This is a genomic window from Microcoleus sp. PH2017_34_RAT_O_A (assembly GCF_020737885.1).
GTDB lineage: Bacteria > Cyanobacteriota > Cyanobacteriia > Cyanobacteriales > Microcoleaceae > Microcoleus.
This window is the reverse complement of the sequence record NZ_JAEQDD010000017.1, coordinates 49,330-107,000: the sequence shown is the minus strand read 5'-3', so window position 1 is coordinate 107,000 and position 57,671 is coordinate 49,330. Positions and strand designations below refer to the sequence as shown.

Sequence of the window (57,671 nt, the reverse complement as noted above, 5' to 3'; positions counted from 1 at the left end):
GGTTTTGCAAAATTTTGACCAACTCCTGCAAGAGCAAAAATACGCTGAGATCAGGCAGCAGTGGGTGCAAGCGCGCCAGTTGCTCTGGCAAAATTACCCCCAGGAAGGGCAGCGCATTGGGGCGGAAATTCGCGCCGTTTGGCTCGATCGCGGTACGATCGTCGCAGCGCGATCGGAACAGGGTTTGGCCGCTGTGTTCGATCGACTTGCCGCCGCCGGGATCAATACCGTTTTCTTTGAAACTTTAAATGCCGGATATCCGATTTATCCCAGTCAAGTTGCACCGCAACAAAACCCCCTCACAGTTGGCTGGGATCCTCTGGAATCTGCGGTTAAATTAGCCCACGAGCGAGGCATAGAACTGCACGCTTGGATTTGGACTTTTGCCACGGGCAATAAACGCCACAATACTTTAATTGGCAAACCTGGTTCTTATCCAGGCCCGGTACTTTCGGCCTATCCAAATTGGGCAAATATTGACAATAAAGGACGCACGCAAAACCCTAACGATGGTAAATTTTATCTCGATCCTGCAAACCCGGAAGCGCGGAATTATTTACTAAGAATTATCAGCGAAATTACCAGCAAATACAAAGTAGATGGTGTGCAATTAGACTACATTCGCTATCCTTTTCAAGATGACAATGCAGGTTTTGTCTACGGCTACGGTGCAGCAGCAAGGCAGCAATTTAAACAGTTAACTGGTACCGATCCGGTGAATATTTCGCCGAGTTCTGGCAATTTGTGGCGGCAGTGGGTTGAGTTTAAAACCAATCAAATTAATAGTTTTGTAGCTGAAGTATCTCAGCTTTTGCGGTCGAATTATCCTCGCACTATTCTGTCAGTTGCGGTGTTTCCCCACCCCGAAAGTCAGCGGATTTACAAAATTCAGCAAAATTGGGAAGTTTGGGCCCGTCAGGGGATTGTAGACTTGATTGTGCCGATGACTTATGCTTTGGATACGAACCGACTTCAACGCATTACCGAACCGCTAGCAAAGGAACAAATGCTCGGTTCAGCTTTAATTTCTCCCTCGGTTAAGTTGTTGACACTCCCGGAAGTTGTGGCGATCGACCAAATTCAAGCTTTGCGCGATTTGCCGACTGGGGGCTATGCTATTTTTGCGGTGGAAAGTATCAGCAGCGGGATGCAGAGCTTTTTTAACCGGACTCAAGGTGTCAGAGTGCGATCGTCTACGAGGGCTTCGCTAACGACTTCTGCTTCCGAACCAATTCCTTACCGCCAGCCCTTTGCAGCAGCAGCTTCGCGCTATACTGCTCTCAAGCAGGAATGGAGTTTTTTGTTGGCTAACAATCAGTTGCGGGTGTCGGAATCTGAATTGAAAGTTCTCAAAAGTCGATCGGAGGAATTGGGTGTTGCTTTGAGCAGATTGGCTGCAAGTCCTTCTGCCGAAAGCTTAACAACTGCTAAAAGATTGTTGGCGAGTTTTGAAGCTCAATTTCAGTCTTCCATGCGCTTGCATTCTGGGCAAAATAGCTATCAGGTGCAAACTTGGCAAAATCGTTTGGAAAGCTTGGATATGCTGTTGCGTTACGGCGAAAGGGTGGAGTTGAATCGCAGGTAAATACAGGTGTTTCGGGTGCCGGTGGCTGCGGATAGTGCGATCGTACTCAATCACCTGAATCAGTAGTTGCCCAAAAACTGTCTGCTGAAATACGCTATGGTAATTAAAATTAATACCTTAGACAGTTGTCAGTAAGGACAATCTCTGCACTGCACTTATAGCAATCTGCATTGCCTGCAATCAGTAAGTAAGTCATCGAAAAAAAAACCAGATTATCTTGTAAGGGCGGGTGCCGGTTAAAATTTTATGATAGAAGCGAGTAGAGTCGCCCTCTCACTCGCCCAACTCTTGTAATGTTTATTAGTAACCACCTACTGAGGCGGTGGAAATCCCTATTGCCTGTCCGAAGACAGGAAGGCCAGCAATCGCGATCGCCAACAGCCGGCATTGCTTCGCGCTCTCAAATCCGGTTAAAAAACTCTAATTAATACCAATCATGAAAAACATTGCTACTACGGAAATTAGAGGCTATCATCTGTTGTAGGGAAACGGCATTGCCGTATCCGGCATAGAGTTATGCAAATGAAAGATAATTTTTATATAATTAATCATTGTAGCAAGACTTTTTCAAATTGGTATAAGTTTGTAGTCACGAGGGAAGTCCTCAAAACTCTCAAAAGGCGATCGCCAACACTTTTATGATGAGTCAGGAACCGGATTTGAGACAACTCCCTCCTGTATCGCTCCAAGACTTTAAGATCTACTAATTTCCACGACCAATTTCAATTATTTTTAGGATGAATATGTTTCCTAAACCGCTGAATCGCTTTGCTACCAAAATTATCGGCAAAGCTCCATTACAAACTGTGCTCGTGCTTCCTTTTTTAGTGCAAATTGTTGGCACAGTAGGAGTTGTAGGTTGGCTGTCGTTCCAAAACGGTCAGCGGGCGGTTAACGATGTGGCCGCTCAGTTGCGGGGAGAAATTAGCGCTCGCATCAAAGACCGCATTGAAAATTATATGTCAATTCCCCACATTGTCAATCACCTGAACGTTCAAGGCGTAAAATTGGGGCAGTTGAACCTAGAAGACAAACAAAAACTCGAACTTCATTTCCTCGAACAAATTCAATATTTTGATTCAATCAGCATCATTTATACAGGCAAAGAAAATGGAGACCACTCAGGAGCAATCCGCACTAAAGATCGGATTCTGATATCTGCTGCTGACAGATCGACTGGCAATAAATTAGCTCGATATACTGCTGACCCTCAAGGAAAACGCGTTAAATTAATCGAAATTTCTCCCGAAAAATACGACCCGCGAGTTCGTCCTTGGTACATAGCAGCGGCGCTAGCCAAAAAGCCTGTTTGGACTCCAATTTATACAGACTTCTTGACCAGAGAACTGGCAATTACTGCTTCTTTGCCTATCTACGACAATGATGGTAAGCTGTTAGGAGTAGCTGGCAGCGATTTGCTGTTTTCCAAAATCAAAGAATTTCTCGTCAGCCTCAAAATTGGCAAGTCGGGACAAACTTTTGTGATGGAGCGATCGGGGATGTTAATTGCCACTTCAAAGCCGGGTAAAGAATTTGCAGTACAAGGTAAAGAAGCAAAACGCATCAAAGCTTCAGCCAGCGAAAATCCGGTAATTCGCCAAACTGCACAGCATTTAGATAAATTCTACCAAAGCTTAGCTAAAATCAATAATTCTCAACAGCTTACCTTTGATGTTGACGGTCAGCGAAATTTTATTCAGGTAACTCCTTTTCAAGACGATCGAGGGTTGGATTGGCTGATTGTGGTAGTTGTACCCGAGTCAGACTTTATGCAGCAAATTAATGCCAATACCCGCACCACTTTTTTGCTGTCCGTTGCAGCTTTGATTGGGGCGACCATTCTTGGGATTCTGACTGCTAAATGGGTGGTGCGGCCGATTTTAAAATTGAATGCGGCGGCGAAAGCTTTGGCACGCAATGAATGGGATACAAAGCTCGCTTTGAATCGCGAAGATGAACTCGGAGAACTTGCCGCTGCTTTCAACAGCATGGCAGAGCAATTGCAGCATTCATTTACTTCGCTCTCGGAAAGCGAAAACCGAGTCAAACAATTTCTCGATGCAGTACCGCTAGGCATTTTTATTGTCGAAAAAAATGGTAAACCTCACTACATTAATCCTATAGGAGAGCAACTTTTTGGTCAAGGAATCATAGCAGCAGATGCCGAAAATTTGCGCCAAGCTTACAAAGTTTATTTAGCTGGAACCCAGGAAATTTACCCGGCGGAACACGACCCTATTTTAAATGCTTTGCAGGGCAAAAGTGTCACTGTCGATGACATGGAAATCTGCTCCCGTGACAAAACTGTTCCCCTACAAGTTTGGGGAACTCCTATTTACGACGCCCAAGGACATATTATCTATGGGATGTGCGCCTTTCAAGATATTACGGAACGCAAACAAGCGGAGCAACTGTTAAAAGAATACAACCAAAACTTAGCAGTCCAAGTTGCAGAACGTACCGCCGCTCTTGCCAAGGCAAAAGAAAAGTTTTCTAAAGCTTTTCGTTCTAGTCCAAATGCAATTACGATCACGAGAATCAGTGACGGTCGCCACATAGAAGTTAATGAAAGCTTTTGCCGGATGATTGGCTACACGCACGACCAAATTATTGGTAAAACAGCCGTAGATCTAAATTTTTGGGCGAGTCTAGGAGAGCGCGATCGCATGATTCAAATGTTAAGAAACCAGACAGCCCTTCACAATTACGAGCTGAGATTTCGCAAAAAAAACGGTACAGAAAGAACGGCCCTGCTGTCTATTGAAACCATCGATATTGAGGGAGAAGCTTGTTTTCTCTCGATTTCGAGCGATATTACCGATCGCCAAAAAGCAGAAACCGCCCTCCGCGAAGCAGAAGAAAAATATCGCAACATTTATGAAAATGCTTTGAATGGCATTTTTCAAACTGCTGCTGACGGGACATACCTCAGCGCCAACCCCGCTTTAGCTGAACTCTACGGTTACGAATCGCCCGCAGAATTAATCGCAGCACAGCCGAATTTCAAGAACCAGCTTTACGTGAAACCCAACCGCCGCAGCGAATTTGTAGCGCTGATCGACGAGTACGGGATACTGTCTAACTTTGAATCGGAAATTTACCGCAAAGATGGTAGCATCATCTGGATTTCCGAAAATTGTCGGGCCGTGTGCGATCCCGCAGGAAATCTACTTTATCACGAAGGTTTTATTAAAGATATTACGGATAGCAAAGAAGCACAAATCAAAATGGAGCAGGCGAAAGAAGCCGCCGAAGCAGCCAACAAAGCTAAAAGTACGTTTCTCGCCAATATGAGCCACGAATTGCGATCGCCCCTGAACGCAGTCATCGGCTTTGCTCAAGTCATGATCCGCAGTAAAAATTTGTCTCCCGAAAATCAAGAAGATGTCGGGATTATCCTGCGGAGCGGCGAGCATTTGCTGACGTTAATTAACCAAGTTTTAGACTTGTCAAAAATTGAAGCTGGACGCACTACCATTAATGAAAAAAGCTTCGATTTATATCGAATCCTCGATGATTTAGAAGATATGTTTGCTCTCAAAGCTGAGGAAAAAGGCTTGCAATTAATCTTCGATCGAGATGCAGAAGTTCCCCATTACATTTCCACCGATGAAGTGAAATTGCGCCAAGTATTAATTAATTTGCTCAACAATGCAATTAAATTTACTTCACAAGGTGGAGTGTCGGTGCAAGTGAAAGGAGGAAAGCGGAATTTACACAAAAACAGCGCTGATGAAATGCCCGGCCGCTACTCGCTCCATTTTGAAGTTCAAGATACTGGTGCAGGCATTGCCACCGAAGAAATCCATCAGTTGTTTGAAGCATTTGTGCAGACAACAACGGGTAAAGATTCTCAAGAAGGGACGGGTTTAGGTTTAGCGATCAGCCGCCAGTTCGTGCAATTGATGGGAGGTGAAATTACTGTTAGCAGCGAGGTGGGCAAGGGTGCGCTATTTCAATTTGATATCCAAGTTCATCTGGTGGAAGCTAGTGATATTGAAAGTAAAAAAGCTCTACGTCGAGTTGTTGCCCTCGAACCGAATCAGCCACCTTACCGCTTGCTAATTGTGGACGACAAACCTTTGAACCGCCAACTGTTAGTAAAACTTCTCAGTCCGTTGGGATTTCTGTTGAGAGAAGCGAATAACGGTCAAGAAGCGGTGGATATTTTTAGGGATTGGGAACCGCATCTAATTTGGATGGACATGAGAATGCCTGTAATGGACGGGTACGAGGCAACGAAACAGATTAAAACTACAACTGGCGGGCAAGCAACGGCGATTGTTGCCCTGACTGCTAGTGTTTTGGAGGAAGAACGGGCGGTGATTCTTTCGACGGGTTGCGATGATTTTATGCGGAAACCGTTCCGAGAGGAAGATATCTTTGCGGCCATGGGGAAACATTTAGGAGTACGCTATATTTATGAAGAGCCAACAGAGGTCAGTATGGGGGGTGCGGGGGAGTCTAGTCAGGATGTGCTGACACCAGAGGCGATCGCCTCTCTTTCTCCAGACTGGAGGGTTCAATTCAAGCAAAATATTTTGAGTGTAGACATGGAGGCGATCGCCAGTTCGATCGCACAAATCGGCACTATCAACCCCTCTCTGGCAGCCGCGCTTCAAGATTGCATTAATAATTTTGAATATGACAGAATTTTGACCACAATCGATCGCAGCGAACAATAGTAAATACCGATGACTTCAACTTTGCAGAACACCAATCGAGCTAATATTTTAGTAGTGGACGACACGCCACAAAACCTGCGGCTATTGGCAGAAATTTTGAGCAATCAAGGCTATCAAGTTCGCCCAGTTCCTAACGGCAAACTAGCACTATCTGCCGCTCAAAAAATGCCCCCAGATATAGTTCTGCTGGATATTATGATGCCGGATATGGATGGCTATGAAGTTTGTCAGCGACTCAAAGATTCTGAAGTAACAAAAGACATCCCGGTGATTTTCATCAGTGCGATTAACGATGTGATGGATAAAGTTAAAGCTTTTGCAGTTGGGGGAGTGGACTTTATTACCAAACCTTTTCAGGTTGAAGAAGTTTTAGCCCGAATCGAAACTCATTTAAAAATTTGTTCGTTGCAACAAAGTTTGCAAGAAAAAAATCAAGATTTAGCAACTGCTATCTACCAATTGCAAGCGACACAAGAGCATTTGATTCAATCGGAAAAAATGGCGGCACTGGGACAACTGATTGCCGGCATTGCCCACGAAATCAATACTCCGCTAGGCATCATAGGTTCATCTATTGATAATATTTCTAATTTTTGGGACGAAAATTTAGAAAAAATGCCTCAATTTTTTCAACAACTTTCTGAAGAAAGCCAAGCTTGTTTTTTAGCTTTGCTGCACAGATCTACAAATCACGAAACGCTATTTACTAGCAGAGAAAAGCGCAAAATTAAGCAGCAGTTGCGTAACGAGTTGATGGCAGGAGGCATTGAAAATGCTGAAGAAATAGCGGATAGTTTAGTTGACATGGAGATTTACGATCGCATAGAAGAATTGTTGCCATTTTTTAAATTGCCGGATTGGGAAGTGGTTTTCAATACTGCTTACCAGTTTGCGAGCTTTAAGAAAAGTATTAGCCTGATCCAAAGAGCGACAGCCAAGTCGGGAAAAGTAGTATTTGCCTTAAAAAGCTACGCTCATTTCGATAGCAAGCAAGAAAAAGTGCAGGCGAACTTGCATGATGGCATTGAAATGGTGTTAACTCTTTATCAAAATCAACTGAAACACGGCATAGAAGTAGTCAAAAACTATGGAGATTTACCGAAAATCATGTGTTATCCGGATGACTTAAATCAAGTTTGGACAAATCTAATTCACAATGCCCTGCAAGCAATGGATTATAAAGGTATTTTGACGATTGAAACTAAGCAGCAAGAGACAAATCTTGTCCTCAAATTTACTGATGACGGCAAAGGTATTCCCCCAGAAGTTATTCCCAAAATTTTTCACCCATTTTTTACGACTAAATCTGCGGGGGAAGGTAGCGGTTTGGGATTGGACATCGTGAGAAAAATTGTTGACAAACATGAAGGTACAATTGCTGTAGAGTCGGTACCTGGACAGACAAGCTTTACAGTCTCCCTCCCAATCTATTAAACTAAACTTACACCTGTTAAAAAAAGAATGCCACTGTCAGCAAGCACCAAACCCCGATTGTCATCAGTGATACCCAATCGAACATCCCCAATCCTCCAATGCCAAAATGGTATTATCCGCAGGGGCTGATTCCCGATAGCGACAGGGGCTGTCTCGCTGACAAACATAAGATTTATTGCGATTGACCGGGTTTCTTTTGTGAAGTTCTATTAAAATAAAATAGGGGACATAGATAGTGCATCCTCGCCCGAAATCAATAACATAGAAGCAAGTCATGTCGGTAAACCCATTAAAATAATAGCAGAGAGCAAAAGATGAATAAGCCTGTAATTCTTTGCGTTGACGATGAACCCGATATCTTGAAGACTCTCAAGATGCAGCTCAAGAATGAATTTAAAGATGATTATTTTTACGAATTAGCTGAAAGTGGTGATGAAGCTTTAGATTTACTGGAGGAGTTTCCAGCAGAAGCTGAGGTGATTGTGGTTGTTTCTGATTGGCTGATGCCGGGAATCAAAGGTGATGAACTGTTAATTAGAGTTCACCAAAAATATCCTAAAATCGTTAAGGTGATGTTGACGGGGCAAGCGGATAAAGAGGCTCTTCAGCGGGCAGTAAAAGAAGCCGATTTATACTGCTGTTTGTACAAACCGTGGAAAAGTAAAGAGTTAATAGATACGATCAAATCTGGGCTGGCAAAGTTATTATGAAAAAACCTGTGATTGTTTGTATTGATGACGAACCGGATGTTTTGAACAGTTTAAAGATTGAACTGAAAAAGGCGATCGGGGATCGGTGTATTATTGAAACGGCTGAGGGCGGGGAAGATGCTTTAGAGTTACTGGAAGATTTGCAGGCGGATGAATACGAGATTGCGTTGGTGCTTTCCGATTATATTATGCCGGATATTAAAGGGGATGAACTGCTTAAAAAAATTCACGAACGATCGCCCGATACGCTGACTATTATGCTGACTGGGCAAGCTGATCTGGAAGCTCTGAGCAATGCTATAAAGTATGCTAAATTGTACCGTTACATCCCTAAACCTTGGCATAATGAAGATTTAAAATTAACGGTAGTAGAAGCAATTCACAGTTACTTGCAAGACCAAAAGTTAACAGATGAAATCCTGAAGCGGCAAGAAGTAAATGCGGCGCTGTCGGCGAGCGAAAGCCGCCTGAACCAATTTTTAGCAGCTCTGCCCGTGGGGGTATCTGTTTACAATCCCGACGGCTCGATCGCCTATTTCAACCAAGCAGCGCGGGATTTGCTGGGTGCAGACACTATCCCGGAAAGCACTGCGGAACAATTAGCTGCAACTTATCAACTTTATGTTGCCAATACTGATGAGCTTTACCCGCCGGACAATCTGCCAATTTTGCGCGCACTCAAAGGAGAATTTGTCAAGGTTGACGATGTAGAAATCCGTCAAGATGGCAAAATAATTGCGATCGAGATCAATACTACGCCAATTTTTGACGCTAGGGGAAATATTGTTTATGCGATCGCAGCTTTTCAAGATATTACCGATCGCAAACGAGCCGAAAGAATACTAGCAGATTACCAGCACACCTTAGAAACCAAAATAGACGAACGCACAGAACAACTGCAACAAGCCGCCTTAGCTGCTGAAGCTGCAAACAAAGCTAAAAGCACGTTTTTGGCCAATATGAGCCATGAATTGCGGACTCCTCTCAATTCCATACTGGGGTTTGCACAAATCATGGAAGGCAGCTCCAATTTTACTGTCGAAAACCACGAAAATCTGAGTATTATTCGTCGCAGTGGCGAACACTTGCTGGCCCTGATCAATGAAGTTTTAGACTTGTCAAAAATTGAAGCGGGGCGGATGATACTTGACCCTAAAGACTTCGACTTATACCGCTTGCTTGACGATTTACAAGATATGTTTCAAATGCGGGCAAAGAATCAAGAGGTTCAGTTGCTTTTTCAGCGAGAAAATGACGTTGCCCAGTATGTGCGAACCGATGATGTCAAACTGCGGCAAGTGCTGATAAATATTCTCAGCAATGCAATTAAGTTTACGGAACAAGGTTCAATCGTTTTAAGGGTTTCACAATTAGAAAAATCGAGAATAGTTGACTTATTGAACAGTCCAACAGCTTGCATTGATACTACAAAAAGTATTAGAGAGTTTGCCACCGATAGAAGTGATGTGGCAACTGTTGTGCCCAGAGATGAGCCTGATGATTTAACTGACGATCGGGTAATTTTCCTTCAGTTTGAAATAGAAGATACAGGCGTTGGCATTGCTTCGGAAGAATTGGGGAATATTTTCAAGGCATTTGTGCAAACATCTTCGGGTCAAAGAACTCAGAAAGGTACGGGTTTGGGATTGACGATTACCCGTCAATTTGTCCGGCTGATGGGAGGAGAAATCGTCGTAGAAAGTGAATTAGAACGCGGCACAAGTTTTAAATTTGAGATTCCAGTAGGTGTGGTTGATGTTGCTGATATTCCCGCCCCAGAAATTAACCGCGAAGTTACTGGGTTGGAACCAAATCAACCCTGGTATCGAATTTTAATTGTAGACGATCGCGAAGACAACCGCCAACTTTTAGTCAAAATTCTTTCTCCCTTGGGTTTTGGAGTGCGAGAGGCTAGCGATGGCTGCGAAGCAATAGAAATGTGGGAAAATTGGCAGCCGCATTTAATTTTGATGGATCTGCGAATGCCAGTGATGGACGGCTATGAAGCTACTAAAGAAATTAGGAACAGAATACAGCAGCAAGAGCGACAAGAAAAGGGCTCTGTGATTCCGAAGATTGTTGCTTTGACAGCTAGCACTATTGAAGAAAAACGATCGTCTGCTTTATCTATAGGCTGCGACGATTTTATTAGCAAACCTTTCCGCAAAACTGATATATTTGATACGCTCCACAAACATTTGGGAGTGAGGTACCTCTACTCTTACTCAACTGATTTTATCCCAACGGGCGATCGCCACAATCAATCTGACGCTCCCTCTAATGCTGCGCTTGCTTATTTGCCTGCACTTCCCGCAGAATGGATAGAAAACATGAGGCAGGTAATACGTAGCGCTGATTTTGACTTAATTGCGAGGACGATCGAGGAATTAAGGTACGATCATCCTGAATTTACCGAAATCCTCCAGGATCATCTCAATAATTTTGACTACCAAAAAATTCTCACTTTAATTGCCGAGGCATAAAAATAGCATAGTAGAGGTGACAGTTGACAGTTGACAGTTGACAGTTGACAGTTGACAGCTACCCATAGCTGTCGATAGAAGAGGATTGAAGCAATGAATCATTCTACCGTTACCCAAAAAAGTTGGTAAAAAAATCGGTTGAAATCTGATTTTTTACCAAAATTGTAGCAGCAAAGAGAGAAGCAAAAAAAACTCCGGGAAGCAAAATCATGAAAAAACCTGTGATTGTTTGTATTGATGACGAAGCTGATGTTTTGAACAGTTTAAAGATTGAACTAAAAAAGGCGATCGGCGATCGGTGTATTATTGAAACAGCGCAAGGAGGAGAAGATGCTTTAGAGTTATTAACAGATTTACAGGCTGACGAACACGAAATAGCTTTAGTTGTTTCTGATTATATCATGCCGGATATCAAAGGAGACGAACTGCTCCAAATAATTCATGAACGATCGCCCAATACGCTGAAAATTATGCTGACCGGTCAAGCAGATTTGGAGGCAATCAGTCACGCTATCAAGTATGCCAAGCTGTACCGCTACATCCCCAAACCTTGGCAAAAGGAAGATTTGAAGTTAACAGTAGTCGAAGCAGTTCACAGCTATTTGCAAGACCAAAAGTTGGCTGATGAAGTTATTAAGGGGCGAGAAGCAAACAAGCAGTTGCAGATAGCCAACCAGGAATTGTCGGCAAGCGAAAGCCGATTGAATCAATTTTTAGCAGCTTTGCCTGTGGGGGTATCTGTTTACAATCCCGACGGCTCGATCGCCTATATCAATCATACCACCGAGCAGTTGCTGGATGCAGATACTGGGTTGGCAGACAGTATGCTAGGCAACAGTGTTGAACAATTAGTTGCAAGTTCTCAATTTTATGACGCCGAAAACGATCGGCTGTATTTCCCTGAAAATTTTCCGATCTTGCGGGCGCTGAGAGGGGAATATGTCAAGGTGAATGAAGTTGAAATCCTTCAATACGGGCTGACAATCACTCTAGAAATAAGTGCCAAACCTATTTTTGACAGCAACGGAAATATTGTTTTTGCGATCGCAGTTATTCAAGACATCAGCCAGCGCAAAGAATTAGAAAATTTCCTATCAAATTACCAGCGTACCTTAGAAGCTGAAATTGTAGAACGCACAGAACAATTGCAAAAAGCTGCCTTCGCCGCCGAAGCAGCAAACAGAGCGAAAAGTACCTTCCTTGCCAACATGAGTCACGAGTTGCGTACACCTCTCAATGCCATACTCGGCTTTACTCAAATCGTCGAACCCAGCCCGAATTTGACAGTAGACGACAGAGAAAATCTCAGAATTATTTATCGCAGCGGCGAACACTTGCTGACTTTAATTAATCAAGCTTTAGATTTGGCAAAAATCGAAGCGGGGCGGATGACACTTTTTCCGACTAACTTTGACCTTTACTGCTTGCTTGACGAATTGCAAGAAATGTTTGACCTGCGAGCAAAAAATCAAGATTTGCAGTTGATTTTCCAGCGCGATGCTGACATTCCGCAGTACGTGCGAACCGATGAAGTGAAGCTACGCCAGGTGCTAATCAATCTTCTGAGTAATGCGATGAAATTCACTCAAATCGGCGGGGTGTCAGTAAGAGTGCGCCGGAAGTTAGAAGGTATTTCAGCAGCGAATTCGATCGCAAATATAGCCAAAATAAGCGAGGAAGGGGAAATTGTCAGTCCCTTGAAAAATTCGACAGATTCAGATTTAGAAGCAAGCAATTATCCAGAAATTTCTATAATTTCCCGTCAGTCTGAAAGTAAAGTATTGGCAAAAACGGATAATTTAAATATTTCTAATTCTCTGTTTTTGGAGTTTGAAATAGAAGATACGGGAGTTGGTATTGCCCCAGAAGAAATGGGCAATCTTTTTCAAGCATTTGTGCAGACAGCATCTGGTCAAAAAGCTCAACAAGGTACTGGTTTGGGATTGACAATTAGCAACGAATTTGTACGGTTAATGGGTGGCGATCTAACTGTAGAAAGCCAGCTAGAACGGGGTACTATTTTTAGATTTGAGATTGAAGTTAGTGCAGTTGATTCCGCTGCAATTACTGTTCCAAAAAACATCCGTGAGGTGATTGGACTGGAACCAGATCAGCAATACTATCGAATTTTAGTTGTGGACGATCGCACAGACAACCGCAAACTGTTAGTCAAAATGCTTTCTGGCTTGGGTTTCGGAGTCGAAGAGGCTAGCAACGGCCGTGAAGCGGTAGAAATGTGGGAAAATTGGCAGCCGCACTTGATTTTGATGGATTTGCGAATGCCGGTGATGGACGGCTACGAAGCGACGATCGAAATTAGATCGAGGATACAGCGGAGAAAGGAAGAGGAACAAGGCGAGGGGAAGATGGATATTCCCAATCCTCAATTCCTGAACCCGAAGATTGTTGCTTTAACAGCTAGTACCCATGAAGATAAACGCTCTTTTTCTTTGTTGATGGGTTGTGATGACTTTATCAGAAAACCTTTCCGCAAAATGGATATATTTGATATGCTGAGCAAACATTTGGGGGTGAGTTATATTTATTCTGACTTGACAGGCTCTGATTCAATGGGCGATCGCAATAACCTATCAAATTCTTCTAATACTTTGTGTGCTTCTTTGCCCAACCTTCCCGCAGAATGGATAGATAATATGAGGCAGGTAATTCGCAGTGCTGATTTTGACTTAATTGGGATCACAATCGAGGAAATAAGGGCTGCTCATCCTGAATTTGCCGACATCCTTCAAGGTCATCTAGAGAATTTTGATTACCAAAAAATTCTCAACTTAATTCTCGAAGCAGAGAAATTCAATAGTACGGTTCATCAGTTGACAGTTGACAGTTGACAGTTGACAGCTACCTCTTCCGTCGATAGAAGAGGATTGGAACAATGAATCATTTTGTTTAATTTCCCCCTAAAAGGAAAGGCTTCAAACCCAATCTTTAGGCGTGAAGTTTGAAAAAAAAATATCTGGATGACTTATGGCTAAAAATAATAGATATAAGTGCTCGACTTTAGTGGTGGCAATATCAAAATTTTAGACTAGACTTGAATTGCAGTCATTCACAAACAATCTTGAAATTATCTGTATCGCTTACCAGTTTCTCTGTAAATCAAACCATGCAAATGCTCTCAAATTTATCTGTGGTGTAAATCTCAAATCAACTTGCTGACCAAGAATTTCTTGATGGTACAAGCCCACGGATTTATCCGTGGAATCAATCCCAAATCGAAAATCTAAAATCCTCTCTTCCCCGGAATTTATCCGTGGGGTCAATCTAAAATCTAAAATCTAAAATCTAAAATCGATTGACTGGGGTGGTAAGGTAGTGAAACTGGCAAAAAAGCGAAACCAAACAACTATTTTTTGCCTTGGATAAGTAAATATTCAACAAAAAAAATGGCAAATAAATTTATGAAGAAACCTGTGATTGTTTGTATAGATGACGAGCCTGATGTTTTGGAAAGCTTAAAGATTGAGCTCAAAAAGGCGATCGGCGATCAGTGCATTATTGAAACGGCAGAAGGTGGAGAAGATGCTTTGGAATTGCTAGCAGATTTGCGGGCTGAGGAGCATGAAATAGCTTTGGTGCTTTCCGATTACATCATGCCGGATATTAAAGGGGACGAGCTGCTCAAACAAATTCACGAACAATCGCCCGATACCCTGACAATTATGCTGACGGGACAAGCCGATTTACAAGCTCTGAGCAACAGCATCAAGTATGCTAAGTTGTACAGATACATCCAGAAACCTTGGCAGGATGAAGATTTACAAATAACAGTGGTAGAAGCAGTACACAGTTATTTGCAAGACCAAAAATTAACAATTGAAACTATCAAGCGACAACAAGCCAACGAGGAGTTAAAGAGAGTCAATGCGGAGTTAGAGGTGGTAAACGCAGACTTGAAGCTAGCCAACGAGGAATTATCTGCGAGTGAAAGTCGGCTGAATCAATTTTTAGGAGCTTTGCCGGTGGGGGTATCTGTTTACAATCCCGATGGCTCGATCGCGTATTTGAATCATGCAGCGCAGGAATTGCTTGATTCACAAACTGTCCTCGCGAGGGCTGCCCAAACATGGCGTGGAATGGATCAATTTTATAACGGCGAGAGCGATCGCCTATATTTTCCTGAAAATTTTCCGATTTTACGGGCGCTGAGAGGGGAATCTGTCAAAGTTGATGATGTTGAAATCACTCAATACGGTTTGATAATTACTTTAGAGGTAACTGCTACGCCAATTTTTGACAGCAGCGGAAATGTTGTTTTTGCGATCGCAGCTATTCAAGACATCAGCGAGCGCAAAGAAGCAGAAAGAGTCCTAGCAAATTACCAGCGTACCTTAGAAGCTGAAATTGTGGAACGCACAGAACAACTGCAACAGGCTGCATTAGCTGCCCAAGCAGCAAACAGAGCGAAAAGTACGTTTCTCGCCAACATGAGCCACGAGTTGCGTACCCCCCTCAATGCCATACTCGGTTTTACTCAAATCGTCGAATCTAGCCCAAATCTAACAGCAGAAGACCGAGACAATATCAAAGTTATTCACCGCAGCGGCGAACACTTGCTGACTTTAATCAATCAAGCTTTAGACTTGGCAAAAATCGAAGCGGGCCGGATGATTGTTTTTCCGACAAACTTCAATCTCTACGACTTGCTTGACGAAATGGAAGATATGTTTCAACTACGAGCGAAAACTCAAGGTTTGCAGTTAGTTTTTCAGCGAAATACAGATGTTCCGCAGTACGTGCGAACTGATGAGGTAAAACTGCGCCAAGTGCTAATCAATCTCCTCAGTAATGCCATGAAATTTACCAGAGTTGGCGGGGTATCTGTAAGAGTGAGGTCTCTTAGGCAAGGCAGTTCGGCAGGGACAGATGTAGGGGATGTCATGGATGTAACAGATAGAAGTAATAGAGAAGAAGCAAGAGGAAATGATTCAGAAGGCGAAATTGTCATTGCCGGTGAAAATCCTACAAATTTAGATGGTTCGACAAGTTACAGTCTGCCTGAGAGTGAAAATTTGACGGAGAATAATTTAGATTTGTCTGGTTCGTTGTTTCTGCAATTTGAAGTAGAAGATACAGGAAGTGGCATTTCTCCCGAAGAATTGGGCAAGGTTTTTCAAGCCTTCGTGCAAACAGAATCCGGTCAAAAAGCTCAAAAAGGGACGGGTTTAGGCTTGACGATCAGCAGCCAATTTGTACGGCTAATGGGCGGCAATATTACTGTGGAAAGCGAGCAAAATCGAGGTACGATTTTTAGATTTGAGATTGAAGTTGATGCAGTTGATGCCGCTTCGATTCCTACCCCGGAAATCAGCAGCCTGGTGATGGGAGTGGAACCAGATGGGCCATCCTACCGGATTTTAGTTGTGGACGATCGCAAAGACAACCGCCAACTTTTAGTTAAAATGCTTTCTCCCTTGGGTTTTGCAGTGAAACAGGCTAGCAACGGCCGTGAAGCGGTAGAAATCTGGGAAAACTGGCAGCCGCACTTAATCTTGATGGATTTGCAAATGCCGGTGATGGATGGCTGCGAAGCGACGATGGAAATTAGACTCAGGATACAGCAGAGACAGTCCAAGCAAGCAATGGGGGAGGAAATCAACGTCTCTGGTGTCGAACCTCTGATTCCGAAGATTATTGCTTTGACAGCTAGTACCATTGAAGGGAGGCGATCGTTTGCTTTATTCGTCGGCTGCGACGATTTTATTAACAAACCCTTCCGCAAAAATGATATCTTTGATACCCTTCACAAACATTTAGGGGTGAAGTATCTATACTCTAACTCAACGGATTTGATGTCAGCGGGCGATCGCCACAATCTATCTGACTCCCAGTCTAATGATGCGCTTGCTTATTTACCCATACTTCCCGCACAATGGATAGATCACATGAGGCAGGTAATCCGCAGTGCTGATTTTGACTTAATTGGGATAACAATCGAGGAAATAAGGGATGCTCATCCTGAATTTGCCGAAATCCTCCAGGGTCATCTCGGTAATTTTGATTACCAGAAAATTCTCAATTTAGTTGCCGAGGCGGAGGAATCTGATCGTGGAGATGAAGGCGGAACAAACTGAAAACTATCAAGCAGATATTTTAGTAGTTGACGATACGCCAGACAATCTGCGTTTGTTGATTAGAATCTTGCAAAAAAATGGCTATAAAGTTAGACCTGTTACTAATGGTTTTTCGGCTATAGATGCAATTCAGTCTAGCGTCCCAGATTTGATTTTGCTGGATATTATGATGCCGGATATTAACGGTTATGAATTATGTCAAAAACTAAAAGTACAACCGCAATTTAGCGAAATTCCCATCATTTTTATCAGCGCGTTAGAAGAAGGAATAGATAAGGCAAAAGCTTTTGAAGTAGGCGGAGCAGATTATATCACAAAACCTTTTCAGGTTAAAGAAGTATTGGCGCGAGTGAGCAATCAACTGACCGTGCGTTCTTTGCAAATGCAACTGCAAGAAAAAAATCAAAAATTGACCGATCAAAATGTCCAGTTGCACCAGGAAATTGCCGATCGCCGTCAGGTTGAAATGGAAACAAGATTGCTGCTGGAGGCAACTCAAGCTATTAGCAAATCTGACGATTTTGAGTCGGCTATAGATGTGATTTTAGGTTTAATTTGTCAAACTATTGAATGGAATCTGGGCGAAGCTTGGATTCCTAACAGTGACGGCGTTTTAAGATGTGCTAGAGGCAGGTACGTCAGCGATTTGAGTTTTGCCCAATTCAGACAGACAAGTTGGCAGCTAACTTTTGCTCCTGGTGCGGGACTCCCAGGGAGGATTTGGCAGTCGCAGCAGTCCGAATGGATCGAGGATGTTTCTACTGCACCGGAACAAGTGTTTCTGCGATCGGAAATTGCGGTAAATGTGGGATTGAGAGCGGCTTTTGGTTTGCCAATTTTGGCGGACAACCAAGTGTTAGCTATTTTGATTTTTTATCGCGAAAAAGTTCTGGAATCTCAGCCGCGTTTGCTGGAATTGGTGAGTGCGGTTGCTACGCAGCTCGGTTCGCTGATTCAGCGGAAACAAGCTGAAGCAGCGCTGAAATTGCAGCAAAAGCAAACAGAGAAATTGCTGCTGAATATTTTGCCTAAACCTATTGCTGAGCGCTTGCAAAAAGAGCAAAAGCTGATTGCGGATCATTTTGATGAGGTGACGGTATTGTTTGCTGATTTGGTTGGTTTTACAGAGTTTTCGGCTCACAAAAGTCCGACGCAGTTGGTAGAAATTTTGAATGGAATTTTCTCGGAGTTCGATCGGTTGTCTGAGTTGCACGGGTTGGAAAAGATTAAGACGATTGGGGATGCTTACATGGTGGTTGGGGGTTTGCCGACGGCGCGCCCGGATCACTCTGAGGCGATCGCACTTTTAGCTTTGGATATGCAGGTAGCTTTGAGAAAGTTTAATCTCAAAATTGGAGAAGGTTTTCAATTGCGGATCGGAATTCACAGCGGTTCGGTGGTGGCGGGCATTATTGGGATTAGCAAATTTAGCTATGATTTGTGGGGAGATACTGTGAATGTTGCTTCGCGGATGGAGTCGAACGGATTGCCGGGTAAAATTCAAGTGACGGCGAAGACTTACGAGCGTTTGAAAGAGCAGTTTATTTTTGAAGAACGGGGGCCTATCACGGTTAAAGGTAAAGGAACAATGCTGACTTACTGGTTGCTCGAAGAACAAACTCAATCTATTTAGGTTTGAGATGTCAATTTCAATTAATATTAAAATTAGATCTAAATCGCACTTTCTGGAGGACTCATCCTTTGCAAACAGTTGAAACAAAATCGCCGACAGCATTGAAAAGAGTCCTAGTTGTTTTAATATCGCTGGTAGCTGTAGCGGTACTGGCGATCGCAACTTTTACCCTAATTCCCGGAGAAAAAACCATGTTTGCTGGAAAAAGACCTACCAATATCGGCATTGTGTCAGGAAAACTGGCAGCGTGCCCTGCTTCCCCCAACTGCGTCAGCAGCTTCAGTCAAGATGCCGAGCACCAAATTGAGCCTTTGGCTTACACTTCGTCGCCTGCTGAGGCTATGGCTAAGCTCAAAGGGGCGATCGAGTCCTCGGGCAAAACTAAAATTATCACCGCAACCGATAATTACCTGTATGCGGAGTTCACCAGTGCTTTGATGGGCTTTGTGGATGATGTGGAATTTTTGGTAGATGATGGGGCAAAGGTGATTCACGTGCGATCGGCTTCGCGTCTGGGACAGTCGGATTTAGGAGTCAACCGCAAACGCATAGAAACCATCAGAGATCAACTAAATCCACTCTAAACCTAAAATTTATAGCTTTCCTGAAGCCTCTCTCCTGCAACATTCTGAAACTACAGGTACGTTGTTGGGCTTTAGCCCTCTTTAGACTGATAGAGAAAGAGGGCTCAAGCCCAACTACGTACCTAATTTTTATTTCGTTCCTCGCAATCACACTAGCCCTAACTGAACCGTATTGTGACTCAATCAGGTATTGAATAGCTGAGCGCGCTAGCACCGACACCGCGCTGTATTCCTATAGTATTAAACGCCCTAAATTGAGCAGTTCAGACTTTAGGGAGAGGGAAGTTAAGCCATTAATTTCTACTATTAATTTAAGTAGAGCGACGAGGAAAAAACACATGGCACTTCAAAGAATTGCAGATTTTGAGCCTAATTATAAGGAAGAAATATTTGCTGGAGACGACATCAAAGGATTTGATGTTTATGCCGGTGACTCTGACGAAAAAGTAGGCACTGTTTATGACGCATTGGTTGATGAAACTGGCCGTTTTCGCTATCTGGTAGTTGATACCGGCATTTGGATTTTTGGTAAAAAAGTATTGCTGCCGATCGGTTCGGCCCGCTTCGACTACGGAGCCCATCGCGTCTACGCCACAGGCCTTCGCAGCAAAGCTCAAGCAGAACAACTGCCGGCTTACAATGAAATGGAACCCCTAGATTACGATCGCGAAGAACAAGTAAGAGGCGTCTACCGCAATCCAGGCACAGCAGCGACAAGCACTGCAACTCCTGCTAGCTACGATCGCAGCAGCTACAGCTACGATATCGATCGCCCCCTCTACGAAACCAACGAACAGAACCACCAAAATCTCAAGCTTTATGAAGAACGCTTGATTGCCAACAAAAACCGCGCCAAAACAGGGGAAGTAGCAGTTGGTAAGCGGGTGGAAACTGAAACAGCAAGAGCTTCAGTACCCATTGAAAAAGAACGAGTCGTAATCGAGCGAGTCACACCAGTAGAAGCTGGTAGAGTAGTTTCAGTCGGCGAGGCTGACTTCCAATCAGGGGAAGTTGCACGCATCGAAGTCTACGAAGAAACGGCCGACATTCACAAGGAAGCCTACGTGCGCGAAGAAGTCAACGTCAGAAAAGAAGTTGTTCGCAGCACGGTTGACGGGGAAGAAACCTTGCGCCGTGAAGAATTAGACATTCAGACTGACGGAACTCCGGTTGTAGATAATAAAACTATCTAAACCAACCGCAGGAAGTCTTGAATAGGAATTACGCATTAATCACATAATTCTCTCACCGCACAGGTTTGAATTTGGCGATCGCGCAATTCCTAGATGACGCAATACGCTTCAGTTAAGCCCGATTCCCCCTTAAGAAGGGGGGGAAAAGAGTATTCTTCAAGTCCCCCTTTTTAAGGGGGATTTAGGGGGATCTCCGAGGACTCAACAGTTTTAACCCAAGCGTATTCCTATATAACGGCGGGTGGAGTGCGAAACTTGCCGGTTTTGGCCAAAGTTTATGCACTTTCCCCGCCTTTACCAGAAAGAATTGGTTGAAAGCCCCAAGCTTTTTCGGGAGAAATTAAAATCAGACTATTCATTACTCCAATCCTCTGACTTCTAGGTAGAGGTCGGTTTCCTTCGGTCAACTGTCAACTGTCAACTGTCAACTGTCAACTGTTGAACAATTCGCCCCAATTCATAATAAAAATCCCTAAGCAGGAAAGTTTTAAAAATGAACGGTCAAGCATCAGCCGAAAAAGTAGCCACAGCCAAATCAAATACCCGTCTCAACCGGGTGCCGGAAAAAGTCAGGACTAAGCTAAAAAGTTTTACAGTAAAAGACAACCAAGGTCACTTGGTAGGCAAAATCAAAGATGTCTATTTCGATCCTAACGGTCAGCTAAACTTTGTGGTATCAGGGCTAGGTCGCGAAAACCCCCGCATTTTTTTAGTAAGTATCAAGCTGCTCAAAAAAGTAGATTATCATCAAAAGACTCTGTTTGTAAGTATTAAGTCCGATGCAGTCGATCTGCTGCCCGGAATTGGGGGAACGGCAGAGTATGAGTATTTAGGAAAATCCTCAGAACAGCTTGATGAAGTGAGCAATAGCGAGTCAACTAATCCCTCAACAGTTATGTCAAATCTAACAGATGCCGATCGCCAAAATGAACATTTAGAGACCGATGAGGATGACGAAAACTTGGATATTGTCGATCGAGAAGTAATTCGCCTGCTAGAAGAACGATTGGTAATCAATCGCAGCAAGCGCAAAGTCGGCGAAGTCATAGTCCGCAAAGAAATTGAGACTCGGATGGTACAAGTGCCGATCCAGTGGGAAAAGTTGATTGTCGAACAAGTCGGCGACGATCCGAAGGTTTTGGCAGAGATAGATTTGGGCGAGGGAAACATCACCGGTATAGATTTGGCAGAGATTAAGAGCGATCGCCAGGAACCGACAGTTAAGGCAGAATTTACGTCTGTGCAGAAAGCTAGCAAGATCTTAAATGCGATCGCCTCTCAACCCCGCCACGGTTGCGTCAAAGTCCGCCTAGAAATAGTTTTGGAAGACAAGCAACTTGAGGATACGTACCAAAAATGGATGACGGAAAGCCACTCAGATAAGTGAGGTACGTTGTTGGGCTTAAGCCCTCTTATACTTATCGTGTAGTAAACGGGGTCGCATCAAAAACTCCATTTACAGTCATACCTCATCTTTCGTTATAAATGTTATATATAAAGAGCGCTCAAGCGCAACTACGTACCTATTGTCTTAAGCAAACGGTATTGTCTTATATATAGCCTTTCTCAAAAAGATGAGGTATGACTGACAGCTTACATAACCCTTAAACGTATAGGGCCTTCTTCCCAACAACGTCCGCGAATCTTTCGCTTGATCCGCTATATATATGCAAGAGCGCTGAAGCGCAACTACGTACCTATTGAAAAATTTCATCGGGTTCACAAATATCTCTACTCTAATATCCGCCGGAACTCTGCAAACCCCCCTGGTCTGGATTTTTTAATTTTGAGCGATCGGCAAATCGACAAAATCTTACCAAATTGCGGTAAAATTGTGCTAGTCAAATTTAGAAATATTTGAAAATGCCCAGCACCATCTCCGACATTAATGTAAAAACGATCGCAGGCGCAGACAAGCAGCTAGGAGAGTACACTGGCCAGGTACTCTTGATAGTTAACGTAGCTTCCAAATGCGGCTATACACCTCAATACAAAGGACTCGAAGAATTGAGCCAGAAGTACGGCGCCGCCGGACTCCGCGTTTTAGGATTTCCCTGCAACGACTTCGGAGCTCAAGAACCCGGAAGCAACGCAGAAATCGTCAATTTCTGCACTACAAAATACGGTGTCAGCTTTGAATTATTTGACAAAGTAAGCGCTAAAGGCAGCCAGCAGCACCCGCTGTACGCTAAGCTTACGAATGCAGTCGATCCCAAAGGTGAGGTTTCCTGGAATTTTGAAAAATTCTTAGTTAGCAAACAGGGTGAAGTGGTTGCCAGATTCCGCAGCAGCGTGGGCCCAGATTCGCCGGAATTGATCGCTGCGATCGATCGAGAATTGGCAAAATAAGCAGTTCGGCAACGGATTTTTTTACCGATGTAACGGATGGATGTTTAGTTATTGTAGGGTGCGTCAGGGCTAAATGTTTTGAATACAGACTAACAATTTTCTCCCTGACGCACCCTACGGTTAGTTAGCTTGTTTTTTCTTCTCTTCCTCATTGTTGAGAAGCAATCAACAATTAACAAATACCGGTGATTGGATTTAATTGGAGAACGTTTTAATTTAATGGAAAATACATCGGGATTAGATTTAGCCGTAGGTTTACTGGCGTTCGCGATTCTGGGAGGCGGGCTGGCCATGCTATTTGTAGGTATGGCATCGTTCCCTAAAGAAAAGTAACAATAATTGAGATTATGTCCTCAGGATCAAACTTTAAATTGGTTCGATCGTTCGGACTTCAGTCCGCCAATTTCTCTGAGGACTGAAGTCCGAACGATCGAACTCTGAGGAAATTTAACATCATCCAATTTTAACAGTAGCAATTGACAACCATGCAAACTACCGAAAGCACCGTCAAAATTGCCTTGGCGCCGGGGAACTTGCGCCGGGTTCACCATATCGCTTTAAACGTGCGCGATATGAAAGCTTCCTGCCACTTCTACGGTACAATTCTCGGCTTACACGAACTCACAGGTGCAGAAATTCCCGCAAGTTTAACCGAAATGGTGGCTGCTGGTAAAGTCGCTAATTTCATCACTCCAGACGGGACTGTGATTGACTTATTTTGGCAGCCAGATTTGGAACCGCCAAACCCAGATCCCCAAAAGGCTTTTACTCGCGCTAACCACTTGGCCTTTGACATCGATCGCGATTTGTTCGATCGCGCTTTGGAAGTGCTAAAGTCTAATGAAATTGCGATCGACAGCGGCCCCGTCACCCGCGCTACAGGACGCGGCATTTACTTTTACGATCCCGACGGATTTATCATCGAAATCCGCTGCGATGCAGTGGATGGGGAGGGTCGGCACGGGGGCACGACCCCTACATTTACTCTCCAATAATTATTGTGGAACAGGCAGGAAAGCCTGTTCAAGACTGGCTTTTAGGTGCGCGGTGCACACCCTACATTTACTACATTTAGAGTTGTTTCACTTGCCGTCTTTGCTAATAGGTTGCTTAGGCCAAGTAAACCGAAAAATTGCTCCCTCACCTTCGGCAGATTCCAGAGAAATAGTGCCGCCTTGAGATTCGACAATCTTCTTCACTAGCGACAAACCAATCCCAGTATTTTCAACTTTATCGCGAGCTTCCAAGGTCTGAAAAATCACAAAAACTTTATCGTGATATTGAGGAGCAATCCCCGGCCCGTCATCAGCTACAGCAAACTCGTAAAAATTCTCTAACTCCTTAAACGATATGTTTACGTAGCCGGATTCATTTCTATTGTGTTTAATGGCGTTGCTAATTAAATTAGAAAAAACTTGCTGCAACGGCAATCTTTCAGTCACAAAAGTTGGCATTCCCGGTTCAACTTTTACATCAAATCCTGACGGCGGCGCCAACGAATCAATAATTTCTGCTAATAACTTCTCAACTTTTACAGTTTCTGAAGCCAGTTGAATGCGTCCGACGCGGGAATATTGCAGCAGTCCCTCAATCAATGATTCCATACGGTGAGCTCTGCCGCGCAGCAGGTTCATTTGGTGCAGAGTATCCTCTGTCATCGAATCGCTGAGGTCTTCTTCTATCCAACTGCTGAGATTTGCGATCGCCCTAAGCGGCGCTTTCAAATCGTGAGAAACTACATAAGCAAACTGGTCTAATTCTTGATTCCGCTTTCTCAACACACTTGTCGTTTGAGCCAGCGAGTTCGCAGTCCACCTCAATTCTTCAGCGTGCAACCGCAACGATTCCTCAGCTTGTTTGCGTTCCCTAATATCTTCTACCACACCCATCAGCAATTGAGTGCCATTTTGTTCTTGCAGCAGCGAAACCGTCAAGTTGACCCACACTAACTCTCCGTCTTTGCAGACATAGCGCTTTTCTATACAGTAATTATCAATTTCTTCTGCTAATAATTGGCGCAATAATTCCAGTTCGTTTCCTAAATCTTCTCCAAAAGTAATATCCTGAAAATTTTTAGCCATCAATTCTTGACGGCTGTAGCCGACAATTTCGCAAAGTTTTTGATTAACTAACAGCAACTTGCCATCCACACTCGCTTGAGCCATGCCGACTGCGGCTTGTTCAAAAGTATCGCGAAACCGCTGTGCGCTTTCGGCTAAAGCTCTTTCTGAGCGCTTGCGATCGCTAATATCGTTGCTAATTTCCAAAATAGCCTGGGGTCGATCTCGATCGTCGCGCTGCAAAGTCCACCGACTCGCCACCGTAATTTTTGTGCCGTCTTCCTTGGTACGCACCAGTTCCCCTTGCCAATATCCCCGCTCGAAAAACACTTTTTGAATTTCGTCAAAACGCTGCCTCCATTCTGTATGCAAAAGCTCGTGAATATTTTTTCCTATTGCTTGCGAATTCCGCCACCCGTAGAGCCACTTCGCCCCCAAATTCCAATAAGAAATCACCCCGTTCAAGTCGAGTACCGCGATCGTATCGTTCGCAAAATCCAGCATTTGCGCTTGCTTGCGGAGAGTCTCCTCAGCTTGTTTCCGTCCTCCCACATCGCGGCAAATCGCAACAAACAAGCATTGATTTGCCAGACGCATTTCGCTGATGGCTAACTCCATCGGAAACTTGATGCCGTCGCTGCGAATTCCGACAGTTTCTTGCTGGTAAGTCTTCAGTTTAGCATCGGGATTTAAGACAAAATATTCGATCGCATAATCTCCCGCGCTGCTGTCTGGCTGCGGTTGAGCTATCAGTTGGCGCAGGTTCGAGCCAATTGTGCGATCGGCTTTTTCGCCAAAAATCCGTTCTGCTGCCGCATTAAAAGACTCAATATTGCCCGATTCATCTAAAGTAATAATCCCATCAGCCGCATTGTCTACCACAGCTTGAATGCGAGTTTTACTTTCTTGCAAGCCTGCTTGCCGCTTCCTCAATTCCTGGTCTAAACTATGAAATAAATACCAGGAAGCTGCTCCACCCAGACAGCCGACAAGCAAACCAGCAAATTGCAGGAAATTAATTAAATCTACCAACTCACGTACTCGTCGCTCTAAATCCTTCTGGTAGGCTTGGCTGGCATCAGCAAACGCATCAATTTTTTCGCGCAGCTTATCCATCTTCAATTTATCTCGAGCTAACACCTGAATTATTTCCGGCGACTGCACTTTTGTTGCCGCACTATCGAGCTTATTCAGAGTGTTTTGCAATAAAATTATTTGCTGTTCGGTACTTTTTTGAATTTCTGCAAATCCCTGATCTGGCAGTTGATTTTCTGCCACCGCAATTTCGAGTTGAGCCAGCAGCGGAGGCAAACTCTTCTTTGCTTCTAAATATGGTGCTAGAAAATCGCGGCGCTTCGTCAACCCGTAACCCCGAATGCCCGTTTCCGCATCCACCACAGTGGTTAACAAGCGGTTGGTTCCGTGAAGTATTTCCTTATGAGTATCTGCTCGCTTTCTTATCTGTATTGCACTATCCCGGAGTCCTGCAATTGCGATCAGCGAAGCAAACAGACAAATCACGGGGATAGCAACGATGACTGTTCCCCGCTGGCGAATTGGTCGGTCTGTCCATACAAAGTGGACGAAGCGATCGAGCAAATACTTCACGGATATTGTGAGGAGAAAGTTTAGTGATAGTATATCATATCAATTCCGGCTGCGTTGGAATGACAAGCGAGGAGACGGCAGTGCCGTTTTCCTACCCCAGATTAATTGTAGGGAAACGGCATCTTGAGTCTCCTGATTTCGGTAATATTAATAATTCCGATGCTACCGGAATTGACATCACTTTTGGGCAATTTATGCTATACAACAGCTCGTTTTTTGTGTTTGGCGATCGCCCGGGCGTAACCGTAGAAACTAGATTATGCCCCGGCGATGGCTAGCTACTGACAGTGACAGAAGATTTTTTAGCAAGGTTTTTAAGCCCAAGCAAGGAGAAGGAAAAGCGTTTTTTCGGCAGCGAGATAGCAGGCACAGCAGAAACACTTGTTTCTACTTTACTTTCCTGTTCGCTTTCGGCTTTGGGTTTCAAACTAGAGTCTGTTTCGCAAACATTCTGAACTGCTGGAACTACAGTCCATTTGCCTGTAGTGGGATCGCGATAAGAAGTGAAAGGATTTATTTTTAGCGGTTGACTGCAAGGTTTAATCATCTCGATGCACTCCTTTAATTTTGAGAACTTGTGCACTGCTGTCGGTGGCATTGCTATCTCGGCAGTAGAGGCCGCAGTTTGAAGGTTCAAGGGAGAAGGCAAAAAGCCGAATTGTGTTTCTGGGTTCTTATGCCTTTGATAATTCCTGATTTCCTGTTAACTTTTGCCTTCTACTGGTTAGCGACGATAGCATTACTTTTACCAAATTGCCTTTGTATAAGCAATACCCCCACCCCCCCCTGTGGCAGGTTGAGGTGCGGATTTTAAATGCAGGAAGGCGCTATATTCTGGTTGTGGCACAAGTTTGGGATAATAAAAGTATTCTAGGCTGGGAAAAAATGCGACTGTGTGATCGGCAACAGAGGTCGATCGCGATCGGTATCACAATTAACAGGGAATTGGTTATTGGTTATTGGTTATTGGTTGTTGGTTATTGGTTGTTGGTTATTGGTTGTTGGTTGTTGGTTATTGGTTATTGGTTATTGGTTGTTGGTTATTGGTTATTGGTTGTTGGTTATTGGTTGTTGGTTATTGGTTGTTGGTTATTGGTTGTTGGTTATTGGTTGTTAGTAATGGCGAATTATTGCATCTTTTACCCATCCGTTAAATCTGTTAAATCCCCATCGCATGGGGAGCATCTCAGTTTTGCAAGAAACATTTTTTATCTTTCGTGCTGTCCCCGCACAGCAAAGCTTATACACGCACGCGAGCGGGGACGCTCGCACTATAAATAATGCAAAACTGAGATGCTCTCCATCGCGTGCTCGTTGCCTTCTTCCTTCTCCCTTCTCCCTTCTCCCTTCTCCCTTCCTTCTTTCTTCTTTCTTCTTCCTTATGACCAATGACAACTGTCAACTGTCAACTGTCAACTGTCAACTGTCAACTGTCAACTGTCAACTGACAACTGTCAACTGTCAACTGTCAACTGACAACTGTCAACTGTCAACTGTCAACTGTCAACTATCAACTTTGACCTTTAATTGAACAATAAAAGTAGAGCCAACACCTAACTGACTCTCAAGAGTGATATCGCCGCCCATCATCTGGCAAAACAAGCGGCTAATCGCCAATCCCAAACCAGTGCCTCCGTACTTGCGAGTAGTCGAAGCATCCCCTTGCATAAAAGGTTGAAACAAACCCTGCTGCTGTTGTTCAGACATTCCAATCCCCGTATCAGATACCTGCAAATAAACCCAATCGCTATCGCCTGCTGGCTCGCGAGTGGCGCCCAGCAGCACCGTTCCACCTTCGGTAAACTTGAGGGCATTTGAGAGCAAATTAAACAAAATTTGCCTGACTTTAGTTAAATCTGCATACATTACTCCCAAATTTGGAGAGCAAGAAACTTCTAATTGATTGTGATTTTTTTCAACTAAAGGGTGCAAAGTTGCAACAACTTCTTCTATTAAATTGCCGAGGTCAAATTCTTCTAAGTAAACCTCCATCCGACCGGCTTCTATCTTAGAAAGGTCGAGAATATCGTTAATTAAAGTCAGCAAGTGTTTGCCGGCGTTACGAATTTTTTGGGTATCGGGGATGAAGTCATCGAGTCCGGAGTCCAGTGCTTCTTCTTCTAGCATTTCGCTGTAACCGATAATGGCGTTGAGCGGCGTTCGCAGTTCGTGGCTCATATTGGCTAAAAAAGTGCTTTTAGCTCTGGAAGCTGCTTCTGCTTTGTGTAAGGCTTCTTGCAAGGCGATTTCGGCTCTTTTACGATCGGCAATTTCGCTGCGGAGCAGTTGATTGGTGGCGGTGATTTGAGCGGTGCGCTGATCGACGGTCATTTCTAGCTGCGCTTTGGCTTTGGAGAGTGCTTCCTGAGCTCGCTGGCGTTCAAATCCTTCGATCGCCAGCGCGACTAAATTTGCTAAAGAATCGGCGAAGGTGCGCTCTTCCAGAGCCCACTGGCGGGGCGCGCCGATATGTTCTAGAGAGAGGATGCCCACGATCTGGCCGCCGAGCCTAATTGCTACATTTAAGATCGATGAATTTGGCTTGCTCTTATTCGGCAGCACACCGGAATGTTCGGCGATCGATGATAAGTGGCACAAGTTTGTTTCGATCGAGTTTTGAGTGTGCGGCGCCGGTTCTAAACCATTGTCTTCAGCTAGATTTTCGCCCGGCGCGTCGTTTTCTATATCTAAAATTGAAAATTTTAAATCGCTTGCTGATATGCACTGGCGGCTCAAATGATGCTCGTGAGTGCGATCGTACAAGTCGAGACAAACTAATTTGAGGTTGGGGATTTTAAATTGAGAATGATTGACTGACTCGTTATCGTTTCGGGGGGCCGCCTCTGTATCGAGAGATTCTTTTTGGTTGCGGGCGATCGCTCTGTGGGTAAAATTTAGCTGAGGATCGATCGGGTAGCCAGTTCCCAATCTGTCGTGGTTGTAAAGCCAGACGCTGACTTTTTCCACCTCCAAAGTGCGCGCAGCAGCCTCAGTAATTTCGCGAATTCCCACAGTCAGCGCACCGCTGTTGAGAGTCCTCTGCCGCCCTAGCTGCAACAGGGCCAGACTCTGCCGCCGGAGCCGCTTTTCGCTCTCTTGGAGAATGTTTTCTGCTTGCTTGCGCTGAGTGAGATCGTACAAGGCGCACAATGCCGTCGGCTGACTCTTAAACTGGAGGGACTGAACCGAGAGAATTGCCCAGAAAGGGGTTCCGTCTGATTTTTTGCAGTGGAGTTCGTAGTTTTGCAGGTATCCGTCTTGGGCGAGGGCTTCGAGTACCTTTGGGCGATCGGCGGGGTTGAGGTAAAAGTCTGGGGTACAGCAGCCGATCAATTCTTCTAGGGGTATGTTTAGCAGAGAAGCCAATTGAGCGTTTGCATACAAAATTAAGCCGTCCGAGAGACGAGAAACCAATACCGGAACGGGAGTTGCCGAGGCGATCGCCCGAAACTGCTGTTCGCTTTCGCGCACGGCCAACTGAGCTTGAGAGAGCAAGTGAGCTTCCATCGTATCCGAATGTTGGGTGGTAGTCTCCAGCAAGATTTCTAGATCGGACTTTTCGCGTTTCAAGTTTTCTAGTTCCGCACTCAGTCGCTGAACGTCCAAAAGTAGCTGTTCTCTCGATGGTTCTTCCTGCATAGCAATTGAAAATTGGTAATTTTTAGTCTGAGAGGGAAGTTTTTTACAGTTTGGTGCTAACTTAACTATGACTTATTCGCATTAACTTCAGGTGCTCTCATCCTGGTTCCCCAAGGCGGGATAGGTGAACACCTTTACCTTGTGCGATTTACCGAAAATCTGGGTTTAAAGCCCCGTCATAAGCTTGACGGCTTTACAAAACCAACGGTAGAATGCGGGTTCTGGGTTCCAGTATCTGTGAAATATTAACGGTAGAATGAGGCTTTGGGTCGCTGCTCAAAAAACAGTCCGGGGTATTGATATAGGCAAGTGTAATATAAGATAGGAGGTAAGACAATGCTAGTTTTTGAGTTCAAAACATATGGGAAATCCAGTCAGTTCGCGGCAGTAGATGAAGCAATTCGTACTGCCAAATTCATTCGCAATAGTTGTATACGCTATTGGATGGATAATCAAAAGGTTGGTCAGAACGATCTACAAAAATACTGCGCTGTACTGGCTAAAGAATTCCCATTTGCTTCAGAACTCAACTCAATGGCTAGACAAGCTAGCGCAGAGAGAGCATGGTCTTCTATCTCCCGATTCTACGATAACTGTAAACGGAAAGTTACGGGTAAAAAAGGGTTTCCACAATTTCAGAAAGATTGTCGTTCTGTTGAATACAAGACATCTGGTTGGCAACTTGCTTCGGACAGAAAATCCATAACTTTTAGTGACAAAAAAGGAATTGGAAGGTTAAAACTGAAAGGGACGCGGGATCTAAACTTCTATCAAATTAGCCAGATTAAACGGGTGAGATTGGTAAAAAGGGCGGATGGTATATACGTTCAGTTCTGTATTGATTTTAACCGAACGGAGAATACAAAACCAACCGGAAATACCATAGGTCTAGACGTTGGTTTAAAGGAATACTACACCGACTCTAACGGATTGATGGTTGGAAATCCTAAGTTCCTCCTCCGGAGTGAAAAAGTTCTTAAACGTTCAGGGCGACGTGTCTCTAGAAAGGCAAAAAATTCAAAAAATAGAGGCAAGGCTAGACAGATTCTAGGTAAGCGACACCTCAAAATAAGTAGGCAACGTAAAGACCACGCTGTAAAGTTAGCGCGGTGCGTAGTTCAGTCCAACGACTTGATAGCTTACGTAGGCGCTTCGCCGTGCCGAAGGCAGATTTGAGAATCAAAAACATGGTGAAGAATCACTGTCTGGCTAAGTCTATTAACGACGCATCTTGGTATCAATTTCGTGTCTGGCTTGAATACTTTGGCAAAGTATTTGAGAGGGTAACGGTGGCGGTAAGTCCGCAATATACCAGCCAAGAATGCTCCCTTTGCGGTGTAATTGTGAAGAAAACGCTATCTACTAGGACGCACGTCTGTAAGTGCGGTTGTGTAATGGATAGAGACGAAAACGCAGCTAGAATCATCCTGAGTCGAGGATTAGGTACGGTAGGGCATACCGGAACCTTTGCACTTGATGCAAGCAACGCTTTAGGAGATGAAGCCTCTACTCTTGTTGGAGAAATCCTGCTCGAGCAAGCTACATCGTAGATTAAAGAATCCCGCGGTACGGCCGGGGAGTGTCAATAATCCAATTCTAAGTGTAAGGAAGGCATCAGCCGCTGCAAGTTCTTGAGCGATTTTCCCTGCCATGGTATCTGTTTTGAGCCTTGTATGCTGATTTGAATATTTTTTAGCTGGCGCACTTTGATCACAAATTTTGATATAATGTTAATTCCTGAACTATTTAAAAATTCTAGTTTTCGCAAGTCTAGAGTAATCATATTAGGCGAGGAGTCCGTCACTTCGTTGAGCAGATCGACGATCGGCGCGTATTCTTCCATCTGGCTGATGCGAAACGAGCCGCAGCAGGTAACTGTTTGGGTAGCGCGATCGTACTCAATGCTGTAATCTTTGGTCTCAATATCCATACTTTTGTCACTTGTCGGTTATGAACGGTAAAGGGGCTTTGGCTGCGGGAGCGAGGATGGAGAGTCAGTCTATGTTAGATTTAAAAATTGAAGAATGAGAGATTTACCAAAAGATTGGGTCTAAAGCCCCGTCCTTATAGGACGGCTTTAATTGCGGGTGTAAAGATTCATAAATCAGTTTATTTATACTCACAATAGTTTATAAACATGATAAAATAGTTCCATGATTGTACTAGAGTTTAGGTTGAAAGGCAACCCACAGCAATACCGAGTCATCGACGAGATGATCCGCACAGCTCAGTTTGTCCGAAACAAAGCTCTTAGATATTGGATCGACAATCAGGGAGTCAAACTACTTGACCTCTACAAACAATGCGCCATCATGGCGAAAGAGTTTGAATGGGCAGGAAAACTTAACTCAATGGCGCGTCAAGCGATGGCCCAACGTGCCATTTTTGCTATTCAACGTTTCTTCTCTAATTGTAAAGCTAAGAAGCCAGGAAAAAAGGGATATCCGCAATTCAAAAAGCACACTCGTTCCGTAGAGTATAAGACATCAGGTTGGAAGCTTTCTACCGATAAAAGATGTCTGACTTTTACGGACGGTTTTGCTGCGGGAACATTCAGGTTGCTCGGTAGTCGAGACTTGCATTTCTACTCACCCAAGGAAATCAAACGAGTTAGGGTAATTCGTCGTGCCGATGGTTACTACACTCAGTTTTGTATAAATGTAGAGCGGACAGAATCAGTGATTCCGACTGGTAAAGCTATTGGGATAGATGTGGGATTAAACCATTTCTATACCGATAGTAGTGGGGAGACCATGACAAATCCTCGGCATCTTCGTAAAAGTGAAAAAGCTTTAAAGCGGTTGCAGAAACGAGTTTCACGGAAAAAGAAAGGTTCTGGTAATCGAAAGAAAGCAATCAATAAGCTAGGTAGAAAACACTTGAAAGTTAGTAGGCAGCGCAAAGACTTCGCCATTAAGACGGCGTTGTACGTGGTGAAATCTAGCGATTTCGTAGCTTACGAAGACCTTCAGGTGAGAAATATGGTGAAAAACCATAAACTTGCGTTGGGAATTAGCGATGCAGCGTGGTCACAGACTTGATCATTATTTGCAATACTTTGGAAAAGTGTATGGTAAAACAGTAGTTGCTGTAGCACCTGGGTACACTTCCCAAGATTGCTCAAGTTGTGGAAATCGTGTCCAGAAGTCGCTATCCGTCAGAACTCATATTTGCCTGTGTGGCACGGTGTTAGACCGCGACCATAATGCAGCTTTGAATATCCTAGCGAAGGGATTAAAGCAATCAGGAATTATTTTAAATACGGTGGGGCACACCGGAATTAACGCTTGGGGACAGACCGACCTCTACTCGTTGGTGGTGGCATCAACGAGCAAGTTGACTGATTGATCCAAGAATCCCCGTGCGTTCACGCCGGGGAGTGTCAATACTCCACAGATGAATCTGGGAGCAGAGGAACCTGATTCTAAAATTTGGGGCGACTGGCGACTCCTGTCGGGGAATTCTATCCGTGTTTGGGCGGGGGGCACGCTGGCACGATCCAAACTGGGCCGTTTGCCTTTGTTTGTGTAACTTGCACTGGATATACTGCCAACTGTATCATTGTCAGAGGGCAGTTAGGAGTGTTTTTGGGGATTGATCTGTTGCGAGGCAATTTGAAATAAATCATCCAACTGTAGACCAGCTCTAAACCCTGGTAGTCATCAATTATTCCCAATCTCAAATCTTCTATACTACTATGCAAAACTTGTATAAGTTGTCAATCTAAATTCGGGGGAAGAGAGGATTTTCGATTTTCGATTTGGGATTGATTCCACGGATAAATCACGTGGCGGGTACCACAGGTCGAAATTCGCTTGTCAAGGTTGATGAGACCTGGTTTTGCTGAAGCTCTGCGATCGATCGCTTCTGTTTTTTCGATCGAGTTGCCATTGACAAAATCACCAAAATGTGAGAGATATTTCATATCTGGTACAGCAGTGAGTTGGAGAATATTTAATGGCAACTTCAGAAATTACAGAAAAGCTTTTGGCTGCTAAAAAAGCTAAGGGAATTAGTTTTGCCGAGTTGGAAAAAGTTTTGGGTCGCGACGAAGTTTGGATTGCGGCGGTTTTTTACCGTCAAGCTACCGCATCGTTGGATGAAGCCGAAAAAATTGTCTCGGCTTTGGGATTGGATGGCGAGACGGCTGCGGTGCTCTGCGAACCTCCGTTAAAAGGTTCTTTGGATGCAGCAGTTCCGGTTGACCCGTTGATTTATCGCTTCTATGAAATTATGCAGGTGTACGGGATGCCGCTCAAAGCAGTGATCCACGAAAAATTTGGTGACGGGATTATGAGCGCGATCGACTTTAGTTTGGATGTCGAGAAAGAAATAGACCCAAAAGGCGATCGAGTGAAAATAATTATGTCGGGAAAATTTTTGGAATACAAAAAATGGTAAGCCAGTTTGGTTTCGGCAGAAGGCTTGCTTTCGGGACTTATGTAGAAGGCCTTGCCTTCGTCAGAATTTTTTATTATTCCCAAGGACTAAGGTAATATAGGGGTATGAAGCGGTCGGACTATGCCAAGAAAGCAGGAGTTTCCTATAATACTGCTCGCAGATGGTGGAAATCTGGTCAGAGCGAGGGCGATCGGCAAGGAAAACCGAGAAGTGAATTTTAGAGTTGCAGTCGAGTTCAGCTAGCAAAGGAGAAGAAGAATGAGATTGGTAGAGCGTCACATTATTGATAAAAGTCACAGTTTCTCTAAGGAGTGCGACGATTTAGCATGGCGTTCCAAAAATCTCTACAACTATTGTAATTACTTAGTGAGGCAGTCTTTTGTTTTAGAGAATACTTATCTTGATAATTGCCAAATCTATCATGAAGTTAAATCTCATGAATCCTACAAGGCGCTTCCTGCCAAAGTCAGCAATCAAGTCCTGATTAGTCTGCATCGAAACTGGAAGTCATTTTTTGAGGCTATGAAGGAATGGAAACAAAATCCAGGCAAGTTTTTGGGCAAACCTAAATTGCCGAAGTACAAAGATAAGCTCAAAGGACGTTTCTGCGTTGTCTATGAGAAAGGAGCGATTAGCAAGCCTGCATTAGTCAAGGGATTAGTAAAGCTTTCCAAGACAAGCATTGAATTTCCCACTAAATGTCAAAATGTTCAACAGATTAGAATCATCCCGCAATCAGGTCAGTATGTCATCGAGGTAGTCTATGAAATAGCATCAAAGCTTAACCAGTTAAACTTCCAGCATATTGCAGCAATTGATATTGGAGTCAGTAACTTAGCGGCAGTAACTTCAAATCAGAAAGGGTTTAATCCTTTATTGATTAACGGCAAGCCACTCAAAGCACTCAACCAGCACTACAACAAGCAGAAAGCTAAGCTGCAATCTCTGCTCAAAGGTAAAGCTCAAACATCAAAGCGAATTCAGCAATTATCCGCTAAGAGAAACAATCAAGTTGATGGTTACTTGCATAAGGCTTCTCGCTTAATCATTAATTATCTGCTCCCGAATGAAATAGGAACGCTGGTTATCGGTAAGAATGATTTATGGAAGCAGGAGTCGAGTCTGGGAAGAAGAAACAATCAACAATTTGTTTCTATTCCTCATGCAAAGTTTGTGGAGATGCTGACTTACAAAGCTGAGTTAGTTGGAATTAAAGTAATTCTCACCGAAGAAAGCTACACTAGCAAATCAAGTTTCTTAGATAATGACCCAATCCCAACTTATGGAAAGAAGGACTCAGCACTCAAGTTCAGTGGACGTAGGATAAAGAGAGGACTCTACAAGTCAGCAGACGGAACAATAATCAATGCTGACGTAAATGGTTCTTATAACATACTCAGGAAAGTATTCCCAACAGCACTTGTGTATAGGGATAGTGGGTGTGCAGTTCGCCCGATTCGGATAACACCGAATGAATTTAAAAAAGCATGACAGGATATTTGTCCATGTTTTTGCTAACTGTTAACTTAGAAATAGAGTCCGCGAAGCTTGACTGGTTTTGGTGTCAGATCGGGAAACCTTTCTAGGGCTGAGTACTCGATCGAACCCGCTGCAACTTCCCCAGTCAAAACAAACAACCGCAACCGTAAAGTAAGAGGCTAAATATGTCAAAATATGACTCCCATCTCAGATGCTCCTTTTGCGGTAAGTCGCAGGAGTACGTCCGCAAGTTAATAGCTGGGCCCGGCGTCTACATTTGCGATGAATGCGTGGAATTGTGTAATGAAATTTTAGAAGAGGAGTTTTTTGACTCCAGCAAAACAATTGGTCAACAGATTCCCCAGTCAGAGGTGCGAGAGTCTCAGGGACAAGGAACGAAACGCGCGAGTCGATCGAGCAAATCGAAAATTGTTCTAGCTCAAATTCCCAAACCCACAGAAATTAAACAGCATTTAGACAACCACGTCATCGGCCAGCACTCAGCCAAAAAAGTCCTTTCTGTAGCAGTTTACAACCATTACAAGCGCTTGAGCGTAGACCAAGCCAAAGACAGCGGCAAGTCTTCCCCCGACAGCGATGTCGAACTGCAAAAATCCAACATCATGCTAGTCGGGCCGACAGGTTGCGGCAAAACCTTGTTAGCGCAAAGTTTGGCACAAATGCTCGAAGTTCCCTTTGCGGTAGCTGACGCGACGACGCTGACAGAAGCTGGATATGTCGGCGACGATGTAGAAAATATTTTGCTGCGGCTGTTGCAAATGTCAGATTTTGATGTGGAATCTGCACAGCGCGGGATTATTTATATTGATGAAATTGACAAGATTGCTCGCAAAAGCGAAAACACTTCGATCACGCGGGATGTATCGGGAGAAGGAGTGCAGCAAGCGCTACTAAAAATGTTGGAAGGAACGGTGGTTAATGTGCCTCCGCAAGGCGGTCGCAAACATCCTTACCAAGATTTTATTCAAGTTGACACGAGCAAGATTCTATTTATTTGTGGCGGTGCTTTTGTCGGTTTAGAAAAAATAGTAGAACAGCGTTTGGGTAAAAAATCTTTGGGCTTTATTCAGCCAACAGAAAGCGACAGCAACTCGACTTTGCCGGCAAAGGATAAGCGGGCGGCTGATATTTTGCAGCAGGTACAGCCGGATGATTTGGTTAAGTTTGGTTTGATTCCTGAGTTTGTCGGGCGGATTCCGGTGGTGACGGTGATTTCGCCGCTGGATGAGGCGGCTTTGATGCAGATTTTGACTGAGCCCCGGAATGCGCTGGTGAAGCAGTATCAGAAGCTGTTGAAGATGGATAGCGTGGAGTTGGAATTTGAGCCGGATGCGCTGCGGGCGATCGCCCAGGAGGCCTACCGTCGCAAAACCGGCGCGAGAGCTCTCCGCAGCATTTTGGAGGAGTTGATGCTGGATGTGATGTACGAGTTGCCTTCTCGCAAGGATGTGGCTCAGTGTACGATTACGAAGGAAATGGTCGAGAAGCGATCGACTGCCGAGTTGCTGTGGCATCCCGCATGGCGGCAACAGCACGAAACAGCTTAATTTGTAGTATGTAAGGTGCGCACCCTACAAGCCGTAAGGTGCGCATTGCGTGTGAAAATTTTGGGAGCTGTCGATCGGGTTACAGTAAAATAAAATGAGTTCTAATGAATCAGGTGTCGATGAGTCAGTAACTAATCAGTCAGCATTAGCCAAACTACTCTGTGGAAATGTCGTTCCTGATGGAGGTGAAATTGATGAGGTGCTAAGTCATTTATCCGCGTCAATTGATAATGTTGTTAAAGAGCTAGTAAGACTAGAATCCCTCAGTGATAACCAAATTTCATTATTTGCCCCATTTTTAGGTAGAAGTATACTGGAATTGGGATGTACCGCACTGATTGCGAGGCTCGATCCTTTTAGAGTCCTCCTACTTAGGGAATATCAAAGGCACCCCCATTATCAAATAGATAAGCCTAATAAGTCGTCTATACATTGGCAAGGTGATGTTTTAGCGAAAAAGGTCAATAATCTTTGGGAGGATAAGTCACTGGAAAACCCTACTAGAGCTTTGCTTGGAGATTATTATAAGACACTAATATGGTCTGCTAACTTTGATAAGCTGTTGGATGCAATCAGAGATGTCAGCGGGGATGAATGGATAGTCAATCTTAGAACAAAATCTTTTGAAAGATTCTATAATGAAACTTTAAATGATTTTTCAAGTCTCTACTCTGAACTTTCAAAAGGAATACATCACGAACTGGTGATTCCTTTAAGTTCAGCCTTGGATCGAGACACAACTCAACAACTGATAGAGAAAACAGTTCGTAATATCGCTACCCTTGGGTTATTTGTTTCTGTAGTCAGTCATGCAGTGAATAAACTCGATATTCAAGTAGCGATCACCGCTTATAAAGAAATTCAAGAAATGGGAGTTTTCTAATGGTTAATGCTATTTCTGAAAATTCATCACTGATCTTAGCCGCAGAAGATTGTTCGCCTGAAGAGTTTGAGAAACTGCATTATTTCTCAAAACAAGAGCAGCGCTTTATTTCAAATTTGATTGCTCATGGCCCAGTGTTATTAAAAGGGGCGCGTGGTAGTGGAAAAAGTGCGCTTATGATAGAAGCATCAAGAAGAATGTATCCTGAAAATAATTTAAGCTCTACATTTGGCATATACATCAGTCTTCGTCATCTTGAATTACTCAGAAGTGACGGTAAGAAGTATGAAATAATGTTATGTCAGCTAATAATTGATGCCGTAAATAAGACAGTTATTAAAGCAGGTAATCTCTTTGACTTTGAAGCTTTGCCAAACATCACATCACTTCAGAGAGAATTATCTAGTTTATCGAGTGCATCTGGGAAAAGGATAGTTATTTTATTTGATGACGCGGCTCACATTGGTCGGGAAGCTCCGCTGCATGAATTTTTCGATATATTTCGGACTTTATCGAGCAGTACAATATCATGTAAAGCTGCTATTTACCCGGGAGTTACTAATTTTGGAACAAGGTTTGATGTATATAATGATGCTACGGTGATCGATGTTTCAAGGAATGATGAACTAAAAGACTATAATACTAACTTTGCCGAGATAATTAGAAAAAGGTTTTATCAGCAGCTTCCTGAAGAGTCTTTCTCTGGTCAATTTGGTTTAGAAAATGTTGCGGGGTTTATGGGACGGGCTGTACTTGGAAACATGAGGGGATTTATATTTGCATGGAATAGTCTGTCGGAAAACTGTGGAGAACACAAGATTAGTTTAGCCCATATAACCAAGACACTGATAGACCTTGCAAGTAATTACTATTGGCCCTTGATTGAAGAGCTTAAGCCCAAACTTGGCATATATGCACCAATGCTCGATCCTGCAAGGGAGATTGCAGAATCAATATTTCAGCAGGCTGGTGAGCAAAATAAGCAGAATGTACTTATTTTAAGAGAAATTGCACAACGTCTATCAAAGCCGTTAGAACTACTTGAATATACTGGATTTATTTCAATTCGAGATGTTTCACGGGCAATGAAATCCAGGGGACGAGGAACAAGATATAGCTTGAATCTATGCACATTGTTGGAAAAAACTACGGGAGCTCGGGTCACTAATGAAATTTATACTAGGTGGTTAAATGAGCAAAATGAGAGAAATGAACCCTTAGAATTACACAAAACAAGTAAATTGTTTAAAATTCAATTGCCTGAATTACCTGAGCATGGTGAAATGCTAATATTAAATGAAGATATTAGCAAATTAAAAAAATCTCACGCATATCCTTATGGACTCACAGAGCGCAAAATTGATATATTGAAAGCTGCTGGATACCTCACGGTGTCTGAATTGGTAGAAGCCAGCGACGAGTCTTTGTTAAATCTTAAAGAGATAGGTATGGAAAACTTAAAGCGAATCCGCAGTACAGTTGCTCAAGCAATCTGGATGTAACTAAAAGCTAATACCAGTTCCCAAAAAATAGGTAACGCGGCCGCCCAAACTGTTGTATCCGAGTTCGCGGATTACTTGATAGCCATGGGTGGAAAAGTCGGGAAAAGCTTTGTTCATAAGGTTTGTAGTGAGGACTTCAGTCCGCAGAAATATCAGAGGACTAAAGTCCTTACTACGAACGGGGTTAATTTATGTGGTTAGATATTAAAACTTGCTGTTACCAAGATAACTTTTTTGGGAAAGGGCGGCAAGTGTGATAGGATTTGAATTCGCGATCGGTTCTAGCGGGGAGCAGCCGCCAGAGGAAACGGGGAAAGTTCGGTGCAAGTCCGGCGCTGTCCCGCAACTGTAATGAGGTTTGTAGTAAGGACTTCAGTCCTTTACCTCTCAAGTCAGAATGCCCGCCGATATCTAACTCACTTTTGAACGCATCTGCGAGGTACGGATGATGAATGGAACTAAACGAAACACGGTTGTACGCACAAAACACTGTCTTTTGGTTTGCACTGCTTGCGCTAGTGTTTGGAAAGATGGCAAGCGCGAAGGTAAAAGTGGTGGCCAACAATTCATGGAAGATTTATCTAAACTCGCTAAAGATTGGGAGTTGTCTGATGAGTTTGAGATTCAAGAAGTTGAGTGCATGAGTGCTTGCAGTCACTCTTGTGCGGTCTCTTTTGCTGCTGCTGGAAAGTATACTTATCTGTTTGGTGATTTGCCTCCAAATGAACCGGAAAGTGTCGAGGCTGTACTCGAATGCGCGAGTCAATACTATGCTAAGCCGGATGGTTTGTTGCCTTGGTCTGAGCGTCCTCAAGCTCTGAAAAAAGGTGTGTTGGCTAAGATTCCACCACTGGGAAATTAGAGATAAGGAGCGAAAATTTGGCGTTGCTGAACTTGAGTATGAATTCACATTTTTTACCCTTGAGTAAAACATAGACTTTTTGGGTATAACTCAATTCATACTGTCAATCAGCAATGCGATTGTGTGCTTAGGTAAAGGTTCGTAGTGAGGACTTGAGTCCTCTGTTTTGATGAGGACTAAAGTCCTCACTACGAACCTGTCGTTGATGCTTGCATTCTCAACCAGCTAAATACTTGTTCGGCGGTGATATTCAAGGGAATGATTTCGGGTACGGGAACGACATCGCTACCTTCGCAGAATTGCGGTTGTTGATTGGGTAAAAATGCTAAAATCGATCGATCGCCTGGATCGACTAGCCATCCCAACTGACAGCCATGTTCGAGACAGTGAATAATTTTTTTAGTTACGCGGTTTGAGCTTTGTTCTGGCGATAGAATTTCGATCGCCCAATACGGTGCAATTAGCACATTGTCTACTAATTCGCCACTCTCATCAAATTGAATTTGTTCCCACAATAGTACAGAAATATCGGGAACAATCGAGCGCCCGCCAAACGTACACCGCAACTCTGGAAAAGCGTAAGCTATCTTGGGTTCCTCTACCACTTCATTAATGGTACGCAGGAATCGCCCCTGGAGACGAGAATGCTTTGTTTTAGGCATAGGTTTTTGGATGATTTCGCCCTCAATGTATTCGCTGGCTGGTTTAGTTTCTGGCAGTTTCAGAAATTCTTCAAGGGTAATGCGCTCAGTTGCGATCGTCATAAATAAATTCCTCCATGCTAGCGATCTTCAGTATAAGCGAAACAATATTTATCTGGGATACAACTGGTGTTAATTTGCCTAATTTTTGGGAACAATCTGCTGTTTAAATTCAAACACGTTAGGATTTTTGGGGTCATAAAAAGCCCGCAACCAATGCACGTTTGGAGAACCAAAAGTTTCAACTCTGGTAAAGTTTAGCAGTCTGGGGAGTTGAGTGTCATCGTCAAAACGAGGTAAAGGTTTGTCGATGCGGAAATAGTGAGTATCGCCATGCACGAATACGACTTGTCCGGGAAAATTGCGGGTTTCTGTTTCCAGAGTTGCGATAAAATCGTTGTAGCCGGTTATTCTTTTGTCGGTTCGATCGAGTTCAAAGCCCGGATTTGCTTGTGCAACTAACATGATTCCTTTGCTGTTGCTGCGTTTTGCTGAAGCAAAAGATTCTTTAATCCAGGCTAAATTAGCGAAATTGCGATCGGCATATTCTTTATCCTGTTCGGGAGTGCGGCCAAAATTGTTGTTGCTTCCCGGCATATTTATCGCCAAAAATGTTATCCCGTTATAAATCCAGCGGACATTTTCACGATATTTAGCAAACTGCGGATTTTCGCTTTGGCGGGTGAGAGTTAAGGTACGTTTACCTAAACTTTGAGTGCCTTTGTTGAAGATTTCCCGCAGTTTAGCAAGTCTTTCTATGGGATTGTTGTAACTGGCGTTATTTGAACGGTGACAGTCAGTCCATTCGTTATCACCATAGGCGAGAATGAAGGGCATTTCAAATTTATTAAATAACTGCTGGCGGCTGACAAAAGTTGCATCATCGCAGACAGATCCACCGCTTTTGATATCGCCGTCGTGAATGACAAAGGCTGCGGGCGATCGATTGATATCTGCAATCAAATTCGGAAATTTTGCTTCTTGTTCTGCGCTGTAAGGCAAATCGCCAATTAAGGCAAATTCAAAAGGTCGATCGCTCGAACTCTGAGCGTAACTCAAAATACCAAAACCCGTAATTGAGAAGAAAACAATAAAGGCAATAATGAGATATTTTTTTGTCATTTATTTGGGTGTAACTAATCGAGTCATTATAAATTGCGTAATCCGAACAAAGAACCCGGGCTTTTTAAGGAAGATTGAGAGTTTTTAGCCAATGTTTTTGTTGAAAAACCTAGTTTCTAGCCAACGGTGTGCAAGGCATAATGATGATATCATAGATGCCGATAAATCACTCTTAAAAGTTATGACTTTTCGTCGGTTGCTTTCGGTAATTGCCGTGTTTTCGATCGCAAGCTGCGACATCCAAGCGCCAAAAACCAATATACAGCGTACAGAAAGCCGTAGCTTGCGGGGCGGGACGCCATCGCCAATTGCAACACCTGCACCGGCTAAACCCAAGTCTGAGATTAAAGAAGCGCAACTAATTGCTGTCGGCGATATCATGATGCACATTACTCAAACAATCTCGGGCTACGATGCAAAAAAGCAAACATACAATTTTGACAGCTTCTTCGCACCAGTTAAAAGTATCCTGTCAAAGGGCGATTGGGTAACGGGAAACCTGGAAACACCTTTAGCGGGCGAAGATGCGGGCGGATATACGGGATATCCGCTATTTAACGCACCAGTGCAATTACTGGATGCTGCGAAAAAAGCTGGATTTAATATCTTGACAACCGCGAATAATCATGCTTTGGATCGGGGAGAAATAGGGGTAATTAGGACGATCGCAAATTTGGGCGATCGCAAAATTGCATCAACAGGGACAGCCAAGTCTAAAGCAGCGGGCGATAGGATTTTGATCGTCACCAAAAACAACATATCGCTAGCCATGCTAGCCTACAGCTACGGCACAAACGGCATCCCGATACCCAAAGGCAAAGATTACCTAGTTTCGCTAATCGACGAAAAACAGATAATCAAAGACATCGCCAAAGCCCGAAAAAAAGGAGCAGATGCGATCGCAATTTCCCTGCATTTTGGCGACGAATATCAGCGACAGCCAAACACCCAACAAAAACAATTAGTTGAAAACCTTTTAAAAGCGGGTGCAGACATCATTCTCGGCAGTCATCCCCACGTCGTCCAGCCTTACAAAATATTTAAATTCAAAGGAAAGAATGGGAAAACCAGAAAGGCCGTAGCAATTTATTCAATGGGAAACTTCATCTCGGGGCAGACCCAAGATTATACAGACTTAGGTGTAATTGTGCAAATAAATATTCGCAAGAAATTTCCCGAAAAGACTACAGAAATTATCAGCATTAAAACAATTCCGACTTGGGTACACCGCTATACTTTGAACAATAAATCTAAGTATCGCATTTTGCCGTTAGAAACAACCGTCACTCAGAAAAAAGATGCGCTGCTAGCAACTTCGCAGTATCCAGTTTTAAAAGCATATCTACAAGAAATGAACAATCATCTTAACTCATTGAATAACAAAGATAAGACGGCGGTTGAAACCGCGCCTAGACAAACAAATTCCGCCTCCGCGGAATGAAGAAAATAACGCGACAATATTTCGTTGTTACCCGCAGATTCAGAAAAACCTGGTTTCTTGATTGCGGTAGCCGAGAAACCGGGTTTTTTTCGACAATATTTCGTTGTCACCCGCAAATTTATAAAAAACCCGGTTTCTTTAGTCGGAGTGCGTAAGTTGTGATTTTCACTTCAACTGCTGAATTAGCCAATCAATCGCCCCCGACACATCAGCAACCCGCTCAACATTAGGAATCGGAGTCCGCTGCACCATTACAACACGAATACCCAACTCCCTAGCGGCGATAATTTTTGGATATGTCGCTGCACCACCGCTGTTTTTGCTAACAATTGTATCAATCTGATATTCCAAGAGCAATTGCCGCTCGTCCGCCAATGAAAAAGGCCCCCTTGCTAATAATAATTCACCATGAGGAACAAGAGTATTTTGTGCCGGAGGATCGATCGCCCGCATCAAACACCAAACATCCTCCAAACCCGCAAACTCCGCCAATTCCTGCCTCCCAATCGTCAGAAACACCCGCCGAGAATGCCCTGACAAAGCCCTTGCAGCCTCCGAGTGGCTGGCGACTTCAATCCAGCGATCGCCCTCCACGGCCTCCCACGCAGGGCGCACCAGCATCAAATGAGGGACATGACACTCAGCCGCAGCCACCGCAGCATTGGCTGAAATCTGCGCTGCAAACGGATGAGTTGCATCAATTAAAAAGTCGATCGGGCTACAACGCAAAAACTCAGCCAGCCCAGCCGCCCCACCAAACCCCCCAATCCGCACCGTACCCGTTTTTGGGGTCAAAGGCTGTTTAGTCCGCCCTGCAAGCGAAGATATCACCTCGATATCAGCAATTTGAGCAGCTCTGGCAGCTACTTCAATAGCATCACCCGTTCCGCCCAAAATTAATAAGCGTTTTTTCATAAAATTACTTTTAACTGATAAGATTTAACCAACGACCGCAATTTAGGTTAATAATATATTTAAGCTGTTCTGTATTTAAATTGTTCTGTGTCAAAAACAAATCAAAGTCTTGTGGGATGGGCTTCTAGCCCGTCCCAAATACTCAATTTAAATACGCAACAGCTTAGTAAAGTTTCAACTGCCACCAAAGATGATTCGCTCACTTTTCACATTTTTTACAGTATTAATTGTAACCGGGTTAGTTTGGTTGGGAAATATCGCGCCCGCCGCCGCACAACTACAAGCAACAGAGCTCACCCCTCAGCAGCAGGAATTAGGAGAACTTGTTCAGAAAGCTTTTGAGGCTACAAACGAAGGCAAATTTCCCGCCGCAGAAACTTTGTGGACAGAAATTATTGACAAATTTCCCTCACAAGCCGCCGCTTGGAGTAACCGAGGCAATTCGAGAGTCAGCCAAAACAAACTACAATTAGCAATTGCTGACTACGAAAAGGCGATCGAACTAGCTCCGAATGCTCCCGATCCCTACCTAAATCGCGGCACAGCCTTAGAAGGTTTAGGACGCTGGGAAGAAGCGATCGCCGACTACAATCATGTGCTAGAATTAGACCCGAAAGATCCAGCCGCCTACAACAACCGAGGTAACGCCGAAGCAGGTTTAGGACAATGGGAAATAGCAATTAAAGACTACAGCAAAGCTTTTGAATTGGCGCCCGAATACGCCTTTGCTCGTGCCAATCACGCCCTCGCACTTTATCAAAACGGGCAAACCAAAGAAGCAATTCGCAACATGAAAAACATTGTCCGCAGATATCCCCAATTTGCGGATATGAGAGCAGCCCTCAGCGCCTGTCTTTGGGAGGCTGGACAGCGCGGTGAAGCTGAGAGCAATTGGGTGGCCGCAGTCGGTCTCGATTCCCGCTACAAAGACCTCGATTGGGTGGCAAAAACCCGCCGCTGGCCGCCAGTTGTAGTTAGCGCTTTAGACAAATTCTTGAACTTGAAATAAGATTAGACGGCGGTTCATTAGACGGCGGTTGATTAGACGGCGGTTGAAACCGCGTCTACACAAACCAAACCCGCCGACGCGGGTTGAAGATTATACGGCGGTTGAAACCGCGTCTACATAAACCAAACCTGCCGACGCAGGTTGAAGATAAAACGGCGGTTGAAACCGCGTCTACACAAACCAAACCCGCCGACGCGGGTTGAAGATAAAACGGCGGTTGAAACCGCGTCTACACAAACCAAACCTGCCTCCGCAGGTTGAAGATAAAACGGTTAAAATTATGTTATTTTCTTGAGTCCGCGGAGGCGGACATCGTTTGTGTAGACGCGGTTTCAACCGCCGTCTGAGCGGACATCGTTGGTGTAGACGCGGTTTCAACCGCCCTCTTTCTTAAGTCTGCGGAGGCAGACATTGTTTGTGTAGACGCGGTTTCAACCGCCGTCTAATTCTCCAATGTACCGACGCGGTTTCAACCGCCGTATAATTCTCCAATTCGTGCAGCATTCAACTCCTCGATATTCCTAAAAATCGCCGCAGCACCAGCTTTTTTCAGCGCCGCAGCATAGGCTTCACAGCGAGCAGAATCATCCAAAACGTGAGGTGGCAAAATTCCTGCACCCAGCCAAATCCGATTCGGTTGCAATTCCCGCGCCTTCACCACGGTGTAAATATCGGCAACCGTATCTCCGGCGTAAATCACGGGCAAATTGCTTTCTAAACCGTGCCGATTTTCCAACTGTTCAATTGTCGAGAAAAGTCCAGTCGGATCTGGTTTTCCCGGTGCATCTTCCATCGCGACTAACACGGGGGAATTTAAGCCGAGTTTCCCTTCCAAAACATAAGCTGCTTCATCGTGCATCGCGCCACTAAAAAATCCCCAAGCAACGCCTCCAATTGTTAGATTTTCCAGGTAAGCTGGATTTAACAGCAGCGGTTCGTCACAAATGTAACCAGTCCAATTTTTATCGTCATTCCCGCGATAGCGACTTTGGAAAAAAGCGACTAATTCGTCATATTTGAAATCGAGTTGATTTCGCGATCGCCCAATTCCATCAAAATAACGGCAAACTAACTCCAAAGACGCTTCCCAGTCATTATTCCACACACCCTCAGACTTCAGAGAGTCGATATCGATCGAATTCGGGCGAAAAGCACCAGCCGTGAAATGTTCTACCGCATCTGCGATCGCCCTTCGATAGGAACCGGACACATCCCGCACCACACCATCAATGTCAAAAACTAAAATAAATCTGCTCATAACTTAATTATCCCTGTACCTGGGGCGAGTGAGTGGACAAATTTTATTGGTTTCGGGCCCCTAAGCAGCGGGAAACCCAGCCCTTCGACAAAACTTTTAATCGCCGATGAGCCATTATTGAACAGAATGTGCTACGCTTAGCGATTGTAGAAATTTTTAATAAGTTCGATCGGAACCCTGGAGGTTTGCTTGTCCAAGTTCATCTTAAAAGTTCTCTGGCTAGAAGAGAATGTTGCCCTCGCCGTTGACCAAGTTGTCGGTAAAGGAACTAGCCCGCTGACAGCTTATTTTTTCTGGCCGCGCAAGGATGCGTGGGAAGAACTCAAAAACGAACTCGAAGCCAAACACTGGATTGCTGACAACGATCGCGTCGAAGTCCTCAACCAAGCTACAGAAGTAATCAACTACTGGCAAGAAGAAGGCAGACGGCGCCCGATGACTGAAGCTCAGTCAAAGTTCCCTGAAGTGACTTTTACCGGCAGCAACTAAGCCTAGCTTTCAGTTGCTACCCAGATAAATTGCCTGTGATGGCTAACAGGAGAACGAGAGAGGGGGAGAAGGCGAGAGGATTTGCTTTTTCCACCTCGTCCTGAAAAATACACTTTAAATGCGCTACAGCCGATCGAGGTATTGCCCTTTTCAAGGGCGGTGAGGTATGTCAGGTAATGGGTAATGGGTAATGGGTAATTGGTAATGGGTAATTGGTAATTAGTAATCACTTGAGTGCACTAACTTAAGAAGCGCTATATTAACTCGAATTTTCAGACATAATCGGGTTCTGAGCCTGGTAGATTTGAGATGAGAGATTTAAGATTTATCTAAAACAAAGCTCTAAGTAGATAAGGGCAAAAACATCGTATCTACAAGATACTATTGTTTTTTACTAACAACTGACAACTAACAACTGACAACTGGCAACTGTCAACTGTCAACTGTCAACTGTCAACTGTCAACTGACTTCTTCCCGGAACTTATGGGCGCCGAAAGCACGATCGACCAAACCGAACAAATGCCGCTGGTAGTCAATCCCGACATTCTCCAGCAAGCCATCCTCTACAAAATTAACACTCGCGTCACCGCACGCGGAGAATTAGTTTTCCCCTGCGTACCGGGAATGGTAAACCACTATCTCAAGTCAATCGAAAAGCTATTTAGCACCCTCGACAGACCCCTCCCAGAAGACCGTAAAGAGGAACTCAGAAAGCTTTTAGCGACTAAATTAGAACAGGGCTACCGCACTTCAACAGCATCGATGATGATTCTGCAATACGAATCAGTGCAGCCGCCACAAACCGGTTTAGCTTGCAAAGTAATTGTCACTACTTCAACAGTAGGAGAACAATATAAAAGCTGGGTTGACACCAGAGAACCGCCTCTATTTGGTTCCCATCCCGATGCAAAATTGATGGCAACGGCTGCTAAATTGGGAAATCCCGATCGCATCCGCATCTTAGACGTGGGGGCCGGTACCGGGCGCAATACCTTACCGCTGGCGAGATTGGGCTATTCTGTAGATGCGATCGAGCTAACCCCAGCTTTTGCAGAACAATTGCAAACAGCCGCCACGGCCGAAAACCTTCCCGTCACAGTAACAGAAGGCGACGTGCTCGATCCCTTAATGCGGATGAAACCAGCCCGCTACCAACTTGCAGTTGCCGCCGAAGTCATCTCACATTTTCGAGACATCGATCAAGTACGGCTTTTCCTTGCCAAAATGTGCGATTTCCTCTGTCCCGGAGGCGTGTTGCTCTTCAGCACATTCTTAACCGTCGGCGACTACCAGCCAGACGCCCTCGTGCGACAAGTTGCACAACTTTCCTGGTCTACTTTATTCACGCCCCAAGAGCTCGCCGCCGCCATGGAAGGCTTACCCTTAGTCCAAATATCCGACGAATTGGTGTGGGAATACGAACGCCACCACCTGCCAAAAGAAGCCTGGCCGCCAACGCCTTGGTTCCCGAGTTGGGCCACAGGTAGAGATGTCTTCCCGATGGCAAATGGACGGCCGCCCATGGAATTGCGCTGGATTTTGTGCCGTCGCAGCTAATACTATTTTCGATCTGAGGTACGTTGTTGCGCTTCAGCGCTCTTTATAATCTTAGGAAAGAGCGCTTTCATTGCAACAACGTACCTTGATTTAATGGTATTTCTTCTGTAAAACCTAGATCCACCCGGAGCGCTGAAGCGCAACTACATACCTTCGGAGCGCTGAAGCGCAACTACGTACCAAAGAGAGCGCTGAAGCGCAACTACGTACCTTTTTTTATTGTGATTGTTCCGTCTTGGACTGATTTATAAGCTGCCCCAGCAATCAAAACCTTTGAGATAGGCTGATAGTTCCATCAAGTCTTTTTATTTTCACAGCATAAAGCCGACTTATTGTCAAATGTTACGGAGCCGACACACAAAAATTTACAAATATATATATTAAAATGTAAACATAGCGAAGTAAAATCGCCCGTGGGTGAGAAACCCGGTTGCTGATTAGATCCTATCTTGGCAAACCTGTGATTGCTTGCGATAAATTGGGTCGATCTGGCGTTGAAATTACGTAAAATTCGATACGCTATCTAAAATCGGTGCAACTATACTTAACAATGAATCAACAAAACCTATTCCTCCAGATAGACGACGCTTTAGGGGAAGAGGATTAAACCATAGATTAGCTCGCTAATTGGCGAAGCTCCTGAGACACAAATATGCTTTTAACACGTCCACTACAAGCGTTTGGAGCAATCTTCGGGCACAAACCTTTCACAAAAAGATCGATCGAGCAAAAAACCAGTAAAAATTATTTAGAGGGGAATAGTTATCCCGCTCCAAACCAACAACTAGACTGGTATATCATCCAACTGGAAACGCTGATGAGTAACGCAAAATCTAACTGCACCGATGGAGAGATTGCCGCTTGGCTGCGGGGATTGCTGACAATTGCTTGGGCTGACGGCAACTTTGACGAAAACGAGCAAAAAATGATTGCTAGCCTGACTCAGGATGAACTAAATCCGGTATCTTTTGAGACCGGTTTTGAACCGATTACCGCAGAGGAACTAGCTGCTGTATTCGGGACAGGTACCGCCAACGGGGAGAATTTTTTGAGAACAGCAGTCATGGTAGCCTTAGCAGACGGTACTTACTCTCTGAGCGAAGACGAGGTACTTTACAAGTTTTGCACAGCTTTGGGTCATAACGTGGAGGCGATCGAATCTCTGCGACACACGATCGAAGACAGCAACTCTCAGCCCCAAGGGCCAAGCAGCCAAACAGCCGTTGATTATGCAGCAACACCGCTTTCTGGGCGGCCTCAACCTCAGCAGAAAAATGTCCTGACACCCGTGAAAGACTGGCTTGACGGCTGGGAAGTTCACGATCCGAGAGTGGCACGTTTTGTCTGCAAAATGATTCCACCGCAGTGTCCGTTTGAGCGAGATGTCGTATTATTCGGCCGCAAAATCGTCCACATTCCACCGATGTGCAAGCTTAACCCGCTGTACGAACAATTGGTGGGGATGCGCTTTCGAGCTCTCTGCTATTTGGCAGATGATTGCAAGGAAGATGTATCGTCATATTGTTAGGGGAATTGGGCATTGGGCATTGGGCATTGGGAATGGGGAATGGGGAATTGGTAATTGGTAATTGGTAATTGGTAATTGTCAATTTTGTGAGATTTTCGATTAATGACTGTATGCTATGAACCAATGACTCCTAATTAGTTGAGTAGGATGGTGAATTTCTGTTTTGTAAAAAGCATTTTTTCTTTGAGTGCTGTCCCTGCTCGCGTGATTATATAAGCACTAGAACGGGGACAGCACTACATACAAAAGTAAAACACATCCTACTCCCTACTCGGGAGTAGGATGTGTAATTCACACCAAAAGATAAACATTTTACTTGGATCTGGTATCATAACTAATGACTACTGACTAATGACTACTGACTACTGACTATTGACCAATAATTATTGATTAAATTATGCAATTTATCGATCGCGCAGATGTTCAAGTCGCAGCCGGCAAAGGCGGCGACGGTATGGTAGCTTTTCGCAGAGAAAAGTATATACCGGCGGGCGGGCCAAGCGGCGGCACCGGCGGGCGGGGCGGTTCTGTGTTTATGGTGGCGGTGGAAAGCCTGCAAACGCTGCTGGATTTCCAGTACAACCGGATTTTTAAAGGCGAAAACGGGAAGAAGGGCGCGCCGAAGAATATGACTGGTGCTTCAGGAGCCGATCGCACGATCGAAGTTCCCTGCGGTACAGTAGTTTACGATGCGGAAACTCAGGCAATTTTAGCAGATTTGGTGACGCCAGGACAGACTTTTTGTGTTGCCAAAGGTGGTAAAGGCGGTTTAGGAAATAAGTGTTTTCTGACAAATTCTAACCGCGCTCCAGATTATGCGTTACCGGGAAAAGAAGGAGAACACAAGTTTTTGCGCTTGGAATTGAAGCTGTTAGCTGAAGTTGGAATTATTGGTTTGCCGAATGCTGGCAAATCTACGCTAATTTCTGCTTTGTCGGCGGCGCGTCCAAAGATTGCAGATTATCCGTTTACAACTTTAATTCCGAATTTGGGCGTAGTCAAAAAACCAACCGGCGACGGTACTGTTTTTGCTGATATTCCAGGATTAATTGCCGGGGCTCACGAGGGCGCGGGTTTGGGTTATGAGTTTTTGCGGCACATTGAACGGACTCGGTTGTTGCTGCATTTGGTGGATATTACTGATGAAGATCCGATCGCAGATTACGTCACAATTCAAGAAGAATTGAAAGCTTACGGGCGAGGTTTGGGCGATCGGCCGCAGATTTTGGCTTTTAATAAGGTAGATGCGATCGATCTTGAGGATGAGGAAATTGGAAATGCGATCGCGCGATTGCAGGAAATCAGCGGTGCTCCGGTGTTGATGATTTCGGCTGTGAGTCGAGTTGGGTTGGATGAGTTGATGCACCAAGTTTGGCTGAAACTCGATGAGATGAATGAGGTTGAAGCGGAGGCGCTGTCAGCAGTCGGAGTCTTGTAGCCCTTATTTCCTGACATAGGGATTGAAACCGTTATCTGTGAAGATTGACACAATCAAAAACAGCAAAAAAACCAAAATTCCCGATCGGGGATTTTGCATTATTTTTGGCAATTGATATCAGAAACCAGTTGTATTAATCTTTGCATAATTCCCAGAAACCGGGTTTCTTCCGAAATCTCTGGCCACCAACCTAGGTTATCTGAGAAACCCGGTTTCTTAATCTTTGCATAATTCCCAGAAACCGGGTTTCTTAACTAAATGAACGCGATTATGGCTTGACAACAATAATTCCCTTACCTGGGCCCGAGAAAATTTCAACGTGAGCGACTCGCCCAGTCCCAGAATAAAATCTGACTTCGGCTTTCGCTTCAGAAGGCATTGATTTCCAACCACCATTAGAGGCAACTAGAATAGTTTTTAATCCATCATTCCAGTCAATTATAATTTGGTTGGGACTCTGCTTGATCGAACAGCCTATTGTTTGAGCCTGCGTTTGATTCTGTCCGTAAAAACTGCATTTAGAGCTATAATTTTCACCAGAATTTCTCGTCTGGGCTTGAGTATTGGTACAGAAAGCTATTGTCGAACCTAGTAGCAAATTAGCCACTAAAAATGTTTTATAAAATAAAGATAACTTAAGTTTCATAGTTGGGCGCTCCAGATACAAAAATGCGGTATTCGTTCAAAATTCAGACAGTGAAATTGAAACCAGGATAAAAATTCAACAAACCTTGTTAACTCTCAAATCTTCTTAATGTCCTCCCAACACCAGAATACAACCAACATTAGCCGATCGCACATTCCACTCAAACTCAACAATACAAACAATCGCAGCAACCATAATATCGGATAATTGGGAAGCAATTAACCTCCGCCACCAGCATGAGTATTGACCAACTAAACACAGACTACAGCATCGCCGGCCACCTCACCTTCGCCAGCGGAAACGGCGGTTTCCCGATGATTCACATCGACAACGGCCAAGCCAAAGCCTTGATATCTGTGTATTCCGGCCAAGTGCTCTCCTTCCAACCAGCCACCGAAACCGCAGATTTGATGTTCCTCAGCGACAAAGCCTACTACGCCGAAGGGAAAGCCATCAAAGGCGGTGTACCCATCTGTTGGCCTTGGTTTGGCCCAGATCCCGAAGGCTTGGGCCGCCCAGCCCACGGGTTTGTCCGCAATCGCCTCTGGAATGTCGTCAACACCGGTACAACTCCTGACGGCGCCACCCAAGTCACCCTAGGCCTCAAGGATACCGAGGAAACTAGAGCAATTTGGCCCCAAGCTTTTGAACTGGCGATCGCAATTACGATCGGCACCACTCTCACAGTAGAATTAATCACCCGCAATCTCGGCGACAAAGCATTTCCCCTCACCCAAGCCTTCCACACCTATTTCCTAGTCGGAGACATCAACCGCGTGCAGGTGTTGGGTTTAGAAAACAGCCAATATCTTGATAAAGTTGACGGTGGAGTCGAAAAAACTCAAGTAGGTGCAGTCGTAGCTGTCGGTGAGGTCGATCGAATTTATCTCGATGTCACCAACGAATTCGTCATAGACGATGCCGCCCTCAATCGTCGGATTCGGATTAAATCATCTGGCAGTAAATCCGCCGTTGTGTGGAATCCCTGGGTGAAAATTTCTGCAAGCATGGCCGACCTTGATGATAGCGATTATCAGCGTTTAATCTGCGTAGAAACGACCAATGCGGCGACGGATATTGTCGAAGTCCCCGCGAAAGGCGAGTTCCGCTTAGCGGCAGTTTACAGCGTTGAGCATGATTAAGCAATGAGAGTTTAATCTCAGCGGTGATGGGGCTATAATTTCCATTGTTGGATTGAAAAACTCTGTCACCGTAATGCCTAAGTCTTACCCTCAGAGATATTGCTATAATGAGATATCAAGATAAGTTATGGAAAAATCAACAGCTAATATCGTTTAAGCTTGGATCGGAATGATTTAACCGCAGAGAGCGCAGAGAACACAGAGTCAGAAAAGAGAGAGATGAATAATTCTAATACCAATGAATTTGATATAATATCCGAATATACTGAGTGGCAAAGTACCGAGTGGCAAGACTATTCATTAACGCAACTTTTCTACGAAGATGATGAAATTGAATATTCCTTGGAAGATGCTCAAGAAATCTATCAAATTAATCAATTTAAATCTACATAATGGATACAAATAAAAGACCATTCTTTGTCGTAAAATAAACCTCAAAGAACAAAAAAGTGATTTTTCTTATTGGCAAACTCAATCTTATCAAGCCAGACTTAAGGCATTAGAAGAAATTCGTCATAGTTATCACCAATGGAAATACAAAAATACTGAATCAAGACTTCAAAGAGTTTATACAATTTCTCAACGATAATCATTAATTACTATGGCAAAAGACATATTTCATAACACCGTCAAAATCGCTCTTCAAAAAGAAGGTTGGCAAATCACCCACGATCCTTATCAACTGCGCTATGGTATAGCTGATATCTACATTGACTTAGCTGCCGAATCAGCGATCGCAGCCGAAAAAGAAGGCAGTCAAATCGCAGTAGAAGTAAAAAGCTTTATTAGTGGCTCTAACATTTCAGCATTTCACACGGCTCTTGGTCAATTTCTAAACTACCGAATTGCCATAGAAGTTTCTGATGAACCAGGGCGTATTTTGTATCTAGCAGTACCTAGAGATGCTTATCAAACCTTTTTACGTTTTGAACCAGCAAAAACAGTCATTCAGCGATATCAGGTTCGGTTAATTGTTTATAATCCAAATAGTGAGGCTATTGAACAATGGATAGAATAAATGAGTATCGCCAAATTGTTTGTCAATTTCTCGAAGACTTCGCCAAAGACGACACCCAAGCTCAGTTAATTTTTGACCATTCACGCGATCGCTATTTGGTGATACATCATAGTTGGCGCGATGAATATCGCATATATGGTTGCGCCATGCACTTAGATATCATCGAGGGCCAAGTTTGGATTCAGCAAAATAGCACCGAAGTCTTCATCGATCAAGAGCTAATTCAGCGCGGTGTCTGTAACAAAGATATCATTTTGGGATTTCGCTCACCCACAATCCGCAAACATCTTGCCGCTATCCTAGACAGTCAAGAAAGTGATACAGTTTGACAAGGCTTTTAACAATGGGCAATTGATAATTGGATCGAAACCGGGTTTAACTCCCTCACCTATAATATGGATTGTTTGAGGGTAGGGTTTGAATCTCCATCCAAAAAATTCACTGTCAACTGTCAACTGTCAACTGTCAACTGCTATACTTACCATCAATGATTATGCAAAACTATAACTGGACAAAACTGCAAAATGGCTCAGATATTCGCGGTATCGCCCTCGAAGGGGTTCCCGATGAAAAAGTTAACCTCACTCCCGAAATTGCGACAATTTTAGGTCAATCCTTTGTCAGTTGGCTGGTGCAAAAAGTCAATAAACCTGCGGAAAAGTTGATAATTGCGATCGGGCGTGACAGTCGCCTATCCGGGCCAACTTTAATGCAAGCAGTCATGGATGGTATAGCCTTAGTTGGTTCTACAGTATATGACTTTGAAATGGCATCAACTCCCGCCATGTTTATGAGTACAATCACTCCAGGTTTTGAGTGCGACGGCGCGATTATGCTGACTGCTAGCCATTTACCTTTTAATCGCAACGGCTTAAAGTTTTTCACCGCTAAGGGTGGATTACAAAAAAAAGATATTACCGATATCTTAACATTTGCCGAAACCAATGAGTTTAAAAAAGCTGCCGTTTTCGGTACTATTACCAAGCATGATTTTATCTCAGTTTATGGCAACCAATTTGTCGAAAAGATTAGGGAATCAGTCAATCATCCCGATAATTTTGAGCAGCCGCTGACAGGCTTGAAAATTGTTGTGGATGCGGGGAATGGTGCGGGCGGATTTTATGTGGATAAAGTCTTAAAGCCTTTGGGTGCAGACACTACCGGCAGTCAATTTTTAGAACCGGATGGTACATTCCCAAATCACGTGCCGAATCCCGAAGATAAACAGGCAATGCAGTCAATTTGTCAAGCGGTAATTGCCAATCAAGCTGATTTTGGGATTATTTTTGATACGGATGTCGATCGCAGTGCGGCTGTGGATCAATTTGGCAAGGAACTGAATCGCAATCGGTTAATCGCGTTGATTTCGGCGATCGTCCTACAAGAGCACCCAGGCTCTACCGTCGTTACGGATTCTATCACATCCGATGGTTTAACGCAATTCATCGAACAGGATTTAAAAGGAATTCACCATCGCTTTAAACGCGGTTACAAAAATGTGATTGACGAGTCGATTCGCCTCAATGCAGCGGGACAGGAATCATGGCTGGCGATTGAAACTTCTGGACATGGCGCTTTGAAGGAAAATTACTTTCTGGATGATGGCGCTTACTTGGTGAGCAAATTATTGATTGAATTGGCTAAATCCAAATTAGCTAATCAATCTTTGCCGGATTTAATTGCGAATTTACAAGAACCTGAAGAAAGTGCAGAGTTTCGGATTAAAATTGGTGTGGATGATTTCAAAGCTCAGGGAAATTTGGTAATTGAGAAACTGCAAGAATTTGTCTCAACCCAAGCCGACTGGGGAATTGTACCCAATAATTACGAAGGTTTGCGAGTTTCCTGCACGTCAGCTAGCGAATCGGGCTGGTTTCTGCTACGCTTGTCACTGCACGATCCGGTGATGCCTTTGAATGTTGAGTCGAATGTTAAGGGTGGTGTTGCTCAAATAGTCGATCGCCTTTTAGCTTTTTTCCAAACAACAGAATCTCTTGATTTGTCGGCACTATCGAGTAGATAAAGAAGACGGCGGTTGAAACCGCCAGAAAGATAAAGAAGACGGCGGTTGAAACCGCCAGAAAGATAAAGAAGACGGCGGTTGAAACCGCGTCTACACAAGCAAAGTCCGCCTCCGCGGACTGAAGAAAATAACTGAAGAAAATAACGCAATTTTCACCGTCAATTCTTCAACCTGCGGAGGCACGTGCAAGTTTGTATAGACGCGGTTTCAACCGCCGAGTTTTCTATTAATAAACCAAACCCAAGGAGGGATTTTATCATGTGGCTTTTAATCATTAAATGTTCTGCGGAAAGCTGGACTCTCAATTCCAAAGCTTTCAAAGTCATTGCTGACAAATATCCGGCTACGCCTCTTTCTTCCAAAAAGATGAAAGGCGACGGTGAACGCATCATGGAATATAAACTGGAAAATGTCAATGATGTAGAGGATTTTATGGAAGAATGCTTGACTTTAGAGGGTTTTACCGCCACTTTTGAATCTCTGTAAATCTCAAATCAAAAAGGTACGTAGTTGCGCTTCAGCGCTCTTTCATAGATTAGGATGAAAGAGCGCTAAAGCGCAACAACATACCTCAAATCAAAAAGGTACGTAGTTGCGCTTCAGCGCTCTTTCTTATATTAGGATGAAAGAGCG

43 protein-coding genes, 2 pseudogenes and 1 riboswitch (1 of these 46 running past the window's edge) are annotated in these 57,671 nt (G+C 44.1%); of the genes and pseudogenes, 35 read left to right on the top strand and 10 right to left on the bottom strand.

Features of this window, described 5'->3' with window-relative positions:
- The 13 genes from JGK11_RS08715 to JGK11_RS08655 all read left to right on the top strand — a co-directional run.
- On the top strand, positions 1 to 1,585 hold the 3' portion of the coding sequence (locus tag JGK11_RS08715; protein WP_293211273.1) for a family 10 glycosylhydrolase. It extends 1,181 nt beyond the left edge of the window; only the last 1,585 of its 2,766 coding nucleotides appear in the window; its start codon lies off the left edge, out of view; the stop codon is at positions 1,583 to 1,585.
- Between the two features lie 743 nt (positions 1,586 to 2,328).
- Complete coding sequence (locus JGK11_RS08710) at positions 2,329 to 6,270, top strand: PAS domain S-box protein (RefSeq protein ID WP_293181197.1); 3,942 nt, start codon at positions 2,329 to 2,331, stop codon at positions 6,268 to 6,270.
- A 9-nt stretch (positions 6,271 to 6,279) separates the two neighbouring features.
- The gene (locus tag JGK11_RS08705; protein ID WP_293181200.1) at positions 6,280 to 7,704 is read left to right on the top strand and encodes a response regulator; all 1,425 of its coding nucleotides are present in this window, start codon (positions 6,280 to 6,282) and stop codon (positions 7,702 to 7,704) included.
- 314 nt (positions 7,705 to 8,018) lie between these two features.
- Positions 8,019 to 8,414: a response regulator gene (locus JGK11_RS08700; protein ID WP_293181203.1), complete on the top strand. Its 396-nt coding sequence runs from the start codon at positions 8,019 to 8,021 to the stop codon at positions 8,412 to 8,414.
- Entirely contained in the window at positions 8,411 to 10,897 is a 2,487-nt protein-coding gene (locus JGK11_RS08695; RefSeq protein WP_293211271.1) for a response regulator, read from the top strand. Before JGK11_RS08700 ends, JGK11_RS08695 begins: the two co-directional genes overlap by 4 nt.
- A gap of 209 nt (positions 10,898 to 11,106) precedes the next feature.
- Positions 11,107 to 13,746 carry a response regulator gene (locus JGK11_RS08690; RefSeq protein WP_293181209.1) on the top strand — a complete coding sequence of 880 codons (2,640 nt, stop codon included), beginning with the start codon at positions 11,107 to 11,109 and terminating at the stop codon, positions 13,744 to 13,746.
- A gap of 555 nt (positions 13,747 to 14,301) precedes the next feature.
- Positions 14,302 to 16,989 carry a response regulator gene (locus JGK11_RS08685; protein ID WP_293192299.1) on the top strand — a complete coding sequence of 896 codons (2,688 nt, stop codon included), beginning with the start codon at positions 14,302 to 14,304 and terminating at the stop codon, positions 16,987 to 16,989.
- A complete protein-coding gene (locus JGK11_RS08680) occupies positions 16,964 to 18,622 on the top strand; it encodes an adenylate/guanylate cyclase domain-containing protein (protein ID WP_293181216.1) in 1,659 nt (552 codons plus the stop codon). Before JGK11_RS08685 ends, JGK11_RS08680 begins: the two co-directional genes overlap by 26 nt.
- Positions 18,623 to 18,690: 68 nt before the next feature.
- Entirely contained in the window at positions 18,691 to 19,206 is a 516-nt protein-coding gene (locus tag JGK11_RS08675) for a DUF1499 domain-containing protein (protein WP_293197126.1), read from the top strand.
- Between the two features lie 338 nt (positions 19,207 to 19,544).
- Positions 19,545 to 20,399, top strand: a complete 855-nt coding sequence (locus tag JGK11_RS08670) for a DUF2382 domain-containing protein (RefSeq protein ID WP_293181222.1) — start codon at positions 19,545 to 19,547, stop codon at positions 20,397 to 20,399.
- Between the two features lie 493 nt (positions 20,400 to 20,892).
- Positions 20,893 to 21,786, top strand: a complete 894-nt coding sequence (locus tag JGK11_RS08665) for a DUF2382 domain-containing protein (protein ID WP_293181225.1) — start codon at positions 20,893 to 20,895, stop codon at positions 21,784 to 21,786.
- 476 nt (positions 21,787 to 22,262) lie between these two features.
- Complete coding sequence (locus tag JGK11_RS08660) at positions 22,263 to 22,748, top strand: glutathione peroxidase (RefSeq protein WP_293197127.1); 486 nt, start codon at positions 22,263 to 22,265, stop codon at positions 22,746 to 22,748.
- 485 nt (positions 22,749 to 23,233) lie between these two features.
- Positions 23,234 to 23,743 (top strand): VOC family protein, encoded by a 510-nt coding sequence (locus JGK11_RS08655; protein ID WP_293204968.1) that lies wholly within the window; start codon positions 23,234 to 23,236, stop codon positions 23,741 to 23,743.
- A gap of 87 nt (positions 23,744 to 23,830) precedes the next feature.
- Here JGK11_RS08655 and JGK11_RS08650 read toward each other — a convergent pair whose 3' ends face one another.
- Positions 23,831 to 26,416: a PAS domain S-box protein gene (locus JGK11_RS08650; RefSeq protein WP_293211269.1), complete on the bottom strand. Its 2,586-nt coding sequence runs from the start codon at positions 26,414 to 26,416 to the stop codon at positions 23,831 to 23,833.
- A gap of 59 nt (positions 26,417 to 26,475) precedes the next feature.
- Here JGK11_RS08650 and JGK11_RS08645 point away from each other — a divergent pair, with 59 nt between their 5' ends.
- A complete protein-coding gene (locus tag JGK11_RS08645) occupies positions 26,476 to 26,694 on the top strand; it encodes a hypothetical protein (protein WP_293211267.1) in 219 nt (72 codons plus the stop codon).
- Here the strand turns inward: JGK11_RS08645 and JGK11_RS08640 are convergent.
- Positions 26,691 to 27,014 carry a hypothetical protein gene (locus JGK11_RS08640; RefSeq protein ID WP_293181240.1) on the bottom strand — a complete coding sequence of 108 codons (324 nt, stop codon included), beginning with the start codon at positions 27,012 to 27,014 and terminating at the stop codon, positions 26,691 to 26,693. The genes JGK11_RS08645 and JGK11_RS08640 overlap by 4 nt on opposite strands.
- Before the next feature lie 161 nt (positions 27,015 to 27,175).
- On the opposite strand from JGK11_RS08640, the gene JGK11_RS08635 reads away from it, so the two are divergent.
- Entirely contained in the window at positions 27,176 to 27,697 is a 522-nt protein-coding gene (locus JGK11_RS08635) for a hypothetical protein (RefSeq protein ID WP_293204962.1), read from the top strand.
- Between the two features lie 222 nt (positions 27,698 to 27,919).
- Here JGK11_RS08635 and JGK11_RS08630 read toward each other — a convergent pair whose 3' ends face one another.
- The gene (locus JGK11_RS08630) at positions 27,920 to 30,055 is read right to left on the bottom strand and encodes an ATP-binding protein (protein ID WP_293192290.1); all 2,136 of its coding nucleotides are present in this window, start codon (positions 30,053 to 30,055) and stop codon (positions 27,920 to 27,922) included.
- A gap of 336 nt (positions 30,056 to 30,391) precedes the next feature.
- Between JGK11_RS08630 and JGK11_RS08625 the strand changes: the two are divergent.
- A pseudogene (locus JGK11_RS08625) lies at positions 30,392 to 31,605 on the top strand (transposase).
- A gap of 32 nt (positions 31,606 to 31,637) precedes the next feature.
- Here JGK11_RS08625 and JGK11_RS08620 read toward each other — a convergent pair.
- A complete protein-coding gene (locus tag JGK11_RS08620; protein WP_293181249.1) occupies positions 31,638 to 31,985 on the bottom strand; it encodes a hypothetical protein in 348 nt (115 codons plus the stop codon).
- Between the two features lie 223 nt (positions 31,986 to 32,208).
- On the opposite strand from JGK11_RS08620, the pseudogene JGK11_RS08615 reads away from it, so the two are divergent.
- A pseudogene (locus JGK11_RS08615) lies at positions 32,209 to 33,403 on the top strand (transposase).
- 370 nt (positions 33,404 to 33,773) lie between these two features.
- Here the strand turns inward: JGK11_RS08615 and JGK11_RS08610 are convergent.
- Positions 33,774 to 33,980: a hypothetical protein gene (locus tag JGK11_RS08610; protein WP_293211265.1), complete on the bottom strand. Its 207-nt coding sequence runs from the start codon at positions 33,978 to 33,980 to the stop codon at positions 33,774 to 33,776.
- Between the two features lie 32 nt (positions 33,981 to 34,012).
- On the opposite strand from JGK11_RS08610, the gene cynS reads away from it, so the two are divergent.
- From cynS to JGK11_RS08580, 6 genes are all read left to right on the top strand, one after another.
- The gene (cynS, locus tag JGK11_RS08605; RefSeq protein ID WP_293181252.1) at positions 34,013 to 34,456 is read left to right on the top strand and encodes a cyanase; all 444 of its coding nucleotides are present in this window, start codon (positions 34,013 to 34,015) and stop codon (positions 34,454 to 34,456) included.
- Between the two features lie 258 nt (positions 34,457 to 34,714).
- The gene (locus JGK11_RS08600; RefSeq protein WP_293181255.1) at positions 34,715 to 35,947 is read left to right on the top strand and encodes a transposase; all 1,233 of its coding nucleotides are present in this window, start codon (positions 34,715 to 34,717) and stop codon (positions 35,945 to 35,947) included.
- A gap of 173 nt (positions 35,948 to 36,120) precedes the next feature.
- Positions 36,121 to 37,503, top strand: coding sequence for an ATP-dependent protease ATP-binding subunit ClpX (clpX, locus tag JGK11_RS08595; RefSeq protein ID WP_293211262.1), 1,383 nt, complete (start codon positions 36,121 to 36,123; stop codon positions 37,501 to 37,503).
- A 94-nt stretch (positions 37,504 to 37,597) separates the two neighbouring features.
- Positions 37,598 to 38,386 (top strand): hypothetical protein, encoded by a 789-nt coding sequence (locus JGK11_RS08590; protein WP_293204955.1) that lies wholly within the window; start codon positions 37,598 to 37,600, stop codon positions 38,384 to 38,386.
- Entirely contained in the window at positions 38,386 to 39,888 is a 1,503-nt protein-coding gene (locus JGK11_RS08585; protein WP_293181264.1) for a hypothetical protein, read from the top strand. The genes JGK11_RS08590 and JGK11_RS08585 overlap by 1 nt, the downstream gene beginning before the upstream one ends.
- A 259-nt stretch (positions 39,889 to 40,147) precedes the next feature.
- Positions 40,148 to 40,312: riboswitch (cobalamin riboswitch) on the top strand.
- 21 nt (positions 40,313 to 40,333) lie between these two features.
- Positions 40,334 to 40,750, top strand: coding sequence for a DUF1636 domain-containing protein (locus JGK11_RS08580; protein ID WP_325314915.1), 417 nt, complete (start codon positions 40,334 to 40,336; stop codon positions 40,748 to 40,750).
- Between the two features lie 188 nt (positions 40,751 to 40,938).
- Here the strand turns inward: JGK11_RS08580 and JGK11_RS08575 are convergent, their stop codons facing one another.
- Positions 40,939 to 41,514, bottom strand: coding sequence for a Uma2 family endonuclease (locus JGK11_RS08575; RefSeq protein WP_293181267.1), 576 nt, complete (start codon positions 41,512 to 41,514; stop codon positions 40,939 to 40,941).
- 78 nt (positions 41,515 to 41,592) lie between these two features.
- Positions 41,593 to 42,573 carry a metallophosphoesterase gene (locus JGK11_RS08570; protein ID WP_293181270.1) on the bottom strand — a complete coding sequence of 327 codons (981 nt, stop codon included), beginning with the start codon at positions 42,571 to 42,573 and terminating at the stop codon, positions 41,593 to 41,595.
- Positions 42,574 to 42,754: 181 nt separating this feature from the next.
- On the opposite strand from JGK11_RS08570, the gene JGK11_RS08565 reads away from it, so the two are divergent.
- The gene (locus tag JGK11_RS08565) at positions 42,755 to 44,014 is read left to right on the top strand and encodes a CapA family protein (RefSeq protein ID WP_293211259.1); all 1,260 of its coding nucleotides are present in this window, start codon (positions 42,755 to 42,757) and stop codon (positions 44,012 to 44,014) included.
- Between the two features lie 165 nt (positions 44,015 to 44,179).
- Here JGK11_RS08565 and JGK11_RS08560 read toward each other — a convergent pair whose 3' ends face one another.
- Complete coding sequence (locus tag JGK11_RS08560) at positions 44,180 to 44,929, bottom strand: cobalt-precorrin-6A reductase (RefSeq protein WP_293211256.1); 750 nt, start codon at positions 44,927 to 44,929, stop codon at positions 44,180 to 44,182.
- Between the two features lie 190 nt (positions 44,930 to 45,119).
- Between JGK11_RS08560 and JGK11_RS08555 the strand changes: the two genes are divergently transcribed.
- Complete coding sequence (locus tag JGK11_RS08555; protein WP_293192275.1) at positions 45,120 to 45,938, top strand: tetratricopeptide repeat protein; 819 nt, start codon at positions 45,120 to 45,122, stop codon at positions 45,936 to 45,938.
- Positions 45,939 to 46,407: 469 nt separating this feature from the next.
- Here the strand turns inward: JGK11_RS08555 and JGK11_RS08550 are convergent, their stop codons facing one another.
- Positions 46,408 to 47,196: a TIGR01548 family HAD-type hydrolase gene (locus tag JGK11_RS08550; protein ID WP_293211253.1), complete on the bottom strand. Its 789-nt coding sequence runs from the start codon at positions 47,194 to 47,196 to the stop codon at positions 46,408 to 46,410.
- Positions 47,197 to 47,373: 177 nt separating this feature from the next.
- Here JGK11_RS08550 and JGK11_RS08545 point away from each other — a divergent pair, with 177 nt between their 5' ends.
- The 4 genes from JGK11_RS08545 (at position 47,374) to obgE (ending at position 52,209) form a co-directional block, all read left to right on the top strand.
- The gene (locus JGK11_RS08545) at positions 47,374 to 47,685 is read left to right on the top strand and encodes a 30S ribosomal protein PSRP-3 (protein WP_293181450.1); all 312 of its coding nucleotides are present in this window, start codon (positions 47,374 to 47,376) and stop codon (positions 47,683 to 47,685) included.
- Positions 47,686 to 48,169: 484 nt separating this feature from the next.
- Positions 48,170 to 49,243: a class I SAM-dependent methyltransferase gene (locus JGK11_RS08540; protein ID WP_293181286.1), complete on the top strand. Its 1,074-nt coding sequence runs from the start codon at positions 48,170 to 48,172 to the stop codon at positions 49,241 to 49,243.
- Positions 49,244 to 49,895: 652 nt separating this feature from the next.
- The gene (locus tag JGK11_RS08535) at positions 49,896 to 50,771 is read left to right on the top strand and encodes a Mo-dependent nitrogenase C-terminal domain-containing protein (RefSeq protein WP_293204948.1); all 876 of its coding nucleotides are present in this window, start codon (positions 49,896 to 49,898) and stop codon (positions 50,769 to 50,771) included.
- Positions 50,772 to 51,168: 397 nt separating this feature from the next.
- Positions 51,169 to 52,209 carry a GTPase ObgE gene (obgE, locus tag JGK11_RS08530; protein ID WP_293181292.1) on the top strand — a complete coding sequence of 347 codons (1,041 nt, stop codon included), beginning with the start codon at positions 51,169 to 51,171 and terminating at the stop codon, positions 52,207 to 52,209.
- Positions 52,210 to 52,477: 268 nt separating this feature from the next.
- Here obgE and JGK11_RS08525 read toward each other — a convergent pair whose 3' ends face one another.
- The gene (locus tag JGK11_RS08525) at positions 52,478 to 52,855 is read right to left on the bottom strand and encodes a hypothetical protein (RefSeq protein ID WP_293192273.1); all 378 of its coding nucleotides are present in this window, start codon (positions 52,853 to 52,855) and stop codon (positions 52,478 to 52,480) included.
- A gap of 236 nt (positions 52,856 to 53,091) precedes the next feature.
- Here JGK11_RS08525 and JGK11_RS08520 point away from each other — a divergent pair, with 236 nt between their 5' ends.
- The 6 genes from JGK11_RS08520 (at position 53,092) to JGK11_RS08495 (ending at position 57,524) form a co-directional block, all read left to right on the top strand.
- Complete coding sequence (locus tag JGK11_RS08520; protein ID WP_293211250.1) at positions 53,092 to 53,997, top strand: D-hexose-6-phosphate mutarotase; 906 nt, start codon at positions 53,092 to 53,094, stop codon at positions 53,995 to 53,997.
- 219 nt (positions 53,998 to 54,216) lie between these two features.
- On the top strand, positions 54,217 to 54,390 hold the full coding sequence (locus JGK11_RS08515; protein ID WP_293181301.1) for a hypothetical protein: 174 nt from the start codon (positions 54,217 to 54,219) through the stop codon (positions 54,388 to 54,390).
- A gap of 208 nt (positions 54,391 to 54,598) precedes the next feature.
- Positions 54,599 to 55,015, top strand: a complete 417-nt coding sequence (locus tag JGK11_RS08510) for a XisH family protein (protein WP_293181304.1) — start codon at positions 54,599 to 54,601, stop codon at positions 55,013 to 55,015.
- A complete protein-coding gene (locus tag JGK11_RS08505) occupies positions 55,003 to 55,344 on the top strand; it encodes a XisI protein (RefSeq protein WP_293192269.1) in 342 nt (113 codons plus the stop codon). Before JGK11_RS08510 ends, JGK11_RS08505 begins: the two co-directional genes overlap by 13 nt.
- Before the next feature lie 164 nt (positions 55,345 to 55,508).
- Complete coding sequence (locus JGK11_RS08500; protein WP_293211247.1) at positions 55,509 to 57,038, top strand: phosphomannomutase/phosphoglucomutase; 1,530 nt, start codon at positions 55,509 to 55,511, stop codon at positions 57,036 to 57,038.
- Positions 57,039 to 57,296: 258 nt separating this feature from the next.
- Positions 57,297 to 57,524 carry a hypothetical protein gene (locus tag JGK11_RS08495; RefSeq protein ID WP_293181313.1) on the top strand — a complete coding sequence of 76 codons (228 nt, stop codon included), beginning with the start codon at positions 57,297 to 57,299 and terminating at the stop codon, positions 57,522 to 57,524.
- Positions 57,525 to 57,671 lie beyond the last annotated feature (147 nt).

Excerpts from the sequence above, each read along its gene's own strand:
- JGK11_RS08610 (WP_293211265.1), bottom strand. The coding sequence starts at position 33,980 with ATGAAATATCTCTCACATTTTGGTGATTTTGTCAATGGCAACTCGATC.
- JGK11_RS08695 (WP_293211271.1), top strand. The coding sequence starts at position 8,411 with ATGAAAAAACCTGTGATTGTTTGTATTGATGACGAACCGGATGTTTTG.
- JGK11_RS08685 (WP_293192299.1), top strand. The coding sequence starts at position 14,302 with ATGGCAAATAAATTTATGAAGAAACCTGTGATTGTTTGTATAGATGAC.
- JGK11_RS08665 (WP_293181225.1), top strand. The coding sequence starts at position 20,893 with ATGAACGGTCAAGCATCAGCCGAAAAAGTAGCCACAGCCAAATCAAAT.
- JGK11_RS08620 (WP_293181249.1), bottom strand. The coding sequence starts at position 31,985 with ATGGATATTGAGACCAAAGATTACAGCATTGAGTACGATCGCGCTACC.
- JGK11_RS08660 (WP_293197127.1), top strand. The coding sequence starts at position 22,263 with ATGCCCAGCACCATCTCCGACATTAATGTAAAAACGATCGCAGGCGCA.
- JGK11_RS08710 (WP_293181197.1), top strand. The coding sequence starts at position 2,329 with ATGTTTCCTAAACCGCTGAATCGCTTTGCTACCAAAATTATCGGCAAA.
- JGK11_RS08670 (WP_293181222.1), top strand. The coding sequence starts at position 19,545 with ATGGCACTTCAAAGAATTGCAGATTTTGAGCCTAATTATAAGGAAGAA.
- JGK11_RS08495 (WP_293181313.1), top strand. The coding sequence starts at position 57,297 with ATGTGGCTTTTAATCATTAAATGTTCTGCGGAAAGCTGGACTCTCAAT.
- JGK11_RS08560 (WP_293211256.1), bottom strand. The coding sequence starts at position 44,929 with ATGAAAAAACGCTTATTAATTTTGGGCGGAACGGGTGATGCTATTGAA.
- JGK11_RS08555 (WP_293192275.1), top strand. The coding sequence starts at position 45,120 with ATGATTCGCTCACTTTTCACATTTTTTACAGTATTAATTGTAACCGGG.
- JGK11_RS08525 (WP_293192273.1), bottom strand. The coding sequence starts at position 52,855 with ATGAAACTTAAGTTATCTTTATTTTATAAAACATTTTTAGTGGCTAAT.
- JGK11_RS08700 (WP_293181203.1), top strand. The coding sequence starts at position 8,019 with ATGAATAAGCCTGTAATTCTTTGCGTTGACGATGAACCCGATATCTTG.
- JGK11_RS08565 (WP_293211259.1), top strand. The coding sequence starts at position 42,755 with ATGACTTTTCGTCGGTTGCTTTCGGTAATTGCCGTGTTTTCGATCGCA.
- JGK11_RS08500 (WP_293211247.1), top strand. The coding sequence starts at position 55,509 with ATGCAAAACTATAACTGGACAAAACTGCAAAATGGCTCAGATATTCGC.
- JGK11_RS08535 (WP_293204948.1), top strand. The coding sequence starts at position 49,896 with ATGCTTTTAACACGTCCACTACAAGCGTTTGGAGCAATCTTCGGGCAC.
- JGK11_RS08690 (WP_293181209.1), top strand. The coding sequence starts at position 11,107 with ATGAAAAAACCTGTGATTGTTTGTATTGATGACGAAGCTGATGTTTTG.
- JGK11_RS08590 (WP_293204955.1), top strand. The coding sequence starts at position 37,598 with ATGAGTTCTAATGAATCAGGTGTCGATGAGTCAGTAACTAATCAGTCA.
- JGK11_RS08640 (WP_293181240.1), bottom strand. The coding sequence starts at position 27,014 with ATGCCACCGACAGCAGTGCACAAGTTCTCAAAATTAAAGGAGTGCATC.
- JGK11_RS08705 (WP_293181200.1), top strand. The coding sequence starts at position 6,280 with ATGACTTCAACTTTGCAGAACACCAATCGAGCTAATATTTTAGTAGTG.
- JGK11_RS08570 (WP_293181270.1), bottom strand. The coding sequence starts at position 42,573 with ATGACAAAAAAATATCTCATTATTGCCTTTATTGTTTTCTTCTCAATT.
- JGK11_RS08600 (WP_293181255.1), top strand. The coding sequence starts at position 34,715 with ATGAGATTGGTAGAGCGTCACATTATTGATAAAAGTCACAGTTTCTCT.
- JGK11_RS08645 (WP_293211267.1), top strand. The coding sequence starts at position 26,476 with ATGACAAGCGAGGAGACGGCAGTGCCGTTTTCCTACCCCAGATTAATT.
- JGK11_RS08580 (WP_325314915.1), top strand. The coding sequence starts at position 40,334 with ATGATGAATGGAACTAAACGAAACACGGTTGTACGCACAAAACACTGT.
- JGK11_RS08540 (WP_293181286.1), top strand. The coding sequence starts at position 48,170 with ATGGGCGCCGAAAGCACGATCGACCAAACCGAACAAATGCCGCTGGTA.
- JGK11_RS08550 (WP_293211253.1), bottom strand. The coding sequence starts at position 47,196 with ATGAGCAGATTTATTTTAGTTTTTGACATTGATGGTGTGGTGCGGGAT.
- cynS (WP_293181252.1), top strand. The coding sequence starts at position 34,013 with ATGGCAACTTCAGAAATTACAGAAAAGCTTTTGGCTGCTAAAAAAGCT.
- JGK11_RS08575 (WP_293181267.1), bottom strand. The coding sequence starts at position 41,514 with ATGACGATCGCAACTGAGCGCATTACCCTTGAAGAATTTCTGAAACTG.
- JGK11_RS08510 (WP_293181304.1), top strand. The coding sequence starts at position 54,599 with ATGGCAAAAGACATATTTCATAACACCGTCAAAATCGCTCTTCAAAAA.
- JGK11_RS08505 (WP_293192269.1), top strand. The coding sequence starts at position 55,003 with ATGGATAGAATAAATGAGTATCGCCAAATTGTTTGTCAATTTCTCGAA.
- JGK11_RS08630 (WP_293192290.1), bottom strand. The coding sequence starts at position 30,055 with ATGCAGGAAGAACCATCGAGAGAACAGCTACTTTTGGACGTTCAGCGA.
- JGK11_RS08585 (WP_293181264.1), top strand. The coding sequence starts at position 38,386 with ATGGTTAATGCTATTTCTGAAAATTCATCACTGATCTTAGCCGCAGAA.
- JGK11_RS08515 (WP_293181301.1), top strand. The coding sequence starts at position 54,217 with ATGAATAATTCTAATACCAATGAATTTGATATAATATCCGAATATACT.
- clpX (WP_293211262.1), top strand. The coding sequence starts at position 36,121 with ATGTCAAAATATGACTCCCATCTCAGATGCTCCTTTTGCGGTAAGTCG.
- JGK11_RS08520 (WP_293211250.1), top strand. The coding sequence starts at position 53,092 with ATGAGTATTGACCAACTAAACACAGACTACAGCATCGCCGGCCACCTC.
- obgE (WP_293181292.1), top strand. The coding sequence starts at position 51,169 with ATGCAATTTATCGATCGCGCAGATGTTCAAGTCGCAGCCGGCAAAGGC.
- JGK11_RS08655 (WP_293204968.1), top strand. The coding sequence starts at position 23,234 with ATGCAAACTACCGAAAGCACCGTCAAAATTGCCTTGGCGCCGGGGAAC.